This window comes from Aquimixticola soesokkakensis (genome assembly GCF_900172375.1).
In the GTDB taxonomy this organism is placed as follows: Bacteria; Pseudomonadota; Alphaproteobacteria; order Rhodobacterales; family Rhodobacteraceae; genus Aquimixticola; species Aquimixticola soesokkakensis.
Map to the genome: position 1 here is coordinate 1 of NZ_FWFS01000003.1, position 54,392 is coordinate 54,392.

The 54,392-nt window shown below is 62.1% G+C and carries 61 protein-coding genes and 1 tRNA gene; 34 read left to right on the forward strand and 28 right to left on the reverse strand.

Features of this window, described 5'->3' with window-relative positions:
- On the reverse strand, positions 1-246 hold a 246-nt coding region (locus AQS8620_RS04380), incomplete at its 3' end, for a transposase (protein ID WP_085835877.1).
- Between the two features lie 119 nt (positions 247-365).
- Positions 366-731 carry an ArsR/SmtB family transcription factor gene (locus AQS8620_RS04385; protein WP_085835650.1) on the reverse strand — a complete coding sequence of 122 codons (366 nt, stop codon included), beginning with the start codon at positions 729-731 and terminating at the stop codon, positions 366-368.
- A 112-nt stretch (positions 732-843) separates the two neighbouring features.
- Between AQS8620_RS04385 and arsB the strand changes: the two genes are divergently transcribed.
- From arsB to AQS8620_RS04415, 5 genes are all read left to right on the forward strand, one after another.
- Positions 844-1,884 (forward strand): ACR3 family arsenite efflux transporter, encoded by a 1,041-nt coding sequence (arsB, locus tag AQS8620_RS04390; RefSeq protein WP_085835651.1) that lies wholly within the window; start codon positions 844-846, stop codon positions 1,882-1,884.
- A 3-nt stretch (positions 1,885-1,887) separates the two neighbouring features.
- Positions 1,888-2,304: an arsenate reductase family protein gene (locus AQS8620_RS04395; protein WP_085835652.1), complete on the forward strand. Its 417-nt coding sequence runs from the start codon at positions 1,888-1,890 to the stop codon at positions 2,302-2,304.
- The gene (gene arsH / locus AQS8620_RS04400; protein ID WP_085835653.1) at positions 2,301-3,014 is read left to right on the forward strand and encodes an arsenical resistance protein ArsH; all 714 of its coding nucleotides are present in this window, start codon (positions 2,301-2,303) and stop codon (positions 3,012-3,014) included. Before AQS8620_RS04395 ends, arsH begins: the two co-directional genes overlap by 4 nt.
- Before the next feature lie 420 nt (positions 3,015-3,434).
- Positions 3,435-4,829, forward strand: coding sequence for an MATE family efflux transporter (locus AQS8620_RS04410; protein ID WP_085835655.1), 1,395 nt, complete (start codon positions 3,435-3,437; stop codon positions 4,827-4,829).
- Positions 4,826-5,257, forward strand: a complete 432-nt coding sequence (locus AQS8620_RS04415) for a glyoxalase superfamily protein (RefSeq protein WP_085835656.1) — start codon at positions 4,826-4,828, stop codon at positions 5,255-5,257. The genes AQS8620_RS04410 and AQS8620_RS04415 overlap by 4 nt, the downstream gene beginning before the upstream one ends.
- A gap of 123 nt (positions 5,258-5,380) precedes the next feature.
- On the opposite strand, the gene AQS8620_RS04420 is transcribed toward AQS8620_RS04415, so the two are convergent.
- From AQS8620_RS04420 to bglB, 4 genes are all read right to left on the reverse strand, one after another.
- The gene (locus AQS8620_RS04420) at positions 5,381-6,679 is read right to left on the reverse strand and encodes a TRAP transporter large permease (RefSeq protein WP_085835657.1); all 1,299 of its coding nucleotides are present in this window, start codon (positions 6,677-6,679) and stop codon (positions 5,381-5,383) included.
- Between the two features lie 13 nt (positions 6,680-6,692).
- Complete coding sequence (locus AQS8620_RS04425) at positions 6,693-7,205, reverse strand: TRAP transporter small permease (protein ID WP_085835658.1); 513 nt, start codon at positions 7,203-7,205, stop codon at positions 6,693-6,695.
- A 1-nt stretch (position 7,206) separates the two neighbouring features.
- Positions 7,207-8,181: a TRAP transporter substrate-binding protein gene (locus tag AQS8620_RS04430; RefSeq protein ID WP_085835659.1), complete on the reverse strand. Its 975-nt coding sequence runs from the start codon at positions 8,179-8,181 to the stop codon at positions 7,207-7,209.
- Between the two features lie 75 nt (positions 8,182-8,256).
- On the reverse strand, positions 8,257-9,378 hold the full coding sequence (gene bglB / locus AQS8620_RS04435; protein WP_085835660.1) for a beta-galactosidase BglB: 1,122 nt from the start codon (positions 9,376-9,378) through the stop codon (positions 8,257-8,259).
- 185 nt (positions 9,379-9,563) lie between these two features.
- Here bglB and AQS8620_RS04440 point away from each other — a divergent pair, with 185 nt between their 5' ends.
- A complete protein-coding gene (locus tag AQS8620_RS04440) occupies positions 9,564-10,442 on the forward strand; it encodes an IclR family transcriptional regulator domain-containing protein (RefSeq protein ID WP_234990369.1) in 879 nt (292 codons plus the stop codon).
- 135 nt (positions 10,443-10,577) lie between these two features.
- Here the strand turns inward: AQS8620_RS04440 and AQS8620_RS04445 are convergent.
- Positions 10,578-10,653: transfer RNA gene (locus AQS8620_RS04445), tRNA-Thr, on the reverse strand.
- 54 nt (positions 10,654-10,707) lie between these two features.
- Positions 10,708-12,282 (reverse strand): ABC transporter permease, encoded by a 1,575-nt coding sequence (locus AQS8620_RS04450; RefSeq protein ID WP_234990377.1) that lies wholly within the window; start codon positions 12,280-12,282, stop codon positions 10,708-10,710.
- A gap of 254 nt (positions 12,283-12,536) precedes the next feature.
- Here AQS8620_RS04450 and AQS8620_RS04455 point away from each other — a divergent pair, with 254 nt between their 5' ends.
- Complete coding sequence (locus AQS8620_RS04455; RefSeq protein ID WP_085835662.1) at positions 12,537-13,415, forward strand: hypothetical protein; 879 nt, start codon at positions 12,537-12,539, stop codon at positions 13,413-13,415.
- A 13-nt stretch (positions 13,416-13,428) separates the two neighbouring features.
- On the opposite strand, the gene AQS8620_RS04460 is transcribed toward AQS8620_RS04455, so the two are convergent.
- Complete coding sequence (locus tag AQS8620_RS04460) at positions 13,429-14,124, reverse strand: hypothetical protein (protein WP_085835663.1); 696 nt, start codon at positions 14,122-14,124, stop codon at positions 13,429-13,431.
- Positions 14,125-14,194: 70 nt separating this feature from the next.
- On the reverse strand, positions 14,195-14,446 hold the full coding sequence (locus AQS8620_RS04465; RefSeq protein WP_085835664.1) for a DUF2312 domain-containing protein: 252 nt from the start codon (positions 14,444-14,446) through the stop codon (positions 14,195-14,197).
- A 165-nt stretch (positions 14,447-14,611) separates the two neighbouring features.
- Between AQS8620_RS04465 and AQS8620_RS04470 the strand changes: the two genes are divergently transcribed.
- The 6 genes from AQS8620_RS04470 to AQS8620_RS04495 all read left to right on the forward strand — a co-directional run bounded on the left by AQS8620_RS04470 (position 14,612) and on the right by AQS8620_RS04495 (position 21,327).
- Positions 14,612-14,848 (forward strand): hypothetical protein, encoded by a 237-nt coding sequence (locus AQS8620_RS04470; RefSeq protein WP_085835665.1) that lies wholly within the window; start codon positions 14,612-14,614, stop codon positions 14,846-14,848.
- A gap of 214 nt (positions 14,849-15,062) precedes the next feature.
- The gene (locus AQS8620_RS04475; RefSeq protein ID WP_085835666.1) at positions 15,063-16,130 is read left to right on the forward strand and encodes a glycosyltransferase family 2 protein; all 1,068 of its coding nucleotides are present in this window, start codon (positions 15,063-15,065) and stop codon (positions 16,128-16,130) included.
- Positions 16,127-16,744 carry a hypothetical protein gene (locus AQS8620_RS04480; RefSeq protein ID WP_085835667.1) on the forward strand — a complete coding sequence of 206 codons (618 nt, stop codon included), beginning with the start codon at positions 16,127-16,129 and terminating at the stop codon, positions 16,742-16,744. The genes AQS8620_RS04475 and AQS8620_RS04480 overlap by 4 nt, the downstream gene beginning before the upstream one ends.
- A gap of 3 nt (positions 16,745-16,747) precedes the next feature.
- On the forward strand, positions 16,748-19,102 hold the full coding sequence (locus AQS8620_RS04485; protein WP_085835668.1) for a glycosyltransferase family 2 protein: 2,355 nt from the start codon (positions 16,748-16,750) through the stop codon (positions 19,100-19,102).
- A 28-nt stretch (positions 19,103-19,130) separates the two neighbouring features.
- A complete protein-coding gene (locus AQS8620_RS04490) occupies positions 19,131-20,189 on the forward strand; it encodes a glycosyltransferase family 2 protein (RefSeq protein WP_200809599.1) in 1,059 nt (352 codons plus the stop codon).
- Positions 20,190-20,304: 115 nt separating this feature from the next.
- Entirely contained in the window at positions 20,305-21,327 is a 1,023-nt protein-coding gene (locus AQS8620_RS04495) for a hypothetical protein (protein ID WP_085835670.1), read from the forward strand.
- A 25-nt stretch (positions 21,328-21,352) separates the two neighbouring features.
- On the opposite strand, the gene ureG is transcribed toward AQS8620_RS04495, so the two are convergent.
- Genes ureG through AQS8620_RS04510 form a run of 3 tightly spaced genes read right to left on the reverse strand, consistent with a single transcriptional unit; the run spans position 21,353 to position 23,152 of the window.
- On the reverse strand, positions 21,353-21,964 hold the full coding sequence (gene ureG / locus AQS8620_RS04500; RefSeq protein ID WP_085835671.1) for an urease accessory protein UreG: 612 nt from the start codon (positions 21,962-21,964) through the stop codon (positions 21,353-21,355).
- A 14-nt stretch (positions 21,965-21,978) separates the two neighbouring features.
- Positions 21,979-22,629: an urease accessory protein UreF gene (locus tag AQS8620_RS04505; protein ID WP_085835672.1), complete on the reverse strand. Its 651-nt coding sequence runs from the start codon at positions 22,627-22,629 to the stop codon at positions 21,979-21,981.
- Positions 22,622-23,152, reverse strand: a complete 531-nt coding sequence (locus AQS8620_RS04510) for an urease accessory protein UreE (protein ID WP_085835673.1) — start codon at positions 23,150-23,152, stop codon at positions 22,622-22,624. The genes AQS8620_RS04505 and AQS8620_RS04510 overlap by 8 nt, the downstream gene beginning before the upstream one ends.
- Positions 23,153-23,238: 86 nt before the next feature.
- Here AQS8620_RS04510 and AQS8620_RS04515 point away from each other — a divergent pair, with 86 nt between their 5' ends.
- Both AQS8620_RS04515 and AQS8620_RS04520 read left to right on the forward strand, forming a co-directional pair.
- Positions 23,239-23,553, forward strand: coding sequence for a hypothetical protein (locus AQS8620_RS04515; protein WP_085835674.1), 315 nt, complete (start codon positions 23,239-23,241; stop codon positions 23,551-23,553).
- Positions 23,554-23,598: 45 nt separating this feature from the next.
- Positions 23,599-23,922 (forward strand): hypothetical protein, encoded by a 324-nt coding sequence (locus AQS8620_RS04520; protein WP_085835675.1) that lies wholly within the window; start codon positions 23,599-23,601, stop codon positions 23,920-23,922.
- Between the two features lie 11 nt (positions 23,923-23,933).
- Here the strand turns inward: AQS8620_RS04520 and AQS8620_RS04525 are convergent, their stop codons facing one another.
- From AQS8620_RS04525 to AQS8620_RS04555, 7 genes are all read right to left on the reverse strand, one after another.
- Positions 23,934-24,338, reverse strand: coding sequence for a hypothetical protein (locus AQS8620_RS04525; RefSeq protein WP_085835676.1), 405 nt, complete (start codon positions 24,336-24,338; stop codon positions 23,934-23,936).
- Positions 24,338-26,047: an urease subunit alpha gene (gene ureC, locus AQS8620_RS04530; RefSeq protein ID WP_085835677.1), complete on the reverse strand. Its 1,710-nt coding sequence runs from the start codon at positions 26,045-26,047 to the stop codon at positions 24,338-24,340. Before ureC ends, AQS8620_RS04525 begins: the two co-directional genes overlap by 1 nt.
- Before the next feature lie 56 nt (positions 26,048-26,103).
- The gene (locus AQS8620_RS04535; RefSeq protein WP_085835678.1) at positions 26,104-26,502 is read right to left on the reverse strand and encodes a lysozyme inhibitor LprI family protein; all 399 of its coding nucleotides are present in this window, start codon (positions 26,500-26,502) and stop codon (positions 26,104-26,106) included.
- A gap of 3 nt (positions 26,503-26,505) precedes the next feature.
- Positions 26,506-26,835, reverse strand: a complete 330-nt coding sequence (locus AQS8620_RS04540) for a hypothetical protein (RefSeq protein ID WP_085835679.1) — start codon at positions 26,833-26,835, stop codon at positions 26,506-26,508.
- Positions 26,832-27,140 (reverse strand): urease subunit beta, encoded by a 309-nt coding sequence (locus tag AQS8620_RS04545; RefSeq protein WP_085835680.1) that lies wholly within the window; start codon positions 27,138-27,140, stop codon positions 26,832-26,834. Before AQS8620_RS04545 ends, AQS8620_RS04540 begins: the two co-directional genes overlap by 4 nt.
- Positions 27,141-27,164: 24 nt before the next feature.
- The gene (locus tag AQS8620_RS04550) at positions 27,165-27,467 is read right to left on the reverse strand and encodes an urease subunit gamma (protein WP_085835681.1); all 303 of its coding nucleotides are present in this window, start codon (positions 27,465-27,467) and stop codon (positions 27,165-27,167) included.
- A gap of 68 nt (positions 27,468-27,535) precedes the next feature.
- Positions 27,536-28,315 carry an urease accessory protein UreD gene (locus AQS8620_RS04555; RefSeq protein WP_085835879.1) on the reverse strand — a complete coding sequence of 260 codons (780 nt, stop codon included), beginning with the start codon at positions 28,313-28,315 and terminating at the stop codon, positions 27,536-27,538.
- Positions 28,316-28,599: 284 nt separating this feature from the next.
- On the opposite strand from AQS8620_RS04555, the gene pyrC reads away from it, so the two are divergent.
- The 17 genes from pyrC (at position 28,600) to AQS8620_RS04640 (ending at position 45,636) form a co-directional block, all read left to right on the forward strand.
- Complete coding sequence (gene pyrC / locus AQS8620_RS04560) at positions 28,600-29,643, forward strand: dihydroorotase (protein ID WP_085835682.1); 1,044 nt, start codon at positions 28,600-28,602, stop codon at positions 29,641-29,643.
- 112 nt (positions 29,644-29,755) lie between these two features.
- The gene (locus tag AQS8620_RS04565) at positions 29,756-30,445 is read left to right on the forward strand and encodes an orotate phosphoribosyltransferase (protein ID WP_085835683.1); all 690 of its coding nucleotides are present in this window, start codon (positions 29,756-29,758) and stop codon (positions 30,443-30,445) included.
- 355 nt (positions 30,446-30,800) lie between these two features.
- Positions 30,801-32,240 (forward strand): replicative DNA helicase, encoded by a 1,440-nt coding sequence (locus AQS8620_RS04570; RefSeq protein WP_085835880.1) that lies wholly within the window; start codon positions 30,801-30,803, stop codon positions 32,238-32,240.
- Between the two features lie 98 nt (positions 32,241-32,338).
- On the forward strand, positions 32,339-33,403 hold the full coding sequence (alr, locus tag AQS8620_RS04575; protein WP_085835684.1) for an alanine racemase: 1,065 nt from the start codon (positions 32,339-32,341) through the stop codon (positions 33,401-33,403).
- Between the two features lie 14 nt (positions 33,404-33,417).
- Positions 33,418-34,191, forward strand: coding sequence for an MlaE family ABC transporter permease (locus AQS8620_RS04580; RefSeq protein WP_085835685.1), 774 nt, complete (start codon positions 33,418-33,420; stop codon positions 34,189-34,191).
- Complete coding sequence (locus AQS8620_RS04585; RefSeq protein WP_085835686.1) at positions 34,188-34,937, forward strand: ABC transporter ATP-binding protein; 750 nt, start codon at positions 34,188-34,190, stop codon at positions 34,935-34,937. Before AQS8620_RS04580 ends, AQS8620_RS04585 begins: the two co-directional genes overlap by 4 nt.
- Positions 34,938-35,076: 139 nt before the next feature.
- On the forward strand, positions 35,077-35,976 hold the full coding sequence (locus tag AQS8620_RS04590; RefSeq protein ID WP_143267420.1) for a DNA repair protein: 900 nt from the start codon (positions 35,077-35,079) through the stop codon (positions 35,974-35,976).
- Positions 35,977-36,055: 79 nt separating this feature from the next.
- Positions 36,056-36,487, forward strand: coding sequence for a paraquat-inducible protein A (locus tag AQS8620_RS04595; protein ID WP_085835687.1), 432 nt, complete (start codon positions 36,056-36,058; stop codon positions 36,485-36,487).
- A gap of 60 nt (positions 36,488-36,547) precedes the next feature.
- Positions 36,548-37,915, forward strand: coding sequence for a DNA repair protein RadA (gene radA / locus AQS8620_RS04600; RefSeq protein ID WP_085835688.1), 1,368 nt, complete (start codon positions 36,548-36,550; stop codon positions 37,913-37,915).
- Positions 37,916-37,951: 36 nt separating this feature from the next.
- Positions 37,952-38,506, forward strand: a complete 555-nt coding sequence (locus AQS8620_RS04605; protein WP_085835689.1) for a CvpA family protein — start codon at positions 37,952-37,954, stop codon at positions 38,504-38,506.
- Positions 38,507-38,761: 255 nt separating this feature from the next.
- Complete coding sequence (purF, locus tag AQS8620_RS04610; protein WP_200809596.1) at positions 38,762-40,246, forward strand: amidophosphoribosyltransferase; 1,485 nt, start codon at positions 38,762-38,764, stop codon at positions 40,244-40,246.
- A 291-nt stretch (positions 40,247-40,537) separates the two neighbouring features.
- Entirely contained in the window at positions 40,538-41,125 is a 588-nt protein-coding gene (locus AQS8620_RS04615; protein WP_234990370.1) for a CHAP domain-containing protein, read from the forward strand.
- 176 nt (positions 41,126-41,301) lie between these two features.
- Positions 41,302-41,808, forward strand: a complete 507-nt coding sequence (locus tag AQS8620_RS04620) for a DUF2199 domain-containing protein (RefSeq protein ID WP_085835690.1) — start codon at positions 41,302-41,304, stop codon at positions 41,806-41,808.
- 77 nt (positions 41,809-41,885) lie between these two features.
- Complete coding sequence (locus AQS8620_RS04625) at positions 41,886-42,539, forward strand: SDR family NAD(P)-dependent oxidoreductase (protein WP_085835884.1); 654 nt, start codon at positions 41,886-41,888, stop codon at positions 42,537-42,539.
- Between the two features lie 190 nt (positions 42,540-42,729).
- Complete coding sequence (gene surE / locus AQS8620_RS04630) at positions 42,730-43,515, forward strand: 5'/3'-nucleotidase SurE (protein ID WP_085835691.1); 786 nt, start codon at positions 42,730-42,732, stop codon at positions 43,513-43,515.
- Positions 43,512-44,156 (forward strand): protein-L-isoaspartate(D-aspartate) O-methyltransferase, encoded by a 645-nt coding sequence (locus AQS8620_RS04635; protein ID WP_085835692.1) that lies wholly within the window; start codon positions 43,512-43,514, stop codon positions 44,154-44,156. The genes surE and AQS8620_RS04635 overlap by 4 nt, the downstream gene beginning before the upstream one ends.
- Before the next feature lie 187 nt (positions 44,157-44,343).
- On the forward strand, positions 44,344-45,636 hold the full coding sequence (locus AQS8620_RS04640; protein WP_085835693.1) for a LysM peptidoglycan-binding domain-containing M23 family metallopeptidase: 1,293 nt from the start codon (positions 44,344-44,346) through the stop codon (positions 45,634-45,636).
- Between the two features lie 61 nt (positions 45,637-45,697).
- On the opposite strand, the gene AQS8620_RS04645 is transcribed toward AQS8620_RS04640, so the two are convergent.
- The 5 genes from AQS8620_RS04645 to tatA form a co-directional block, all read right to left on the reverse strand.
- On the reverse strand, positions 45,698-46,525 hold the full coding sequence (locus AQS8620_RS04645; RefSeq protein WP_085835694.1) for a LysR family transcriptional regulator: 828 nt from the start codon (positions 46,523-46,525) through the stop codon (positions 45,698-45,700).
- Positions 46,526-46,796: 271 nt separating this feature from the next.
- Positions 46,797-47,645, reverse strand: a complete 849-nt coding sequence (locus AQS8620_RS04650) for an ATP-binding protein (protein ID WP_085835695.1) — start codon at positions 47,643-47,645, stop codon at positions 46,797-46,799.
- Entirely contained in the window at positions 47,642-48,526 is an 885-nt protein-coding gene (gene tatC, locus AQS8620_RS04655) for a twin-arginine translocase subunit TatC (protein WP_085835696.1), read from the reverse strand. The genes AQS8620_RS04650 and tatC overlap by 4 nt, the downstream gene beginning before the upstream one ends.
- On the reverse strand, positions 48,523-49,254 hold the full coding sequence (tatB, locus tag AQS8620_RS04660; protein WP_085835697.1) for a Sec-independent protein translocase protein TatB: 732 nt from the start codon (positions 49,252-49,254) through the stop codon (positions 48,523-48,525). Before tatB ends, tatC begins: the two co-directional genes overlap by 4 nt.
- Before the next feature lie 45 nt (positions 49,255-49,299).
- The gene (gene tatA, locus AQS8620_RS04665; protein WP_085835885.1) at positions 49,300-49,563 is read right to left on the reverse strand and encodes a twin-arginine translocase TatA/TatE family subunit; all 264 of its coding nucleotides are present in this window, start codon (positions 49,561-49,563) and stop codon (positions 49,300-49,302) included.
- A 198-nt stretch (positions 49,564-49,761) separates the two neighbouring features.
- Between tatA and AQS8620_RS04670 the strand changes: the two genes are divergently transcribed.
- Positions 49,762-50,472, forward strand: coding sequence for a helix-turn-helix transcriptional regulator (locus AQS8620_RS04670; protein WP_085835698.1), 711 nt, complete (start codon positions 49,762-49,764; stop codon positions 50,470-50,472).
- On the opposite strand, the gene AQS8620_RS04675 is transcribed toward AQS8620_RS04670, so the two are convergent.
- Positions 50,469-51,575, reverse strand: a complete 1,107-nt coding sequence (locus tag AQS8620_RS04675) for an ABC transporter ATP-binding protein (RefSeq protein WP_370737878.1) — start codon at positions 51,573-51,575, stop codon at positions 50,469-50,471. The two genes, AQS8620_RS04670 and AQS8620_RS04675, sit on opposite strands and share 4 nt — an antisense overlap.
- 96 nt (positions 51,576-51,671) lie before the next feature.
- Positions 51,672-52,451 carry an SDR family oxidoreductase gene (locus tag AQS8620_RS04680; RefSeq protein WP_085835699.1) on the reverse strand — a complete coding sequence of 260 codons (780 nt, stop codon included), beginning with the start codon at positions 52,449-52,451 and terminating at the stop codon, positions 51,672-51,674.
- A gap of 517 nt (positions 52,452-52,968) precedes the next feature.
- On the opposite strand from AQS8620_RS04680, the gene AQS8620_RS04685 reads away from it, so the two are divergent.
- On the forward strand, positions 52,969-53,988 hold the full coding sequence (locus AQS8620_RS04685) for a Hint domain-containing protein (protein WP_085835887.1): 1,020 nt from the start codon (positions 52,969-52,971) through the stop codon (positions 53,986-53,988).
- Positions 53,989-54,061: 73 nt separating this feature from the next.
- On the opposite strand, the gene AQS8620_RS17125 is transcribed toward AQS8620_RS04685, so the two are convergent.
- The gene (locus tag AQS8620_RS17125) at positions 54,062-54,370 is read right to left on the reverse strand and encodes a hypothetical protein (RefSeq protein ID WP_200809597.1); all 309 of its coding nucleotides are present in this window, start codon (positions 54,368-54,370) and stop codon (positions 54,062-54,064) included.
- Positions 54,371-54,392: the final 22 nt, after the last annotated feature.

A 54,392-nucleotide genomic window follows, 5' to 3' on the forward strand; every position in this document is an offset into this window, starting at 1 on the left:
CGCGGCCTTTTTTAACACCTCCCGCGCCTCCCGCAGAATACGGTTCTCTTTGCGCAAGCGCTCATTCTCGCGGCGCAACTCCGCGTCCTCAGCTGCTGTTGGATCTGTCGAGTACTCTCGCATCCACCTGCCCAAGGTCGAAAAACCAACCCCAAGGTCCGACGCAACCTGTCGCCGTGTCAGGCCGCTGTGCGTCGCGATCCGAACCGCCTCGCGCTTGAAGTCTTCATTATGTTTGGGTGCCATATCCGCTCTCCTTCATGGCGAGCATTGCTCGCAGAAAACCGGAACGGAAGTGATGCAAGTCCACCCCATGGACGAGCACCCCGAGGGCGCAGGTCCCCCGTTATCCGCGCTGCGACCATCTACTTGGCGTGGTCGCACGCTGTGCCCTCCCCCGCCATCCGCCCTTCGTTTGGCCGGCCAATGCCTGCGCAGGCGCTTTGATCGCCGCCGCAGCAATCCTGTAGCAGGAACTGCACCAGCCCGTTCACCGCATCGAACCGCGGCGCGTACTGGATTTCGCGGTGGTGGCGTTGCGTGGTGACCAACCCGGCGCGTTTCAGCGTGGACAGGTGCCCCGACAGGGTTGAGGGCTTGATGTCCAGCAGGCGTCCGACCTCCATCGCCGGTGTCCCCTTGGGCCCGCGCCGAACCAGCAGGCGGAATATCTCGAGCCGCGTCTCATGGGCAAGGGCGCTGAACGCGTCGATGGCGGAAGGTTGGTCCATATTTCGTGATTACGCGAAATGACGCGTATTGACAAGCCAGCCCGTACTGGCCTACCCAACACTCAATTCGCAAATATGCGAAATGACAATTTCATGACACCGGAGCCTCCCCATGTCCGACGATGCCGCCCCGATGGGCCGCTTTGAACGCCTTCTGACCCTTTGGGTCGCGCTCGCCATGGTGGCGGGTCTCGCCATCGGCACTGTGGCGCCGGGTCTCGTCAGTGCTATCGCCGCGGCCGAAGTGGCGTCGATCAACCTTGTCGTCGCCGTGCTGATCTGGGCGATGGTCTATCCGATGATGGTGAGCGTGGATTTGGGCGCTGTCGCAGGGGTGGCGCGCCAACCCAAGGGGTTGCTGGTCACGCTGGTGGTGAACTGGCTGATCAAGCCCTTTACGATGGCCTTTCTGGCCGTGCTCTTTTTTGACCACATCTTCGCGCCCTGGATCGCGCCCGAGGATGGCGCGCAATACATTGCCGGCCTGATCCTTCTGGGGGCCGCCCCCTGCACGGCAATGGTCTTCGTCTGGAGCCAGCTGATCCGCGGCGATGCCACCTATACGCTCGTGCAGGTGTCGGTGAACGACCTGATCATGGTGGTGGCCTTTGCGCCCATCGTTGCGCTGCTGCTTGGCGTGACCGAGATCGTCGTGCCCTGGAACACGCTGGTTCTGGCGACCGTGCTTTACGTGGTTCTGCCGCTTGTCGCAGGCCTCGCGACGCGTCGCGCCCTGAGATCGGACGCCGCCATCGCCGCTTTCACCGCGCGGATCAAGCCGCTGTCGATGATCGGGCTGGTCGCCACGGTCGCGATCCTGTTTGGCCTGCAGGGCGACGCCATCCTGTCGCGCCCCGGGATCATCGCGCTGATCGCCGTTCCGATCGTGATCCAGAGCTACGGGATCTTTGCGCTGGCCTATGGTGCGGCTTACCTGTTGAAGGTGCCCCACAGGATCGCCGCGCCCTGTGCCATGATCGGCACGTCGAACTTCTTTGAACTGGCGGTGGCCGTGGCAATATCCCTTTTCGGGCTGACCTCCGGCGCGGCACTGGCCACGGTGGTGGGGGTGCTGGTGGAGGTGCCCGTGATGCTGTCGCTGGTCGCCTTCGCCAACCGCACCCGCGCGCGATTTCCCCAAACCGGAGTCTGAGCCATGATCGTGATCCACCACAACCCCGCCTGCGGGACCTCGCGCAATGTGCTGGCCTTCATTCGCGCCGCCGGCGGGGAGCCGGTGGTGATCGACTACCTGTCCGAGGGCTGGACCCGCCCGCAGCTTCTGGCGCTGTTTGCCGCCGCCAATCTCACCCCGCGCGCGGCGTTGCGCGAAACGAAATCTCCGGCGCAGGAACTGGGGTTGCTGGCGGACGGCACCAGCGACGAGACGATCCTGAACGCGATGCTGGAGCATCCGGTCCTCGTGAACCGTCCCATCGTCTGCACCCCGAAGGGGGTGCGCCTGTGCCGACCGTCCGAGACCGTTTTTGACCTGCTCGATCACCTGCCCCCCGGGCCGCTTTGCAAGGAAGACGGCGAGATGGTGATCGACAAGACCGGAGCCCGCCCATGACCGACCCCCCCCAGATCACCCAAGCCGCCTTTGCCCCGATTGACCGGGAGGCGCTTTTTCCCGCCACGCGCAGCCCCCACGCGGCGCGCCTCCTGATCCTCTACGGCTCCCTGCGCGAGCGCAGTTTCTCGCGCTTTGCGGCAGAGGAAGCCGGACGCATTCTCACCCGCTACGGGGCCGAGGTGCGCATCTTTGATCCACGCGATCTGCCTGCCCCCGATAGCGCCCCTGCCGATCATCCCAAAGTGGCCGAGCTGCGCGATCTGGTCACCTGGTGCGAAGGCATGGTCTGGTCGTCGCCCGAACGGCATGGCGCCATGACCGGCATCATGAAAAGCCAGATCGACTGGATCCCGCTGTCGCTTGGCGGTGTGCGACCAACGCAGGGAAAGACGCTGGCGGTCATGCAAGTCTGTGGCGGCTCGCAGTCGTTCAACACGGTCAACCAGCTGCGCATCCTTGGGCGCTGGATGCGGCTCCTGACCATTCCAAACCAATCCTCTGTCGCCAAAGCCTGGGACGAATTCGACGACAACGGCCGCATGAAGCCCTCGCCCTATTACAACCGCATGGTCGATGTGATGGAGGAGCTGGTGAAATTCACCCTGCTGACCCGCGACATCCGCGACCATCTGGTGGACCGCTATTCCGAACGGGTCGAGGACCACGCAGCGCTCTCGGCGCGGGTCAATCAGGCCAAGGCCCTGTGATGACCGGAGGCGCGCCAGAACTCGATCGGGCTTTGGCATGATCGCAGATTTCTCGATGCTTTTTCTGAGCGCCCGCGCCCGCCGCCCCGAAAGCGGCAACAGGGCTGTGGCGCATTCGGGATCGTCTCTCAACGGGTGCTGCGACCGCGCGAACAGCATCGAACCCACACCAGCCGCGCAGGGCGACGCGCTGCTGGTGTGTGGCATTTCGCAAATAGGCGCAAACGTGACATCCCTGTCCCATATTGCCTTTCAGTCGGTTCGCTTGTAACAAAGCCACAAGGTGCCGGGCACCTGCCGCCTGCAGACGCAAGTCACGGTGAAGCCCGAAGCAAGACATCCCCTCACCCTCGAAGCATTTCGCAGGTGGGTAATGCAGGCTCCCTCCAGATCCGAAGTGCCTCTTAAGAGGAGTGAGCGATGTCTGTCGGACGCGCTACCAATACGATTGAAAACCCCTTTCTGACCTTGCCGGTCACACGATTGTTCCTGACCAACGCCCTTCCCATGGCCGTGGTCATGTCGACGAGCGGCCTGCTGAACGTGGTGGACGGGATCTTTGTGGGGCGGTTTATCGGGGCTCAGGCCCTTGCGGCGGTCAGTCTGGCCTTTCCGGTGGTCATGCTGTTGACGGCGCTGACCACCCTGACAGGCGGCGGCATGTCGAGCCTTCTGGCCCGGCACTTGGGCAAGGGGGCGCGGCGCGCGGCGGGGGCGGTTTTCGCGGGCGCCCATGGGCTGGCCCTGTTTGTGAGTGCGGGTTTAATCCTCGGCGCGCTGACACTGGGCCCGGGCATTGTTTCGTTTCTCGCCGCCGGAAATGAACCTGTCGCAGCACCCGCAAAAGCCTATCTGCTGATCCTGATCCTTGGGGCGCCTGTGCAGTTCGCTTTGGGGCTGCATGCCGATGCGCTGCGCAACGAAGGGCGATCCGGGCACATCGCGGTGTTGTCGGTGATCGTGAACCTGCTGAACGTCGCTGCAAACTATATCGCGATCGTGCTGCTCGATCTCGGCGTCGCGGGATCGGCGATCGGGACGGTGGCGGCGCAGGCACTTGGCCTGACACTGCTTTTGTGGCTGCGCAAACGCGATCCCGCTCTGTTGCCGCTTGCGGCACTTTGGCAGGCAAGCTGGCTGACAGGATGGCGGCAGATCCTGTCGCTGGGCCTGCCCCTCAGCCTGAGCTTCGTCGGAATGGCGCTCGTGGCCAGCACTGTGCTTCTGGCCATCGGCAATACCGCCGCGGATCATGGAACCTATGTCGCAGCGTATGGGATCGTGACGCGCATTCTCGGTCTGGCCTTCCTGCCGCAGATGGCCATCGCGCTGACCACCCAAAGCATCACCGGAAACAACGTCGGCGCAGGCCGAACGGACCGCGCGGGCGCAGGGCTGCGGCTTGCCATCGGCTGCGCGTTCCTCTGGTGCCTGTGCGTGGCACTGGCAGGCATGCTGGCGGGCGAAACGCTCGGTGCGCTGTTTAGCGAAAATCAGGCGGTGATCACGGCCGTTGGGGCGATCATGCGCCCCATGACAGCGCTCTATGGCGTCACCGGACCGATCCTTGTGGTTGCCCTGCATTTCCAGGCCATGGGGCATCCGCTGCGAACCGCGGTTCTGACCTTGATCAAGCCTTGGGTTCTGACGCCTGCGCTCGTTGCCCTGCTGAATGCGCATTTGGGCGTTCAAGGCCTTTGGCTTGCATTTCCTGTCGCTGATGCCGCTCTGTTTTGCGTGTCTGTGACAATGGTGTTTCGGGGCCGCATACGCGACGCACCCGCCGCGACATTGCGTCCCAAGGAGGGATCATGACACAGCCATCGCTCGATACGCTCAAGACGCAGGCAAAGGCTCTGCGGCTGGCACTGAAAGCCGGAGGCACTGTCGTCAGCCATGCGCAGGCCCTCGAACTGATCGCCCGGCAACACGGGGCACGAGACTGGAACACGCTGCATGCGCGGCTCACCCGTCACAATGCCCCAGCCGACCTTGCCCTCGGCGATCGGGTCGCCGGACTTTACCTCGGCCAGGCCTATACCGGCAAAATCACTGCCCTGTCGGGGCCTGTCGGGCATCGGCAGGTGGACATCAAGCTCGACCAGCCGGTTGACACCGTTCGCTTTGAGAGCTTTTCGAACTGGCGTTCCCGCATACGAGGAACCCTCGACATGGAAGGGCGCAGCCATCGCAGAACATCGGATGGCGCACCGCACCTGATCGTGGAGAAAATGCCATCCTGATGTCTGGCAGCGGTGCAAGCCCGCGAAGGACGGATTGCAGCTATGGCGTCGCGCGGCGCGCGTCGCGCGCGTCCCAACCATCGCGCGGGGCGCGCGTCACAAAAATCCCGCGCGGGGCGCGCGTCACATGCCAAATAGTTTGGGCAGCGTCATCGTGAGCGCGGGCACATAGGTGACGACCATCAGCAAGGCGATGAGCATCAGGTAGAAGGGCGCCAGCGCGCGGATGGCGCCTTCCACCTTCACCCCTGCCACCTGCGCGCCGACAAAAAGCCCCGTGCCCACAGGCGGGGTGATTGTCCCAATGGCGAGGTTGAACACCAGGATGACGCCGAATTGCACCGGATCGACGCCGATCTTGGTCGCGATCGGCAACAGGATCGGCGTGAAAATCAGGATCGCAGGGCCGATGTCCATAAAGCAGCCGACCACCAGAAGGATCACGTTGATCACCAGCAAGACGATGATCGGATTCTCGGAAATCCCGAGGATCAGCGCCGTGACTGCCGCCGGAATTCCGGTAAACGCCATGGCAAAACTGAGCGCGGCCGAGGCGGCCAGCAACAACATGATCGTCCCCGTGATCATCGCGGTTTCGATCAGGAATTTCGCCAGATCGCGCAGCGGCGTCGTGCGATGGATCACAAAAGCCAGCGCCAGCGTGTAAATCACCGCGATGCCCGAGGCTTCGACAGCCGTAAACACGCCCCCCAAAATCCCGCCAATCACGATGACGATCAAAAACAGCGAGGGGATCGCCTCGACCACGATGCGCAGCGCGGCTTTGAAGGGGACGCGCGGCGACAGGGGCCAGCCTCTGCGCCACGCGATGACGGAGGTGATGGACATCAGGCCGATGCCCCACAAAAGCCCCGCAATCGCGCCCGCCAGAAACAGCGCAGCAATCGAGGTGCCGTCAGAGACCAGTGAATAAATGATGAAAGCCGTGGTGGGCGGGATCAACATGCCCGTGGGGGCAGAGGCGATGTTCACGGCGGCGGCAAAGTTGCGATCATAGCCCTCGCGCGCCTGCATCGGCACCAAAACCCCGCCAATCGAGGTCGACGCGGCGATAGCAGATCCTGAAATCGCCCCAAACAGCATGTTCCCGGCGATATTGGTTTGCGACAGCGACCCCGGAATGCGCCCTGCCAGAAGCTTGGCCAGATTGACCAGCCGCACCGCGATGCCGCCCGAGTTCATGATCACCCCCGAAAGGATGAAAAACGGCACCGCAAGCAGCGAAAAACTGTCGAGGCTCGCCATCATTTTCTGCGCCGAGGTGAACAGCGCCATGTCAAGCGGCACGACCAGACTGACCGCCGCAAGGGCGGCGGCCACGATAGCGACCGCCAGCGGCAGGCCCAGAAAGGCCAGCACGCCAAAGACGGCCAGAAGAATGAGCGAGGCGGAAATGGCCATGGGAACTCCGGTGTCAGTCGCCTGCGCCAAGCGCGCGGGCAAGCTCGTCAGGCAGGCGGCGCGCGCCCAGTTTCAGGTCGACAATATTGAGCAGGCTGTAGAGCACGATCAGCACGCCGCTGGTCGGCAGGCTGGCATAGATCAGCCCCATGGGAACGCGCAAAACAGGGCTATGCTGGCCACTGGCGATGGTCACGCCGCGCAGGCCGCCAAGGATCAGGACGAAGACCGCAAAGACGATGAACGAGATCGGCACAAGGTAGTGCAGCATCCGGTTCACCCTGGGCGGGCTCATGTCGCGAAAGAAATCGACGGCCATATGGCTGCCCTGTCCGGTGGCATAGGCCGCGCCCAGCAGCGACATCCAGATCACCCCGAACCGCAGGGTCTCTTCGGACAGGGTGGAGGGTGCGCCAAGCAGATAGCGGCTGATCACCTGCCACGCGAGGATAAGGACCATTCCTCCCAGCAGCAGGGCCAGTACGCCCCCGAGAAGCGCATCCAGGACGCGGCGCACCCGTTTCATTTTACTGCTCCGCGTGGGCGCGGATCGCCTCGTAGGCGGCGTATTTTTCCGGCTCTGCTTTCAGCTTTTCATACATCGGGGCGACCGCTTCCTGGAATTGCGCCACGTCAGGATAGTTGAAGTTGACGCCGAACTCTTCTTGGGATTGTGCGCGGGCGGCATCGACGGACGCGCCCCAGACCGATTTGTGGAACTCGGTGGACTCTGCGGCAGCTTCCTGGATGGCGGTGCGCTGATCGTCGGTCAACTTGTCGAGCGTCGCGGTCGAGATCATCAGCACATCGGGAATGCGCGAATGCATGTCATAGGAATATTCCTTTGCCACTTCGCCGTGACGCGCGATCGTGATGGCGAACTCGTTGTTTTCCGCGCCATCCAGCACGCCCTGCTGGATCGAGGTATAGACTTCGGCCTGACTCATCGCGATGGGCGCACCGCCCAGAAGTTCAACCATTTCGATCAGCGTGGGCGATTGCAGCACGCGGATCTTGAGCCCCTTGAGGTCCTCGACCGACATGATCGGCTTGTCTTTGGTGTAGAAAGACCGCGCGCCGGAGTTGTAGTAGGTCAGCGCAACCATGCCCTGCTCCCGGGTCGAGCCATAGATCGGGTCGGTCACGTCGGCGCTGTCCATGGCGGCGTAGAAATGCTCTTCGCCGTCAAATAGATACGGCATCGCGAACACGCCGTAGACGGGCGAGAAGCTTTCCATCAGACCGCCGGACACTTTGGTGATGTCCAAAAGGCCGCCCTGCACCATTTCCAAAAGCTCGCGCTCGCCGCCAAGTTGGCTGTCGGGGAAATAGGTGACCGTCACCTCCCCATCGGTTTTTTCCGCCACCAACTCGCCGAATTTCTGCATCGCCTCTACCGTGGGCGTGGCGTTTTGCGCATAGGCAAAGCGCAACTCCAACGCTTGCGCGGCGCCCGTAAAGGCCAGCAGGCTGACGCTTGTCCAAAGAAGTGTCTTTTTCATCCGATTTTCCTCCCAAAAAATTTTAGATGTCAGGTGAGATGTCAGGGGCGCGCCCTGAACAGGTTGGCCTGCGCGTCAGATGTGACTGCGCAGGTATTCCGATAGCGCGAACATCGCCATGGCTTGCCCATAGGGCATCGAGGTCAATTTGATGTCGCGGTAATAGTCCAGATCGCTGCCCATCGCCGTGCCGAAGGACACGTTTTGCAACTCGCCTTCGGGGCTGATGTTGTCGATCACGCCCTGCAACGCGCGCTCGGCCACGGGGCCGAATTCGGGCCCGATGTAGCGCTTGCGCACCGCCTTGAGCAGGCCATAGGCGAAACCGGCGGTGGCCGAGGTTTCCAGATAGGAATGCGGATCGTCAAGCAGCGTGTGCCACAGACCCGTTTCGCGATCCTGACACTGGGCCAGCGCCTCTGCCTGACGGCCCAACAGCGCGACCAGATGGCGCCGCAGCGGGTCGGTTTCGGACAGGTCCAGCAGCTCGATGAACTCCGGGATCACAATGGTCACCCAGGAATTGCCGCGCGCCCAAAGCGCATCGGCAAAGTTGTGATTGCCCTCGAAGGTCCAGCCATGGAACCACAGGCCGGATTTGGTGTCGGCGAGATACTGCGCGTGGATCAAAAACTGGTATTTGGCTTCTTCGATATACTCGGGACGGTTCAAAACCAGCCCGATCTTGGCGAGCGGCACGACCGACATCATCAGCGTATCGTCCCACATCTGCTGGTGGTTCACCGAGTTGTACACAATGTGCTGTAGGCCGCCATCGCGGGTGCGCGGCATCTCGTGCATGATCCATTCGGCCCATGTTTCCAGATAGGGCACCCATTTGGGATCGCGGTCCATTTCATAGAGATGCGCAGCGGTCAAAAACGGCGAGACGGTGTTGATATTCTTGGTGGGCGTGCCTTCGGCAAGGCGTTCGCCAAACCAGTCCTCGATGATTTCCATCGCGCGGGGCGTGCCGGTGAGTTGCCAGTATTTCAGCAGCCCGTAAAGCCCGATCCCGTGGGTCCATTCCCAGCCCTTCCAGCCCTTGGTGTCGATCACCCGACCGTCTTCGAGGCGCAGCAGGAAATCACCTGTTTCATCGGTGATGGCCACAAGATTTTCACTAAGCAGATCGATCAGCGCGCAGGTTTCGCTGCGGCTCACGATATGCGTTTTCTGCGCAAGCAACGGATCCATTGTCTTCCCCCCAAAGTCATCCGGCCCTCCAGCCGGCGGCGCATTTTCGGAACGCCGTTTCGAAAACTAAAGAAACACATTTAGCTTTTAGCGGCAAGATATTTTGTAAAATAATATTTATGTTTTATTTCATTAGGTTAGAAAGAAAACGCATCCCGATTGACAAGGGCGTCAAAAAATACAGAATGGCTTTTCAAGTTTCACAAAACGGATCGCACCTGTTCTCGATGGCACAGCCCCCCCACTCCCCTGCCCCCCCCCCTACCCGCCAAACCAGTGCCCAAACGGGTGCCCCCAAGACCGAAAATGTCGCTGCGGTGCTGAAGGTTTTTGGCGTGCTCGAGGCGCTGTGCGAAGAGGGCGAAAGTTCGCTTGCACAGATCGCGCAAAAGGTGATGGCCTCGAAAAGCACGGCCCACCGCCTGCTGCAAACCATGGTCGATCTGGGCTACGTCGAACAGGACGGCGAAACCGAGCAATACCGCCTGACGCTCAAACTGTTTTCACAATCCGCCCGCGCACTGGAGGGCCAGAGCCAGATCCTGCGGATCGCGGATCGCGGCATGGGGGCGCTGTCGCGCGCGACCGGCGAGGCAATCAATCTGGGAATGCTCGACAAGGTCGATCAGCGCGTTCTCTACATCCACCAGAAAGAATCGGCCTATTCCCTGTCGATGCGCAGCGCCGTGGGCACCAGCAATCCGGTGCATAGCACGGCTTTGGGCAAGGCGCTGCTGGCGTGGCGCGAACCCCAAGAGATCGCAGAGCGCATCAGCCGCATCGACTTCACCCCCAAAGCGCCCCGCACCATTCTGGATGCAGACAGTTTTCGCACCGCTCTGGACGAGACCCGCGCACAGGGGTTTGCCGAGGAAATCGAAGAGGCCGAAGAAGGCGTGCGGTGTCTGGCTGTGCCCCTCCTCAACCACATCGGCACGCCCGTGGCCGCAATTTCCGTGTCTTTCCCGCTCTTTCGCTACGATGAAGCACGCCGCGCGGAGTATATCGACCTTTTGACCCGCGTCAGCCAAGAGGCCTCCCTTGCCCTTGGCTATCAAGGCTGAACTGCCCGCCCGGCGGCAGGGCCGGCGCGCTTGAAAAGCGGTGGCGCGAACGCACCCCGCCTGCGCGCCAGCGAAGTGCTGGAAACATGCGGCGCTAAAACCTGAGGCGCCCAAAACATGCGGTGATGGATGAAATGGTGCCCCCACACGGACTCGAACCGCGGACCTACTGATTACAAATCAGTTGCTCTACCAGCTGAGCTATAGGGGCACTGGGCGTCCGTTTACTTGCTCATCTCACGTCGTGCAAGATGGTTTTTGTCGCTCAGCTTTGTCTTGTGCCGTTTTCGGCGCGGGCCATCAATCCGACCGCCACCAGACCGACACAGATCACCAGAATCGCCGCAGGAGAGGCCTGCCCGAGGTGTTCGAGGGAGGCTTTTTCATGCACGCGGGTGGCCAGGGTGTTGTAATTGAAAGGGCGCAGCAACAGGGTCGCAGGCAGTTCCTTGACGCAGTCCACGAACACCAACAGCAGTGCCGTGCCCACCGAGCCACGGATCAGCGGCACATAAACGCGCCGCAATGTGCCCCCGGCCGATTGCCCCAAAGAGCGCGCTGCCATCGGCAGCGAGGGGGCAATGCGCCCCATGGCGGAATCGGCCGCGCCCTGGGCGATGGCGAAAAAGCGCACACCATAGGCGTAGATGATGGCAAAGGCCGATCCGGTCATCACAAGGCCCATGTCGTGGCCCGTCAGATGCTGCCAGAAATCCGCAATCGCATTGTCGGCGCGCGCCATGGGCAACAGCAATCCGATGCCCAGAACCGCGCCGGGTGCCGCATAGCCCAAGGTCGTGACGGGCAACAACAAGCGCGGCAAAGCCCGCCCCGTCAGGCGCACGCCGTAGACCATGAACAGCGCCGCGACAACGGTCAGCACGGCGGCAATGCCGCCCACCGTCAGGGTATTCACCAGCGCCGTGATCAGCGCCGGATCGCCCCATTGCTCGGCGTTTTTGAGCGCGTGATAGCCGATCACCGAAACCGGCAGCACAAAGCCCACCGCAAAGGGAATGACGCAGGCAACAAACGCGGCCCCTGCCCGCCACCCCGTCAGGTGGATCGGTGAAATGGGGCGTGAGTGGCGCACCGAGCGGTGGAACTTTGCCCGCCCGCGCGAGGCTTTTTCCAACCCCAGCAACAGAAAAACCAGCACCAGAACCACACCCGCGATCTGGGCCGCGCCGCCGGCGTTTCCCGTCTGCAACCAGACAGAAAAAATCCCCGTGGTCAGGGTCTGCACCGCGAAATAATCCACCGTTCCGAAATCGGCGACCGTTTCCATCATCACAATCGCCACGCCTGCGGCAATCGCCGGTCGGGCCATCGGCAGGCCAACACGCCAAAAGCGCGCAAAGGGCCCGGCGCCCAGCGCCCGCGCCACCTCATAGATCGACCCGCTTTGTTCGCGAAAGGCCGCACGCGCCATGAGGAAGACATAGGGGCTTAGGGCGGCGGTCAACACCACGATGGCCGAGCCGAGCGAACGGATCTGGGGAAACCAGTAGTCGCGCGCACTCGTCCAGCCGAAAATCTCGCGCAGGGCGGTTTGCACAGGCCCTGCGTATTCAAAGAAATCCACCAAAGCATAGGCCCCGACATAGGCAGGAATGGCGATGGGCAGCAGCAAAAGCCATTGCAATGTGCGCGCAAAGGGAAAGCGGTACATCGTCAGCAACCATGCCGCCCCCGTCCCGACGCAGGCCGAAAAGGTCGCGACAGAGACCGCCAGAATTGCCGTGGTGCGCAGGTAGCGCGGCAAGGTGGTCGACAGCAGATGCGGCCAGATATTGGTGTCGGGGTGAAAGGCGATCCAGACCACAGCCGCAAGAGGCATCAGCACCAGCAGGGCAATGATCACCGCCCCCAGAGACCACAGATCGACACCGCGCACCCGTTTGGCCCCGTGCCGGTGCAAACGGTTGGGGCTGCCTGTGGCGGCATTTGCTTGCGCATCGCCCGCCGGTGTCGCAAAACTATGGGAATTCTGAGCGCTCATTTCCGGTTCGTTTACCTCTAAGTGGTTTATCTGTCCAGAAATGCCCTTATATTGGCGCAAATTTGAACGATGGGGCGAATAGTTCACCAACCATGATCATTTCGGTCCATATCGGCGCGCATTTTACCAATGGCAGCCTGCTCATGCGCTCGCTGCAAAAGAACAAAGCTGTGCTTAAAGAGCAGGGCGTGATGGTGCCCTCGACCCTGCGCTATCGTGACCTGCTGCCCGCCGCGATGAAAGAGGCGAAATTCGTGCCCGCCCCGCGCGCCGCCCAAGACAGGCTGATCGACGCTATCACCGGTCCCGACCGCCCCGAGCGTCTGGTGCTGGGCTATGAGAACACGATCTGCATCCCCGATCTGATTTTCGAGCGCGACCGCTTTTATCGCCGCGTCGAGTTCAAATCGAAGTGGCTGCGCAACACGTTTGCCGACTACCCGATGGAATTCCACCTCTCGCTGCGCAACCCCGCCAGCTTCATCCCCGCAGCGGCCAATGCGCTCGCGCGGCGCACCCCCTATGAGGAGTTCGTCGGCAATACCGACCTGCGTTCGGTCTATTGGTCGGATGTGGTGGCAGATATCCGCACGTCATGCCCCGATGTGCCGCTGACCGTCTGGGCCTTCGAGGACACGCCGATGCTTTGGCCCGCGGCGATGCAGGCGGTCGCGGGGGTTTCTGCGGATCTGCGCATGGTGGGCGGTTTCGACATCCTCAGCCAGATCATGCGCAACGAAGGCATGATGCGGCTGCGCACCTATCTCAAGACCCATACCCCCGCGAATGAAACCCAGCGGCGCCGGATTCTGGCGGCGTTTCTGGATAAATATGCGCTGGAGGATGCGATGGAAGAGGAAATCGACCTGCCCGGCTGGACCGATGAACTCGTCGCCGAACTGACCACGAACTACGAGGAAGACCTCGAGGAAATCGAGGCGATGCCGGGCGTGCAGATGCTGCTGCCGTAAGCGCGCCTGCGTGCTAGGGTCGCCGGGGTTTTGACGGATACACCCCTGCCAAAATCTGCGCGATCACCAAGGGCCCGTTTTGGGCCACCAGATGGGCCAGCGCACAGCCCGCCGCGCCATAGGCCTGCGGCCCTTTGACAGGGCCAAGGCGGCGCAGCTCGGCTTTGCTTTCGACCAGATCCGCCGCCTCGAACCGGCAGGTCGCGGGATCAAGGTCAACGCGCGGATCAGCGCTGACATAGACCGCAAGCCCCTCGTCCACCCAAGCGGGAATGGAAAACGAACGGCGCAGCCCGACCTTTTGATGCAGCACCGCATGGACCAGCTCGTGGCGCATGATTTCGGGCCGGTATCCCTGCGGCGGCAGGTAGATCAACCGCGTGCCATAGGTCATGCCAATGGTGCTGGTCCCGCCCATCAACCCGTTGCAGCCTTCGGTGAAACACACAAGCACCCGCGCAGGCACATAGGCGGCGCCCACGACAGGCTCGATCGCGGCCACGGCGGCGCGCACATCGGCGCGCACCTGCGCGGGCGCAACGCCCGCATTCGGCTCGATAAAGATATTGTCGCCCGCTGGCACAAAGCCAAAACAGCGCGGGCACAGCCCTGCAAAAACCGGCGGAAAGCTGAGAAAAAACAGCGTCACGAAAAATGCAAAGGCCAGTGCAAGCGCCGATGTAACCGCGCGTCTGTAGCCCGCTGTCATCCCTGCATCCCTTCGCCTGTGCGGCTAACAAAGCGTCCCACAGCGCCCAAGCGGCCCTGCCAGAGGCGCGTCAGCTCATGCCGAGGGCTTCGAGATACATGTCGAGCACCGCCTCTTCTTCGGCGATATCGTCTTTGGAACGTTTGCGCATCGCGATGATCTTGCGCAGGATTTTGGTGTCGTAGCCACGACCTTTGGCCTCTGCCATCACTTCTTTCTGGCGATCGGCAACGTCTTTCTTTTCGATATCAAGGCTTTCAAACTGCTCGATAAACTGGCGCAATTCGTCGGCGGCAACGCCATAGCTGCGGGGGCTGTCCATGGTCTTGGGTCCTCAAGTGGGGCATTCTGTGGCGTTGATCTTTAAGGGCGCGCGCGCCGTGGCGCAAGCATCCCCCTGCCCTTGGCGCAATATGCGCGGCCGCGCGCGCTTGTTTCGCCGCCTTTGAGGCTTTATGCGGGGGAAAAACAGCTTTGCGAGGACCGCATGATCTATCTTATCTGGGCCGGTGCCCTTGTGGCCATGGCCGGCATCGTCGCGCTTGTTGCCAGTGGCATTCTGGCCGCCAAGGTCAAAGCCCGCGGCACCACCGCCCCCAGCACGCCCGACCAAGAGACCCAAAACCGCAAAGCACTGCAAAACCTGCTGATCCTCAATCTGGGCGGCCTGATGTTGGGGATTTTTGGCATCGGCATGCTTGCCATCGGCCTGATCCTGCGCTGATCTGCGACACATTCGGGCAACAGTGGCGGCGGGATTGATCGCGTTTCAAGAAACAATCCGCGCCGCGTTGACCTATCGTCCCCTTACTGGCACATAATTGCGTAACGTTTTTCGGCTATTGCTTGGGATCGACCCAAGGCAAAACGCCAGCACATCCCAAGGGATTGCCAAGACCCCCATGCCTTGGGGGTCGCGGCACAAGAGGACGCATTTTATGGCCCGCACCCCTAAATCCGGCGCCCAGCCAAAGCGCATCACTGCCGTCACCTGCGTGAAAAACGAAGGCCCGTTCCTGTTGGAATGGATTGCCTTTAACCGCGTGATCGGCGTTACGGATTTTCTTTTTTATTCAAATGATTGCACGGATGGCACCGATGAGATGCTGGACGCGCTTGCCGCGCAGGGCCTGCTGACCCACCTGCCCAACCCCGCCGAGGGGCGCAATTACCAGATGGAAGCGCTCAAAGCCGCGCAAAGCCATCCGCTGGTCAAATCCGCCGATTGGGTCTGGATCGCGGATGTTGACGAGTTTTTGAACATTCACGTCGGTGAGGGCACCATCCCCGAATTGATCACCGCCTGTGACACCCCCCACGCCATTTCGCTGACCTTCCAATTCATGGCCAATTGCGATGTCGAGGCCTTCGAAGACCGCCCAGTGATCGAGCAGTTCACGCGCGGGCACAATCCCGACATTTGGACCGACCAGCTTGCGATTGAGGTCAAGACCCTGATGCGCAACGATTTTCCGTTGCAATATTTCGGCGCGCACCGTCCGTTTTTTCGCCACAACAAACTCGCCGCCGACAAATGGCCAAGGTGGACCGACGGGTCGGGTCGGGCCGTGCCGCAAAAGTTTCTGATCGCCGCGAACAAACGCCGCATCCGCAAATTCCCCGCTCAGGGCGCGCGCAATTTCGCCACCCTCAACCACTACGCGCTGCGGTCGCTCGACAGCTATCTGGTGAAAAACGACCGTGGCGACGTGAACCGCGAAAACCGCCATTTCGACGACAGCTACTGGCGCGAGCGCAACGATGACGGGTTCAAAGACGACAGCATCCTGCGCTATCTGCCACGTCTGAAGGCGGAAATCGCGCGTCTCAAGGCGCTGGACGGCATTGGCGCGCTGCATGACAAATCCGTTGCCGCCCATCGCGCCACCCGCGACCGCCTGATGGCGGATGAGGACTACGCCGCCCTTGCCACCCGTTTGAAAACGCTGCCCAAAACCACCCCGCCCGAATTGGCGTTGATGGCGATTCTGGGGATCGACGCATGACGCTGTTCTTCAATCTTGGCCTGCCCAAATCCGGCACCACCACGCTTGCGACGGCCTGGAACGAGGCGGGGCGCAGGGTGGCCGACTGGCGTCTGCCCAAAGCGATGGACCCCGAGCGCCCCTTTATCGGCGGCCTGCTATACAAGGGCTATTACGACAGCGGCGACCCGTTGCAGCACCTGAGCGGTTTTGACGCTTTTGCCGAAGTGTCGGCCCTTGCCAAGACCGGCAATTTCTGGCCGCAGATGGATTGGGGGCTGATCGACGCGCTGCGCAAACATCACAGCGTCAAGTTCACCTTTACCCACCGCGATCCCGTCAAACATGCGGATTCGATGCTGCGCTGGAACAACCTTGGTTCCTCGCGCATCCCCCATTCCAACATTCCCGGCGCGCCCAAAGGCTTTGCCAAAGGCAGCGATGGTCTGGCGCGCTGGATCGAGGGCCATGCAACATTTGTGCGCCATGTCTTTGCGAATGATCCCGATTTTCTGGAAATCGACGTGGCCGAAGCCACCGCCAAAGAGCGGCTCGAGCAATTCAGCGGGATTGCCCTGCCCTGGTGGGGCACCGCCAATGCGAACACCAAAAATACTGTAGAGAGTGACGGATAACCCATGCGCATTTACCTTCACATCGGCATGGACACCTGCGGCGTGTCGCGGGTGCAAAAGTTTCTCGACGCCAAGCGCGACCAGCTTGCGGGCAAGGGCGTTCTCTATCCGATCAAACCGGGCCGCCAAAACCACACGCGCCTCTATATGGCCGTGTCGGACCCTGAAAACGTTGATGTTTTGCGCTGGAACCGTGGCTATGCGACAGCCGCCTTGCAGGCCAATCTGCGCATGGCGGTGATCAAGGAGCTGGCGGGCGAAGTGGCGAAATCCGCGCCCACGACGATGATCCTGTCGGCCAACCAGTTCGGCTCGGCGCTGCGCACCCCGTCCGAGCTTGGGCGTCTGCACGACATCCTGCGCCAGTTTTCCGACGATATCCGCATCGTCGCCCATGTGGAGGAACAGTCGCGCGTGCTGATGCGCCACTATTTCGAGCAGTTGCTCGCAGGGCGCACCGCCTCACTCAAGCTTGAGCTGGGGATCGCAGGCGCGGATCCGCAGGATTGGGCCGAGGAATGCATCGACATGATGCCCCGCCTCAACCCCTTGATGAACGAATTCGCCGAAGTGCAGGCCCCGGCCTTCTGGCTGGATTACGCGGGCCTGCAAAAGCGCTGGGAAGATGTGTTTGGCGCGGGGTGCTTTTCCTTTCGCAGCTACGACCCCGAAACATTTTACGGCGACGACAGCCTCGCGCAGGAAGTTTGCGCGGCCTTTGATCTGCCCAAGAATATCGGCAAGATCGACGCCGCCCGCGCGCCAACCCCCGCCCCCGCGCCATGGGCCACCCGCGCGCGCCAGATGAATCTGTTGTTTTCCAAAGCCTTGGCAAAGGAACGCCTGATCCCGCGTCAGCTGTGGCGCAAACTTCTGATCGAAGTGGGAATCGGCGGTGCGCCGCTGCAAGCCGGTGCCCTGTCCCCGATTTCCAACATTTTCAAAGCCTCGAACGCCGCTTTGGTCCAGGCCCACCCGGCGCTAAGCGCCAAGGCGATGACGCCCGATGCGCCGCTGGATGACTGGACAGAGGCCAACCCCGAACGCGGCTTTCGCGCCACGCAGTATATGTGCGTGTTCCTGCCGCGCATCGACGCGGCCACCATCGAGGAGCGCGAAAAGCGCGCCGCCGCCATCGAAGCGCTGGCCGCCCATGGCGCGGAGGGGCCCAAACTGTCGCCCGTGGCCGAAAAACTTCTGCCCCCCCTCGCCAAGGACAACTACCCCAAGCTGGCCGTGGGCCGCTTTGCCCCCCACAATAAACTCGGACATGTCGAGGAAGACACCGCCCAAAGCCCCTACCCCGCGATGACGCCCCACGAACTGCCCAAGGGCAAAACGGGCAATGTCATCGTGGGCTGCATGAAAAACGAAGGCCCCTATATTCTGGAATGGGTCGCCTATCACCGCGCCATCGGGGTCGATAATTTCCTGATCTATACCAATGATTGCTCCGACGGGACCGACGAGATCCTCGGGCGTCTGATGGAGCTGGGCGTGATCGAGCACCGCCTCAACAACGACTGGAAGGGCAATTCGCCCCAGCAATATGCGCTGAACCAGTCGCTCAAGGAACCGGTGATCATGAACGCCGACTGGATCGCCCATATCGATGTCGACGAATTCATGAACATCCGCACCGGCAATGGCACGCTGGACGATCTGTTTGCCGCCGCGCCCGACGCGACCGCCTGGGCCATGACGTGGCGGCTGTTTGGGCACAACGATGTGACGCAATTTGCCGATGATCTGGTGATCGGCCAGTTCGATCACTGCGCGCCCAAATACTGCCCCAAGCCCCACACGGTGTGGGGGTTCAAGACGATGTTTCGCAACGATGGCGCTTATGAAAAGTTTTCCTGTCACCGCCCCAACAAACTCGATCCCGCCCGCGCCGCCGACATCAAATGGGTCAACGGTTCGGGCAAGGACATGGGCGAGGAGGTCAAGGAAAACGGCTGGCGCTCGGGGCTTGGCACCATAGGCTACGACCTGATCCAGCTGAACCACTATGCGCTGCGCTCGGCGGAAAGCTATCTGATCAAACGCCAGCGCGGTCGCGCCCTGCATGTCGACCGCTCCATCGGCATCAACTACTGGGTGCGCATGGACTGGAACCAGCACAAGGATGTGTCGATCCAGCGCAATATCGAACGGACCCGCGTTGAGTTGGACAGGCTGCTGGCCGATGACGTGCTGCGCGACCATCACGCGCGCGCGGTCGACTGGCACCGCGCCAAAGCGGCAGAACTGCACCAGAACCCCGAATTCGAAACCCTCTACGAACAGGCGCTCGAAACCAAGCTCGACGATCTTGAACGGGTCGCTTTCGCCCTGGCGCTGGATCTGGAAAGCTGACGGCAGCAGGAAAGGCCGAGCCATGAGCATCCGCACGCTGGCCGTTTTGACGGTGCGCAACGAAGGGGCCTTTCTGCTGGACTGGCTTGCGCATCACCGCGCGGTCGGATTTACCGATTTTCTGGTCCTGTCGAATGATTGCGACGATGGCACCGATGCCCTGCTTGATCGCCTGCATGCGATGGGCGAGATCACCCATCTGCCCAACCCTGCGCCGCATTTGGGGGGCATCCAGTTTGCTGGGCTCAAGCGGGCCGACAAACATCCGCTGCTGCGCGAGGTGGACTGGATTCTGGCGCTGGATGTCGATGAATTCGTCAACATCCACACCGGCGACGGCACGCTGGGCGCGCTGCATGCCGCGCTGCCCGACGCGGATGCGATCACGCTGACCTGGCGCCTGTTTGGCAACGGCGGGGTCGCGCAATATCTCGACACCCCCGTGCCCGACCAGTTCCGCCGCGCAGCGCCCGTGGAAATGAACTGGCCGTGGCGCGCGTCGATGTTCAAAACCCTTTATCGCAACGACGGCCAGTATCGCAAACTGGGCGTCCACCGCCCCCGCGCCTTGCAAAAAGGGGCAGTGCCGCGCTGGGTTGACGGCTGCGGGCGCAGCCTGTCGGGGGATTTCCTGACAAAGCGCCTGTTTTCCCCCTTTGGCCGCGACAACTACCAGCTGGTCCAGCTCAATCACTATCCGCTGGGGGCGATGGCCAGCTATATCCTGAAATGCGACCGCGGACGGGCCGTGCATGACGCTGACCGCCTCGGGATGGATTACTGGGTCGAGCGCAACTGGTGCGTCGAGGAGGACAACAGCATTTCGCGCTACACCCCCGCGCGCGACGCGATCCGCACCGCCCTTGCAAGCGATCCCGTTCTGGCGGATTTGCACACCAAAGCCGTGGCCTGGCGGCACGCGCGCTTTGGCGAACTCATGGAATCCGAACCGCTGCGCGCGCTGTTCGGACGGCTGGTAATGACACCGCCCAGCCAGCCTGTCCCGCAACAGGTCGCACGCTACCTTTTCCGTTTTGCGCGCAATGGACGAGCCAAAGCGGCATCGTCAAACAAGGCGCAACAATAACGGGCTTTGCCTTATTTATTCCTTAAAGAGCCCCATTGAACGCCGCCATCGGTAAACAGTACATTAACCATTAACGCCCCATACCTTGGAACAGGCGTATGAATGGGAGAACCCGATGCCGGAACTGATGCCCGACCAAACGCATGCGCGGATGAGCGACGCAAAACAGGCCCTGACAGCCGACCCCTCCGAGATGACATTCGACGAGTGGCTGGCGGCTGTCGAGGAACTGGGCGAGGACCGTGGGTTCTTTGAACCGCTTGGCCCCGATCATTCTGCCGTGTTCACCGACGAGGGCGATTGCCTGCTTGTCACCTTTGAAAGCGTCGATGACATGATGGTGCGCTCGGAGGATGGCTTGCCGCTTGGCTTTGCCCTTGCCGATCCGCATGGCTGGTCTCAGCTGACGCTGTTTTCCCACGATCAGACCCAACGCCCCAGCTGGTTTCGCCACCGCGCGATCTACGGGTTTCTCGACCGGCTGACGGATGAGGATTTTTTTGATCGCTACCAAAAAGTCGTGTTCTACGGCTCGGGGGCTGCGGGCTACGCCGCGGCGGCCTATTCGGTAGCCGCCCCCGGGGCCACCGTTGTGGCCCTTGCTCCGCAAGCGACCCAAGCGGCCCTGCTTGCGTCCTGGGATCATCGCCACCCCAAAGCGCGCGCCATGGATTTCTCCTCGCGCTACGGTTTCGCCCCCGACATGGTCGAGGCGGCACAATCGGCCTTTGTGTTCTTCGACCCTTTGGTGGCCGAAGACGCAATGCACGCCGCCCTCTTTGCGCGCCCGCATGTGACGCTGAAACCCTGCCGCTTCTTTGGCGAGCGGCTGGAAGAAGCCTTTATCGACATGGATATTCTCGGTCCGCTGCTGAAAGCCGCAATGGATGACCGGCTGACCCTGCCGCTGATCAACAAGCTGTTGCGCCGGCGCAAGGGCCAGACGATCTACCACAACGAGATGCTCAAATCCCTGCGCCAAAGCGACCGCCCGGCGCTGGTCGCGCATCTTGCGCGCTTTGTTTTGACCCGGCGCAACGCCCCGCGCTATCGCCGCGCGTTGCAACAGGCCCGCACGGAGCTGTCGGCCAAAGGGTTCGAGCCGGACTGGCTGCTCGAAGATCCGACACGCGACTAGGCACCGCCAGGGCGCAGCGAGGGCGCTACAACCCGCCCTCAAGCCGCAGGAACGCCACCACATCGGCCACGCCGCGCCCCTCGCGGATCGACCCCATGACATAGGGCCGCGCGCCGCGCGCCGCCTTGGTGTCGGCCTCAAGCAGGGCCGCATCCACGCCGACATAAGGCGCAAGGTCGATCTTGTTCACCACCAGCAGGTCCGAGCGCGTCAGACCGGGACCTTTCTTGCGCGGGATGTCCTGCCCTGCGGCCGTATCGATCACATAGATGGTCAAATCGGCCAGTTCCGGTGAAAATGTCGCCGCCAGATTATCGCCGCCGCTTTCAATCAGGATCACATCCAGATCAGGAAAGGCCGCGCTGAGATCGGCCACGGCGGCCAGATTGATCGACGCATCTTCGCGGATTGCCGTATGAGGACAACCGCCGGTTTCGACACCGCGAATGCGCTCCATCGGCAGGATTTGCTGACGCATCAGCGCCTCTGCATCCTCGCGTGTATAAATGTCGTTGGTGATTACCGCGACAGAAAATTCCTGCGACAGCGCCTTGGCAAGCGCGCCGGTCAGGGTGGTTTTCCCCGCGCCCACCGGCCCGCCGATGCCCACGCGCAAAGGTCCGTTTTTCGAGGCCATAGTATTGAATTCCTTCAGGTTTTAAAAATCCGCACCGGCATTTCCTCATGGCGCGCGGCGGTCACATCCGCCGCCAGAGCCGCGCTGGTCAGCGTGTCGGCTGTCGCCCCAAGCGCCCCAGACGCCACCGCCCCGATCACATCGTGCAAGCCCGAGAGCACCCGCTGGCCCTCGGTTTGACCCAGGGGCACAAAGCGCACCGCCGCGCTCACAAGGTTCGCTGTAAAGCTGTGCAGATAGAGCGCCGCCACATCGCGCGTCTCCAGCGACAGGCGCCGTGCCGCCACGCCCACCGCCACCGGAAGCGCCATGGCGGGGATCGCTTCGCCCCCCATGCTGCTCACCGTGCGCGCAAATGCAGTGCCCTGCGCAAAGGTTTCTTCCCACCGTTCGCGCGTCGGGGCCAGCGCCCGGGCCAAATCCGCGATGTCATCGACCTTGGCGCCGCGCAACACCATGACCAAAAGCCCCGCGTCCATCCGCCCCGCGCCAAAGCGCAGCGTGTCCTCAAGCCAGCGGGCCAACTGGGCGCCATCTCCGACCGACCCGTCAGAAATCGCCAGTTCCAACGCATGGGAATAGGCAAAACTGCCCAAGGGAAACGCGGGCGAAAGCCACTGCGTGAGCGTCAGCAGGTCGCTGTTGAAGGGCGCGGCGTCAGTCATGGGAGTGGCTGTGGGGCGCGTGACTGTGGGAGGCGTGGCTGTGGGCCGCATGGCTGTGGGGGGCAGGCGCGTGATCATGCCCCATCGTGCGGCCATGACCATAGGCGCCGCCCTCGGGTTGAAAGGCCCGCAAATGCGCCGTGACCTGCGCACCAAGTCCTTCCAGCATCCCCTTGAGCACAGGGTCGTCTTTGATAAAAACCACCCCCTCGCCCATCTCGCAAGGCGTGTGGCGGTTGCCGATATGCCAGACATAGCGCAGCAAATCCGGCCCGCTGACGGCCAGCACCTGTTCTTGGGCCGCGCAGATCAAAATGCAGCGCCCGTCGTCCAATTCAAGCCCCGCACCATCGCTCAGCGAGGTGACCTGCGGCAAGTCCAGCAAGACCGCCTCCCCCCCGCGCAATCGCAGCCGTTTGCGCCGCACCAGCCGCGCCTCGTAATCCAGATCAAGGACGCCGGCCGCGCTGTCCTTATCCCAGTGACCGGCCTCCAGAACCTTCAGCCCCCGTGCATCGCTCATAGCGCCTCGCTTTGCAGAAATCCCTGCGCTTGTTTGGAAAAAATTAACCGGTTTGGCCGCAATCTAAGGGGGTCGAGGAGAATCCTATGCCACAAGATATGTCCATCCCGCCGCTCAGCCGTCTCAGCCCGTCCCAGGTGCCCGCTGCCGCTGATCTGCCGCGCCGCCTGAGCGAAATTCGCAACCGTTTGGTGGCCCTGAAGGCAGAAGAAGCCCGCCTTGCCCGACAGATTGCGGCCCAGCGCGCGGACCTCAGCGATGAGGGGCTGCGCGAATGGTCCGATCAGTCCCATGATCTTGAAAACAATTCGCCCGCCGCATGTCCGGTCACGCGCAGCCGCCCACAGGTGGCGCAAACCCTGCGCGTAACATCCGCTTTCCCTGCTCCCAAGCCGCGCTAATTGCGCACCGTCACCATCCCTTGCTGGATCATCTGGAGACATAAGATGTATATCAATCAAACGCTTGCGGATGAACTTGCCGCGATCCGCGCCCGTATCAGCGAATTGCGCGCCCGCGAGGCGGTGATCGAAGCCGACCTGCGCCGCGCCGGACCGGATGTCCGCTTGCGCGGCTTTTACCACGACGCGGTGATCGAGCGCACCGCCCATAGCGTTTTTGACATCAGCCGCCTGCCACTGGATATTCTGGACGATCCCGCCTTTCAGTCGACCCGCGTTGTCACGCAGGTGCGCATCGAGGCGCGCGATGCGACGCGCAAGCCCGCCGCCCTCGCAGTGGTGCCCCGCACCACGCTGGTCGCGTGTTAACCGGATCGCCGTCACGCCGTAAAACCACCGTCCAAAAGGGCCGCGCGCAAACTGCCTTGCACCGCTTCGCCCGCCTGCGGCGCGCCGCCGCGTGCCGCCATCGCGACAAAATCGGCAATCAGCGCCAAATCAACCTTGGCAAAGTCAATCTGCGTCCAGCCCTCCCCTGCGCTGGCATCGCACACCACGCAGCCCTCAGACAGCGACACAAGCAAGGCCTGCTGGGGCAGCGATAGGTTCAGGCGACCGCACGCGGGACTTTCAACCGTTGCAAAACATCGGCCCGCGCAGAAAAAGCGCTGCGTTCCTTGCGCAACGGCACCGCTTTGAGCAAGGGCCAGCGCCTGAAACACCACGGCGTCCAGTTTGGGGGCAGCCGCGGCGCGCGGCGCGGATTTCGAACGCGATTTTGCCATCAGAACATGAAGTAGCGCTGCGCCATCGGCAGCACCTCGGCCGGTTCGCAGGTCAGCAACTCGCCATCCGCGCGCACCTCATAGGTTTCGGGGTTCACCTCGATCTGTGGCCGGGCGTCGTTCATCACCATCGAGGATTTGCCAATATTGCGGGTGTTTTCCACCGCCAACGTCGATTTCGCGAGACCATAGGTCTTGGCGACCCCCTCGGCCTGCGCCGCCGCACTCACAAAAATCACCGCTGAACGTTCGACAGACCGCCCCATCGCCCCGAACATCGCGCGCGAATAGACGGGTTGCGGCGTCGGGATCGAGGCATTGGGATCGCCCATCTGCGCCATGGCAATCGTGCCACCGATCAGCACCATGTCCGGTTTCACCCCGAAAAACGCAGGCGTCCACATCACCAGATCGGCGCGTTTGCCCACCGAAACCGTGCCGATGTGACGGCTTATCCCATGGGCAATCGCCGGGTTGATCGTATATTTCGCGATGTAGCGTTTGACGCGGACGTTGTCGTTGTCGCCGGTTTCATCCGCAAGACGCCCGCGCTGTTTCTTCATCTTATCCGCGGTTTGCCAGGTACGGATCAGCACTTCGCCCACGCGTCCCATCGCCTGACTGTCCGAGGCAATGATCGAAAACGCGCCCATGTCGTGCAGGATATCCTCGGCGGCGATGGTTTCCTTGCGAATCCGGCTTTCGGCAAAGGCCACATCCTCGGGGATGGATTTGTCGAGGTGGTGACAGACCATCAACATGTCGAGGTGTTCTTCGAGCGTGTTGACCGTATAGGGGCGCGTCGGATTGGTGGAGGAGGGCAAGACATGTTCCTCGCCCACCACTTTGATGATGTCGGGGGCGTGGCCGCCGCCTGCGCCCTCGGTGTGGAACGCGTGGATGGTGCGCCCCTTCATCGCGCCGACGGTGTTTTCGACAAAACCGCTCTCGTTGAGCGTATCGGTGTGGATCATCACCTGCACGTCCATGTCATCGGCAACCGACAAACAGCAGTCGATCGCCGCCGGTGTCGTCCCCCAATCTTCATGCAATTTCAACGCACAAGCACCCGCTTTGACCATTTCGACCAAGGCCTGCGGCTGGCTGGCGTTGCCCTTGCCCGCCAGCCCGATGTTCATGGGCACCCCGTCAAGCCCCTGCATCATCCGCTCGATGTGCCACGGCCCCGGCGTACAGGTGGTCGCCAGCGTCCCATGGGCAGGCCCCGTGCCGCCGCCCAGCATCGTCGTGACCCCCGAATGCAGCGCATCCTCGATTTGTTGGGGACAGATAAAATGGATATGGCTGTCCATGCCGCCGGCGGTCAGGATGCGCCCCTCGCCCGCGATGGCCTCGGTGCCGGGACCGACGATGATATCGACATTGGGCTGGGTGTCAGGATTGCCCGCCTTGCCGATCCCTACAATCACACCGGCTTTCAGGCCGATATCGGCCTTGTAGATGCCCGTGGTATCAACGATCAGCGCGTTTGTGATCACAGTGTCGACGGCCCCCTGCGCGCGGCTCAGTTGGGATTGCCCCATCCCGTCGCGGATCACCTTGCCCCCGCCGAATTTGACCTCTTCGCCGTAGGTGGTCAGGTCACGCTCGACCTCGATGATCAGATCGGTATCGGCAAGGCGCAGCCGATCGCCCGTGGTCGGGCCGTACATATCGGCATAGGTCGCGCGGGAAATCTTGGCAGCCATTTTTAAAGTCCTCTCGTCTCACAGCTTGCGCCGCTTTGTCTTGAAATCTCGGAAGGTCAGTAGGTTTGGGTCAGCAGATGAAGGTCCTGGACCCGCTGCTCGGTCAGCCGCGCACGGCAGCCGTAAATCAGCATCGGTTCCATCGACCCGCCATGGGCGCGATAGCCTTCGGCGGCGCAGGCGTTGTCGCGAAACGTGATCCAGGCCCGCTGTGCGTCGCGCAGATAGGTCATCGCATAGGGCTGATCCGCGCCCTCGCTTTCATCAATCTGTGACAAGACCACCATGGCCCGTTTGTACATATCGTTCAAAGCGGCATCTGCGGCTTGCCAGTCCTGTTGGGCGCAAAACGTCAATTCCATCTGCGTGTCAGGATCGGAACAATCCACCTCTTGCGCCGCCGCGCCATCGGCAAGAAGGGTAAAAACCACGGCGAAAACACCCCTGTAGCGCATATCTTACCCTTTGCGTCCGCTGCGACCGGTCACATCGGGCCCGCGTTTGGCCAGACGTTTCTGGTTCGACGCGACGCGTTTTGTCACCGGCTTCAGGGCCGCAGACATCACGCCAGCGGGGCTTGCACCCGCCATCACGGCCGCCTGCGCCGCGATCAGGCCACGCCCGATATGTTCGGGCTTTTCCGCCACCATGCGGTCCATTTCCGAAGGGGCGACGGACCAGAACCCGCCCATGCCGAGCATCCGCATCCCGATCACCGACGACGATTGCACCGCAAGGGTGGTCAGTTGCAGTTGCAGTTTCCACAGCTCCGCGAAAGGCCCGATCATGTCAGTTTTCCATTCACCGCGCTATTGAACCCGTAGACCTCGCGCGCACCCGACAAGGGCACAAGGGACACCTCGCGCGTCTGGCCCGGCTCGAAGCGAACGGCCGTGCCTGCCGCAATATCAAGCCGCTGTCCACGCGCCGCGCCGCGATCGAAATCAAGCGCAGCATTGGTTTCCGCAAAATGATAATGGCTGCCGACCTGTACCGGACGATCGCCGGTATTGGAGACCACAAGCACCGTCACCGGCGCGCCTGCGTTCAATTCGATCTCGCCGCTTGCCGCAAAAATCTCTCCGGGAATCATGGTGTTACCTCGTGGATATGGGGGTTATCGAATTGGATGGTGGACCGTGACCAGCTTGGTGCCATCGGGAAAGGTCGCTTCGACCTGCACATCGTGGATCATTTCGGCGATGCCCGCCATGCATTGGTCTTTGGTAATAACATGTGCGCCCGCCTGCATCAGATCCGAAACCGTGCGCCCGTCGCGCGCGCCTTCAACGACGAAATCGGTGATCAGCGCGATGGCTTCGGGATGGTTCAACTTGACGCCGCGCGCCAGTCGCCCGCGTGCAACCATCGCCGCGAGCGAGATCAGCAATTTGTCCTTTTCCCTTGGTGTCAGGTTCATGACGCCTCCTAAAGTGCATTCTTGTCAATGGGTTATAACCACAACCCGATTTTTGGCCCCGCGCGCCGTCACTGCCAGACGCGGGGTAAATCCGTGCCACGCATCCGTTCAAGGATTCGGGCCACATAGCGGCGCAGCGGCCAGCCGTCGCTCGCCATCGCGCGCACGACCAGTTTGCCATCCCAGCCGGACACCCCTGCCGTCACGCCCTCCCGGCTTACGCTCCGCAGCCGCTCGACGCCATCTTCTGCGCCCCGTGCCAGTAAGACAACCGTCGAAAACGCGCGCTGCCCGGCCAGGGTCACCGCACTGGCGCGCGCATCCAGCACCTGCGGGGTGATCTGCACCGGTTCGATCCAGTCCAGGCGAGCGCCGCGTTTTACGACACGCCGGTCGGAAAAATGCACATTATTCAGGCGCTCGCCCATGGCAGCGCGCCCCAAAACCACCGTTTCGACGCAACAGAACTGCGCATCATCCGCCATCTCGCAGCGGGTTTCCCGCGCAAGAGACGCCCCCTCGAACAGGATGGTTTCCTGGGGCAACCAATCCAGAACACCGCCCGCGCCGACGCTTAAATCCACACAGACCTGCGCCGTGCCCGCGCTGGCCGCATAGGCCCGCTCGGCAGTTTGAGTGGTGCCAACGACGCGCGTTCCTGCCTGCGCCTCAAGCGAGAACCGCATGACATCTCCGCCCGTCAACCCACCGGAAGTATTCAGGAAAACGACTTCTGCTGCGGTATCATGCACGCGGGGCAACATCGCTTTGGCAGAGCCGCTCTGGTGCAGATCAATCACGCCGCGCGGTCCCATTACAACCGCTGCGCGCCCGTTTACACGCTGCATCCGCTGTCCGTCCCCAAGCCGCGCCGATGCGCTGGTGGGCTGATCTGGCGTGGGGGCGGGAGACAAAAGCATGGGCGCTGCGGCTTTCAAACGAGGGGCGAAGTCGCCCTAGGCTACCCCCGCGCGCAGGCAAGGTTCAATCGCCCGCGCAAACAAGGCGCGATTTTTGCCCTATTTTCCGCCACATCGCATAAAAACCAAGCATAGCCGCGTCTGCCAAAAACACGCCCTGGCGGGTGATCTGCGCTCTGGAAAGCCGCTGCGCGCAGGTGTAAACACAAGCCATGAGCAAAACGATCACCATCAGCCGACCCGATGACTGGCACCTTCATCTGCGCGATGGCGCGATGTTGGAAGCAGTCCTGCCCGAAACCATGCGCCACTTTGCCCGGGCGATCATCATGCCCAACCTTGTGCCCCCCGTGGTCACCGGCGCTCAAGCCGCCGCCTACCGCGAGCGCATTCTCGCCGCCGCCCCCGGACGGGGTCAGTTCGAACCGCTGATGACCCTCTACCTCACCGAGGACACCGACCCGGAAGACGTGGCGCTCGCCCATGCCTCCGGGCTGGTCAAAGCGGTCAAACTTTACCCCGCCGGCGCCACCACCAATTCCAACTCCGGCGTGCGTAACTTTGATAACGTGCGGGCCGTGTTGGAAAAAATGGCCGAAATCGGTCTGCCGCTGTGCCTGCACGGCGAAGTCACAACCGCGGATGTCGATATTTTCGACCGTGAAGCCGTCTTTATCGACACGGTGCTGGACCCGATCCGGCGCGCCACGCCCGGCTTGCGGGTCGTGATGGAACATATCACCACCAAAGACGGTGTGGACTATGCGCTGTCGGCGGAAACCGACCTTGGCGCGACGATCACCACGCACCACCTTGTGATCAACCGCAACCACATCCTCGTGGGCGGGATCAAACCGCACTACTACTGCCTTCCGGTTGCCAAGCGCGAGGAACACCGGCTTGCCCTGCGCAAAGCCGCCACCTCGGGGGACCGGCGCTTCTTTCTTGGCACCGACAGCGCCCCGCACCTCGATCCGGCCAAGGAAAATGCCTGCGGCTGCGCGGGGTGTTTCACAGCGACAAACACGATGTCGATTCTGGCCGAAGTCTTTGAACAGGACGGCGCGCTGGACAAACTGGAGGCTTTCACCTCGCAAAACGGTCCCGATTTCTACCGTCTGCCGCGCAACGAGCTGAGCCTGACACTCGAAAAGGGCGACCCTGTTCAGTATCCGGCCAAAATCGACACGCCCGAGGGGCCGCTGACGGTCTTTGACCCGATGATGCCGCTGCATTGGCGGGTTCTTGACGACTGATCTGCCTGTCGCGGACAAAAATACGCAGTTTCAAAGGGCGCGCCGATTGCCAAAGGCGCGCCCTTTTGCGTATTTGAACCGAGACTTTGTCCATCGCCTCAGGAGTGCCCCGATGATCCCCACCAGCTTTCCCGCCAAAGACGAAATCGCCCGCCTCTCTGCGCGCATGCTGCTGGAAATCGGCGCGGTCAACTTTCGCCCCGAAGAGCCGTTCACACTGGCCTCCGGCCTGCCCTCTCCGACCTATATCGACTGCCGCAAGCTGATTTCCTATCCGCGCATCCGCGCAACCCTGATGGATTTCATGTCCGTCACGGTGATGCGCGACGCGGGATTCGAGGCCTTTGACAATATCGCCGGCGGCGAAACCGCGGGCATCCCCTTTGCCGCTCTGGTGGCCGAACGCCTTGCCCTGCCCATGACCTATGTGCGCAAGAAACCCAAAGGCTACGGGCGCAACGCGCGCATCGAGGGCCAGATGTCCGAAGGCGAGCGCGTGCTGCTGGTCGAGGATATGACCACCGATGGCGGCTCGAAACTGTCTTTCGTGGACGCGATCCGCGACACCGGCGCGACCTGCGGCCATACGGCGGTGATTTTCTACTACGACATCTTCCCCGAGACCGAGAAAACCCTGGGCGATCACGGCGTGAAATTGCACTACCTGTGCACCTGGTGGGACGTTCTGGGCGAGGCCCGTGACCAGGGCTATTTCACCGGTGCGACGCTGGATGCGGTCGAGGTGTTCCTCAAGGATCCGCGCAAATGGCAGGCCGATTGGCAAGCGGCCCACCCCGCCTGACCCTGCCGCCTGTTTGGCGGGCATGTCTGCGTTGCCGGCACCTGATTTGGGCAAGAACCAGCGCACCGCAGACAGGCAGCCTCAACATCTTAGGGATAGTTTGGCGCTCTATACCAGATGATGTAGACTGAAGCTTATCCACAGGTTTATACAATTTGCGCCAGTGCCGCCGCTTTGGGTAAGACCCCCGCACGCGATCGGCGCGGCGACGACAGGCAAGAGTGAGAGCAAGACGATGGACATGACCGGCACAGCATCGGCGGGTGGCACAGCATCTGCCCCCAATTCACCAAGTGCCCCCCAAGGCGCAAACGGCGGTGAAGGTGCCAAGATCATCGGCTTTGGCGGCTCCGCGATGCCTCACAATATCGAGGCAGAACAACAGCTTCTGGGCGCGCTCTTGACCAATAACGAGGTCTACGACCGCGTCGCCTCCATCATCAACTCGGGCCATTTCTTTGATCCGGTGCACCGCGATATTTTCGAGGCCGCGCATTCGCGCATCGCCAAGAACCTGCTCGCCTCGCCCGTCACCCTCAAGGCCTTCTTGCACGATCACGCTGGCCTGAACGAACTGGGGGGCGCGGCCTATCTGGCGAAACTGGCGGGGGCGGCAATTTCGACCTACGCCGTGCGCGATTATGCGCAGCTGATTTACGATCTGGCGATCCGGCGCGAACTCATCGCCGTGGGCCATGAAATCGTTGGAAACGCCACCAAAGGCGGCATGGAAAGCGATCCGGGCGAGCAAATCGTCGCCGCCGAACAGCGCCTCTATACGCTGTCGGAACAGGGAAAATCCGAAACGGGTTTCAAATCCTTCCTCTCGGCGGTGACGGAGGCGGTGCAATCGGCCAACGCGGCCTATCAACGCGACGGCGGCCTGGCCGGCATCTCGACCGGCCTCATCGATCTGGACAAGAAGATCGGCGGCTTGCACCCTTCCGACCTGTTGATCCTTGCGGGACGCCCCTCGATGGGCAAAACCTCGCTCGCGACCAATATCGCCTATAACATCGCGAAAACCTTTAAAAAGGGTATCAAACCCGATGGCACCGAAGGGGCAATCGAGGGCGGCGTTGTGGGGTTCTATTCGCTGGAGATGTCGGCCGAACAGCTTGCCGCGCGGATTTTGTCGGAAGCCGCCGAAGTCCCCTCCGAGCAGATCCGCAAAGGCGACATGACGGAGGAAGAATTCCGCCGCTTTATCGAAGCCGCCAAATCGCTGGAATCCTGCCCGCTCTACATCGACGACACGCCCGCCCTGCCGATTTCCCAGCTTGCCGCGCGCGCGCGCCGTCTCAAACGCTCGGTCGGTTTGGACGTGCTGATCATCGACTACCTCCAGCTGGTGCGCCCCGCCTCTGCCAAAGACAGCCGCGTGAACGAGGTGTCGGAAATCACCCAAGGCATGAAAGCCATCGCCAAGGAACTGAACATCCCCGTCATCGCCCTCTCGCAGTTGTCGCGTCAGGTGGAAAACCGCGAAGACAAACGCCCCCAGCTCTCGGACCTGCGTGAATCCGGCTCGATCGAGCAGGATGCCGACGTCGTGATGTTTGTGTTTCGCGAAGAATATTACAAGGAACGCGAAAAACCGGGCGATCACGAGATCGACAAAATGGCCGTCTGGCAGGAAGAAATGGAACGGCTGCACGCCAAGGCCGAAGTCATTCTGGGCAAGCAGCGCCACGGTCCCATCGGCACGGTCGAACTGTCCTTTGAGGGGCGCTTTACCCGCTTTGGCAACCTCGTCAAACCCTGGCAAAGCGACAGCCGCCCCGAAGAATATTGATCCTATGCGCGTGGCGCCCCCGCGCCGCGCGGCGACCTTGGCTTTTTTCGGATAAAATACTCCTTGCGCGCCCGTCGCGGCAGCGCCAAAAGACGCTTATGGCTACTTCGACCCTTCACATCGACCTCGACGCGCTTGCGGCCAATTGGCAGGCACTGGACGCGAAATCTTCTGCTGCGGTTGAAACGGCTGCGGTCGTCAAAGCCAATGGCTACGGTTTGGGCGCGGCCCAAGTCGCCAAACGGCTGCTGCATGCAGGGGTGAAAACCTTTTTCGTGGCCGCCGCCGAGGAAGGCATTGCCGTGCGCGACGCGGTCGGGCCGGTGCCTGTGATCGGCGTGTTCGGGGGCCACATGAAGGGTGACACGGATATCATCCGCACCCATCGCCTCACGCCGATGCTCAATTCCATCGACCAGATCACCCGCCATTTCGAACGGCTTGAAGGCCATCCTTTCGGCATCCAGCTTGATAGCGGCATGAACCGGCTGGGGCTGGAAGCGCCCGAATGGAATGCGGTGCGCGCCAAGGTTCTGGCGCGCGGTCCGTGGTTGGTGATGAGCCACCTCGCCTGCGCCGATGCCCCCAACCACCCGATGAACGCGCGCCAGCTTGCCAATTTTTGCACCATGACCGACGGGATTGCAGTGCGCCGCGCCCTGTCGGCAACGGGGGGCATTCTGCTTGGCCCCGACTATCATTTCGACCTCGTGCGCCCGGGCATCGGCCTGTATGGCGGTTTGCCCTATGAGGACGCGCGCCCCGTCGTGCGCCTCAGCTGCCCCGTCATCCAGACCCGTGAAGTCGAACAGGGCGAAACCGTTGGCTATTCAAACACCTGGACGGCCGAAAGCCCCGCATGGATTGCGACCGTTTCGGCCGGTTACGCTGACGGCATCACCCGCGCGATTTCCAATTCGGCAGTCCTGTTTGCCGGTGATGTTCCCTGCCCGCTTGTGGGCCGTGTGTCGATGGATCTGATCACGGTGGATATTTCGCATCTGCGCGAGGCCCCTGAGCAGCTTGACCTGCTCTGCGCGCATCAAACCGTTGATGACATTGCAGAAATCGGCGCAACCATCGGGTATGAGATCCTGACCTCGCTGGGGCAGCGTTTCAAGCGGGTCTATAAACACACCATCGACGGCGGCGCGGCAAAGTGAGCCGGCGTCTGGCCATGCGCGCGCTTGCCCGCCTTGGCCGCGCCACAGGTCGTGCCGTTGCGGCCTTGGGACGGGTCACGCTGTTTTCGGCGCGCGCGCTGTCGCATATTGTCCGCCCGCCGTTCTACCCGCGCGAAATCGCCAGCGCCCTGCTCAATATCGGCTACCTCAGCCTGCCGGTGGTCGGACTGACGGCCTTTTTCACCGGCGCCGCCCTCGCGTTGCAGATCTACGCCGGTGGGGCCCGCTTTTCCGCCCAGGCCGTGGTGCCACAGATTGTCGCCATCGGCATGGTGCGTGAACTTGGCCCCGTCCTGGTGGGCCTGATGGTTGCCGCACGCGTCACCGCGTCCCTTGCCGCTGAAATCGCGACGATGAAAGTCACCGAGCAGATCGACGCGCTGGTCACGCTATCGACCCATCCGATGAAATACCTCAGCGCGCCGCGCGTTCTTGCAGGGCTGCTGACGGTACCTGTGCTGGTGGCCGTGGGCGATATCATCGGCATTTTCGGCGGATGGCTGGTTGCAACGCGCGCCCTGGGCTTCAATCCGGCAACCTATCTGGCCAATACGATCGCCTTTCTCCAAACCGCAGACATCGTGTCGAGCCTCGTCAAAGGCGCGGCCTTCGGGCTGATTGCGACAGTGATGGGCTGCTATTTCGGGATGCATTCGGGGCGCGGCGCACAGGGCGTGGGCGCGGCGACCAAAGGCTCGGTTGTGGCGGCGGCGGTCCTGATTCTCGCTGCAAATTTCCTTCTGACACAGGCGTTTTTTGCGGCATGATTACGCTTGAGGCTGTGCATAAATCCTTTGACGGCAAAGCGATCCTGCGCGGCCTGACCCTTCAGGCGGCGCGCGGTGAAAGCCTTGTGATCATCGGGGGGTCGGGCACGGGAAAATCCGTCACCCTCAAATGTATCCTCGGGCTGATTGCGCCGGATGCGGGCCGCATTCTTGTGGACGGGCAAGACGTGCGCTCGGCCCGCGACCGCGACGCCTTTCTGGCGCGCTTTGGCATGTTGTTTCAGGGCGCTGCGCTGTTTGACAGCCTTCCTGTATGGCAAAATGTCGCCTTTCGCCTGCTGCGCGGCACGTTGAAGCGGCCCAAGGAGGAGGCCCGCGAAATCGCGCTGCGCAAATTGCGCCGCGTGGGGCTATCGGCGGATATCGCCGAGCTTTTTCCGTCGCAATTGTCGGGAGGGATGCAAAAACGTGTCGGGCTTGCGCGCGCGATTGCCGCCGATCCCGAGATCATCTTTTTCGACGAACCCACCACGGGGCTGGACCCGATCATGGCCGGGGTGATCAACGACCTGATCCGCGAAATCGTGCGTGAAATGGGCGCGACAGCCGTGACCATCACCCATGACATGAGCTCGGTGCGCGCCATCGCCGACCGCGTGGCAATGCTGCACGACGGTCAGATTCGCTGGTGCGGCCCCGTCAGCGAGATCGACAGCGCGGCGGATCCCTATCTGCGCCAGTTTGTCAGTGGCTCTGCGACAGGGCCTATCGAAACCCTGCGTTAGGCGGGTGATTGTTTCCAGTATCGATACGATTCCCCCTTGGCTGGGGCACTGTCCTTTGCAAAACGCGAATAGCGCGATGAATCCTTGATTTATTTGCCAAACATCCCATCGTTAACCGAGATTTTTCAGGGATTTAATGATGGCGCCTGCGGACCAAGTAGATCACCCCCCCCTTGCAACCGCGCGCGCCCCTGCGCACCCCGCCGATCCGCGCCTCTTGCCCGTCACGCAGTTGCCCCAAAGCCTGCCCCAATCCCTGCAACGCCTGCACCACGGGTTTCAAACCGCCACGATGGCTGCTTTGGTCATTCTGACGGCGCTGGCCACAACCTTTACGCTGCTTGCAGCCTTTGGTCTTGCGCCCTGGCTGTCGATTTCGGCCGGCTGGGGGACGGCCACGCCCAGCGAGGTCGGGCTTTGGTTGCAAATCGGTGGCACGATGCTGTTGCTGGGCCTGTGTTTTTACATGCCTGCGGCCTGGCGCGTGCTGAAGCTGGAACACTCCCACCGCCGCTTTGCCCTGTCGCTTGAGGATATCACCCGGGCCTATCACGCGGCCCATGCAGCGGATCGTGCGGGGGCATTCGCCCTGTCTGGGGAATTCGAAGACATGCGCACCCGGCTCGCCCATCTGCGCGCCCACCCCGATCTGGCCCATCTTGAGCCGGAAATTCTGGAAGCGGCCGCGCAAATGAGTCACGTCAGTCGCGATCTTGCGGTGGTCTATAACCACGACAAAGTCGCGCGCGCCAAGGCCTTTCTGGCCCATCGCCAGCACGAAGCCGACCGCTATCTCGAAAACCTCGACATGGCGCTGAAAACCACCGGAGAAATGAAGCGCTGGATGGGCGATATCGAGCACAATGAACGCGAGGCCGAACGCCAGCTCTTGCAGCTTGAGGCCGATTTGCGCGCGATCCTGCCCAACCTTGGCTATGATTTCGAGGATGACGATGCGCCCGCGCAGCCTCAGGAGGCGCGCGACACGAATGTCGTGAAAATGGCCGGAAAACCCGCCCTGAACGATCGCCCCCTCTGATCGCCCCCCCGATCAGACCGTGGCAAGGCTGCATCGACGCCCCCTTGTATCGGGCCGCAACTGCGCTCAAATTCCCCCGATGAGCGCGCTCCGAATTGCCAACCTCTCCCTGCTGATCCTCTACCCGATTGCCTGGGCGGCCCCCTTGCTGAAGGCAGGGCTGTTGCCGCTGTTCAAACTGTCGCAAATCTCTGTTTTGTCGGGGCTGTCTGCCCTGTGGCACACCGATCTCTTTTTGTTCGGTGTGGTTCTGGTCTTTGCGGTGATCGCGCCCGTCGCAAAAATTGTCGCGCTCGACGGGGCGTTGCGGCGCAACCGCCACCCCCTTCGCAGCGTCACTGCGCTGGGGCGGCTGGCGATGGCGGATATTTTCCTGATGGCCATTTATGTCACCGTGATCAAAGGCATCGGGATCGGGCGGGTCGAGGTGGGCTGGGGCCTGTATCTGTTTACAGCCTGCGTTGTGATGTCGCTGTGGATTTCGGCCTGTGCCAAACGGCGCGCCCCTTGAGGAACGTAAAGAGAACGTGCTAAGAGCGGGCAACCCCGCGCGCCAACCCTTGGAGACCCGATGGCCAAGCCCCTAACCTTTACCTGCACCGCTTGCGGCGTGGGCGCATCGAAATGGTCGGGGCGCTGCGATGCCTGCGGCGAGTGGAATTCGATCATCGAGGAAAAGCCCCTCTCGGCCTCTGGCCCCGCGTCCAAATCCTTGGGGGCATTGCGCGGCAAACCTGTCCCGCTTTCGGACCTTGCGACCCGCGAAGCCCCCCCGCCGCGCACCCTGTCGGGGATGGATGAACTGGACCGCGTTCTGGGCGGCGGATTGGTGCCCGCCTCGGCCACGCTGGTTGGGGGCGATCCGGGCATCGGGAAATCGACGCTCTTGCTGCAGGCGGCGGCGAAATTCGCACTGGCAGGTCTGAAAACAATCTACGTCTCGGGCGAGGAGGCCTCGGCGCAGGTGCGGATGCGCGCGCAACGTCTGGGCTTGGAAAAAGCGCCCGTCAAACTGGCGACCGAAACCAATCTGCGCGACATTCTGACGACGCTTGAGGCGGAAAAACCCGATCTGGCGATCATCGATTCGATTCAAACCATGTGGGCGGACAATGTCGAAAGCGCGCCCGGATCGGTCGCGCAGGTGCGTGCGGCCGCCCATGAGTTGACCACTTTCGCCAAACGCACGGGCGTGTCGGTGATTTTGGTGGGCCATGTCACCAAAGAGGGCCAGATCGCGGGGCCGCGCGTGGTGGAACATATGGTCGACACGGTCATTTATTTCGAAGGCGAGCGCGGCCACCAGTTTCGAATCCTGCGGGCGGTGAAAAACCGTTTTGGCCCTGCGCAGGAGATCGGCGTGTTTGAAATGACGGGCGACGGGCTTGCGGAGGTGGTGAACCCCTCGGCGCTTTTCCTGTCGAGCCGCGACAAACCCGCGCCCGGATCGGTCGTTTTCGCCGGAATAGAGGGCACGCGCCCCGTTCTGGTCGAATTCCAGGCGCTTGTCTCGCCCTCGCCCCATTCCCAACCGCGCCGCACGGTGGTGGGCTGGGACGGCTCGCGGCTGGCGATGATTTTGGCGGTCCTTGAGGCGCGCTGCGGCATTCCCTTCACCGGTCTTGATGTCTACCTCAATGTCGCTGGCGGGATGAAGGTCTCCGAACCTGCTGCGGACCTTGCGGTGGCTGCTGCCCTGTTGTCGGCGCGTGAAGATGTGGCAATTCCGCCAGATACCGTTGTTTTTGGCGAGATTTCCCTGTCAGGCGCGCTGCGCCCCGTGGGTCAGACGGAAAACAGGTTGAAAGAAAGCTCGAAACTTGGTTTTACAGGCGCGATTGCACCCGCAGGCACCAAAGCTGCGGCCATGGCAGGCATGAGCCTGCGCGAGGTCTCTGATTTGGTCACCTTTGTGGGCGAAACTTTCGGCGCCGGTTGACGCCGGTTCTGGCCCCAAGGGGTCGAAAGGGGCGCCATGGACGGCTTTACAATTATCGACGGCATCGTCGCATTGATCATCATTATTTCCGCGATCCTTGCCTATTCGCGCGGGGTGGTGCGCGAATTGATGGCGATTGCAGGCTGGGTGGCTGCGGCTGTTCTGGGGTATATTTTCGCGCCCCAAGCCGTGCCTTTGGTCAAGGAAATTCCCTACATCGGCAACATTTTCGCCGATAGCTGCGAGCTTGCCACCATCGCCGGGTTCGGTGTGGTTGCGGCCATCGCGCTGGTGATTGTGTCGGTCTTTACGCCGCTTTTTGCCTCTGCCGTTCAACGCTCGGCACTTGGCGGACTCGATCAGGGGCTGGGGTTTGTGTTTGGCGTGCTGCGCGGAATCATTCTGGTCGCCGTGGCGATGGTGGTTTACGACCGTGTTGTTCTCTCCGACAGCATCCCCGTGGTGGATAATTCGCGCACTGCCAAAGTCTTTGCCCGCTCCTCGCTCGCGCTCGACGAGCAAATGCCCGAGGATGCGCCCGGTTGGATCGTGGCCCGCTACGAAAGCCTCGTGTCCACCTGCACCCAATAATTCCTCGCGCGTCGCATCCCTTGCGGCGCGTTTTTATTATGCGGCGCGTTTTTATTATGCGGCGCGTTTTTATTCCCCCTGCGCGTGCCTTGCGCGGGGGAGCGTTGTTTTTCTAGGTTCTTTCGTTGCTTTCTCCTCGTTGCTCTCCTTGTTTTGATGGCACGCCCTTTGGAAACTTTGTGATAGTTCCGTGACACTGGGCCGTTAACAGACTAAAGGATGGGCGTCTTTCCTCCCCCGGATTCGGAGCTGCCCATGATCCGTGATGACCTGCGCGACATGCCCCCTGCGACCCCTTTCGACGATGATAAACTCAAAGAAGAATGCGGCGTTTTTGGCGTGATCGGCGTCACCGATGCGGCCAACTTTGTCGCCCTTGGCATGCACGCCTTGCAACACCGTGGCCAAGAAGCAGGCGGCATCGTCGCCTATGACCCCGACACGGGGTTCAACTCGGCGCGCCACTTTGGCTATGTGCGCGACAATTTTACCTCGCAACGCGTGATGGAAACCCTGCCCGGCGCGCTCGGCATCGGCCATGTGCGCTATTCGACGGCGGGCTCCAAAGGCCACACCGCGATCCGCGATGTCCAGCCCTTCTTTGGCGAATTTGCCATGGGGGGCGCGGCGATCGCGCATAACGGCAACATCACCAATGCCAACGCCCTGCGCCGCGAACTCATTGAACGCGGCTCTATTTTTCAGTCGTCCTCGGATTCCGAATGCATCATCCACCTGATGGCGCGCTCGCTTCAACGCAATATTCCCGAACGCATGAAAGACGCGCTGCGCCGTGTCGAAGGCGCGTTTTCCGTGGTCGCCATGACGCGCACCAAACTGATCGGTGTGCGCGATGCGCGCGGCGTGCGTCCGCTGGTGCTTGGTAAAATCGGCGATCAGGGCTATGCGTTGTCGTCGGAAACCTGTGCGCTCGACATCATCGGTGCGGAATTCGTGCGCGAAATCGAGCCGGGTGAAATGGTGGTGATTTCTGCGGGCAAGGTCGAAAGCTTCAAACCCTTCGACCCCAAGCCCTCGCGGTTCTGCATTTTCGAACAGGTCTATTTCTCGCGCCCCGACAGTATCCTTGGCGGGCGCTCGGTCTATGAAACCCGCCGTCAGATCGGTGTGGAACTGGCGCGCGAAGCGCCGGTCGAGGCCGATCTGGTTTGCCCCGTGCCGGATTCCGGCACCCCCGCAGCCATCGGTTTCAGCCACGAGTCGGGCATTCCCTATGGCATGGGGATCATCCGCAACCAGTATATGGGCCGGACCTTCATCGAACCCTCCGAGCAGATCCGCAACATGGGGGTGCGCCTCAAGCTCAATGTGAACCGCGCGCTCATCCGCGACAAACGCATCATTCTGGTCGATGACTCGGTTGTGCGGGGCACCACTTCGCGCAAGATCAAGGATATGCTGCTGGATGCAGGCGCGGCCGAGGTCCATTTTCGCATCGCCTCGCCGCCCACGATGTGGCCCTGTTTTTACGGGGTCGATACACCGGATCGTGACAAGCTGCTTGCCGCGCAGATGACGGTCGACGAAATGCGCGACCATCTGGGGGTCGATAGTTTGAAATTTATCTCCCTTGACGGGCTGTATCGCGCCGCCGGGGTCGCCGAAGGGCGCGATGCGGCCGCACCTGCGTTTTGCGATGCCTGTTTCTCCGGCGAATATCCGGTGGTCCCCTCGGATATGATCGAAAAGGGCTTCGAGATGAAAACCGCCGCTGAATAGGCACGGATTTCAACCTGACTTCAAAGACTTACGTCAAACAAACACACGCCGCGCAGCTCCCTGCGCGGCGTTTTTCTTAACGCGCGACCGGCAATAAAGTTCCCATGAAATTTCGCCATTGGCGAGATTTCGCCACCTTGGGAAACAATGCGTTGATCCCAAGGGGGATCTGGTCAAAAAAACACAGGCTCACGGGATGATGAGCAATTGTTATAAAAACCAGATTTTCGCGTGGGACGGGACATATGCCCGCGCAACCGACTGATAAACGGGACACGGGGACAGTTTACATTGACAGCCAAGACCAACAACCCAATCACATTGGGCCGCTACATTTTGCTTGCCGGCCTCCTGCTGACCGCCGCTTGTTCGAACACTGCTGATGTCACCCGTTTCGCCGGCATGGACCTGCGCGCAGGGCTTGCCACCAAAGAACCCACCCTCGACGAAAACCGCGTGGCCTTTGCCATTGCCGAAGCCGCCAAGCTGCGCGCGCGCGGCCAGCGCGTCTGGTGCGTGCCCTTCGCCCGCAATGCCTCGGGCATCCAACTGCGCGGCAATGCGCATCTGTGGTGGAATGCCGCTGTCGGCAAATACGCCCGTGGCAACGAGCCCCAAGTTGGAGCTGTGATGGTGTTTTCTGCCTCGCGCTCGATGAAAATCGGCCATGTCGCTGTCGTGTCCAAGGTCGTGTCCGATCGCGAAATCCTGATCGATCATGCCAACTGGAAACGCAATCAGGTCACCCGTGGCCAGCGCGTTGTCGATGTGTCCAAGAACGGCGACTGGTCGGCGGTAAAGGTTGAAAGCGCGCCAGGATCGCTTGGCCGCACGAACCCCGTTTCGGGCTTTGTCTATTCCAAAGCGCTTAGCCTCTAAGGCTCCAAAGCCCGCCCATCCCGCGCGGTTTCATCCCAAGACGTCCAGCCCCCGCCCCTGTTTATCGGTGCGGGGGTTTTCTTTTGCCCAAGCACTGCGACGGGCTTCGGGTGGAACTTGCCAAAATCCGGTGCGGCTTTTAGGTCTGGGGCAGGAATGTGAACTGGAGTCGCCCCATGCCCTCGATCCTCGACCTCGATCCGCGTTGGCGCAAATTGCAAGAGGCAGGCGGCGTGATCGACGTCGGCTTTGACCACCCCACCGACTGGCCCTATGGCGCGCGCGGCGATGCGCCTTTCGTCAAGGAGGGCGACGACCAGCTGGCGGCCGATCTGGCACGCTTTGGCGATGCGCGCTATCTGCGCGCCATTGTGTCCCTGCCCATCCGCGGCTCGGACGATCACGTCAATATCGCGCTTTGGGCCGAGGTGGCGGGGCCGGTGTTCTACACCTATCTCGAGATGCTCGATGGCAAAGAGGCCCCCGATCCCACCCCCGCCCGCCTTGCCTCCGATCTGTCGGTTCTGGGGACCGGCACGGATTTGATGCTGGATTTTGGCGATGGCTCTGCACGCCCGCTGGCCGAGCCCCAGGACGGTGCCCTTGCCGGTCTCGCGCGCGACGGGATTTCGCTTGATCAGCTGATGGCGCTTTACGACGCGGTCGGGGTCGAGCTGCCCTAGCCCCGCACGCCCCCCTCTTGACCCTCTGGCCCAAACCCGCCAAAGACAGCCGCATGACCCAGAACACAAGCGATAAAATGACCAAAGTTGCCCTCATCACCGGCGCCTCGCGCGGCCTCGGCGCAGCCCTTGCAGAAGCGCTGTGCGAGACCCACCACATCGTTGCTGTCGCGCGCACCACCGGCGCGCTTGAGGAACTGGATGACCGCATTCAGGCGCGCGGCGGTCAAGCCACGCTGGCCCCGATGGACATCACCAACCCCGATGCCATGGCCCATCTGTGCCGTGGCATTTATGATCGCTGGGGGGCGGTCGATCTTTGGGCACATACGGCCATTTTCGGTCAGATGCTGTCGCCCGCCGATCACATCGACGCCAAGGACTGGGCCAAATCCGTCGCCGTCAACGTGGCGGCCACCGGCCAGTTGATCCCGATGGTCGCGCCCCTGCTGAGCATGGGCGATACGATGGGCACGGCGCTGTTTTTCGACGACAAGGCCGCAACGGGCAAATTCCACGCCGCCTATGCCGCCAGCAAAGCCGCGCAGATCGAACTGGCCAAAGCCTGGGCGCTGGAAGCCAACCCGATCGCCAAAGCCCCGATGGTGCATGTGCTGACCCCTGCCGCGATGCCCACGGCGCTGCGCGCCCGCCACCACCCCGGCGAAGATCGCAGCGCCCTTGCCAGTTGCGCCACCGAGGCCAGGCGCCTGCTTGCGCAACTCGTCTAGAGCCACAGGCCACGCCAGATCCGCGCATAAATTGCGCGCGCCCCATTTGCCGCCCCAAAGTTTGGCCCCAAAGTCTGGCCCAAAAGTTTACTGCGCCGACGACCCCTCTGCCTTGCGCGCCGCCCTCACCGCTTGTGAGTGCGCGCCACCTGCTTTAAGCAGGAAAACAAGAGCGTAAAAAGGGGCGGACATGCGGATTCTCATCACCAATGACGACGGAATCAACGCCCCGGGACTTGCGGTTTTACATGCCATTGCCAAGGATCTGGCCGGTCCCGCGGGCGAGGTCTGGACCGTCGCACCCGCCTTCGAGCAATCCGGCGTCGGCCACTGCATTTCCTATGCCCATCCGACCTTGATTTCCGAAATGGCACCGCGCCGCTGGGCCGCCGAAGGATCGCCCGCCGATTGCGTCCTTGCAGGGCTTTACGACATCCTGCCCGACAAGCCCGATCTGGTGCTCTCGGGCGTGAACGCGGGCAATAATGCGGGCGAAAACGTCATGTATTCGGGCACCATCGGCGGCGCAATGGAAGCGGCCTTGCAAGGGGTGCCCGCCATTGCCCTGTCGCAATTTCTGGGCCCCGAAACCAAAGATCTTGCCAATCCGTTTGAAAGCGCCGCAGCGCATGGCGCGGCGACTGTCCGCGCGCTACTCGACACCGCCGTTTGGGACAAAGACCACGATTACCGGTTATTTTACAACGTAAATTTCCCCCCCACCACTGCCGCCAACACCAAGGCGCCCCGCATTGCCTCCCAGGGGCGGCGCGGCAAAACCGCTTTCGGGATCGAGGCGCAGCTGTCGCCCTCGGGACGGCGGTTTTTGTGGGTCACGGGGCACCCGCAACAGGTGGACACGGGCGCGGGCACGGATGTGGGGGAAAATATGCGCGGCCATATCTCGATCACGCCCATGCGTGCCGATCTGACCGCCTATGACGCCCTCGATGATCTGAAAGCGCGCTTTTCATGAGCGGATATGACGCTGAAACCAAAATGGCCTATCTCTATGCCCTGCGCTCGAAGGGCGTGACGGATTCACGCACGCTGACGGCCATGGAACGGGTGGACCGCGGCCTCTTCGTGCGCGGCCTCTTCGCAGAGCGCGCCTATGAGGACATGCCGCTGCCGATTTCCTGCGGCCAGACGATTTCCCAACCCTCCGTCGTCGGGCTGATGACCCAAGCCCTGGATGTGCAGCCCCGCGACAAGGTGCTCGAGGTCGGCACGGGCTCTGGCTATCAGGCGGCGGTGCTCGCGCAGCTTGCGCGCCGCGTCTACACGGTTGACCGCTACAAGCGCCTGGTGCGCGAGGCGCAGGCGGTATTCGATCAGCTCGACCTCGGCAATATCACCGCTTTTGCCGCCGATGGCAGCTTTGGCTTGCCCGATCAGGCTCCGTTTGATCGCATTCTCGTGACCGCCGCTGCCGAAGACCCCCCCGGCCCCCTCTTGGCGCAACTGCGCGTCGGGGGTATCATGGTCGTGCCCGTCGGTCAGTCCGATGCGGTGCAAAGCCTGATCAAGGTCACCCGACTGGAGTCAGGTTTCGATTACCACGAACTGCGCCCTGTGCGGTTTGTCCCCCTGCTCGAGGGTCTCGGACAGGAATAGGATATCCGCAAAAAGGCATACGACCCCCACAGGGAGCCCGTTCACAACAGGCCCCGTTACCAGTATAAAATGTCACCCCAAGCTTCGGAGCACACGAAGCACATCGAACATAGCCCCGTGCAGACTGGCCAGTCAGACCCCACCAGTTGCGCATTTTGGCAGAGCACTTTGGCAGAGGACCCGAGCAATGACAGTGATCCCCGCTTTTCTCGCGATTGACGCAAACGCCCCGCGTTTGTCCCCCCCGACGCGCCACGCACGCGCGCTGCGGCTCACAGCGGCTTGCGGCGCGCTGGTGCTGCTTTCGGCCTGCGGCGGCAAACCGCTGGATTTCGACCTGCGCGGGCTGACGGACGGGTTTTCAACCGCCGATGCCGCGATCGCCGCGACAGAAGCCCGCCCCGATCCCGACAGCCGCGGCGTGATTTCCTACCCGACCTATCAGGTGGCCGTCGCCCAACGCGGTGACACCATCGACACGGTCGCCAACCGCATTGGCATGAACGCCTCGGAACTGGCCGCCTACAACGGCATTCCGATGGGCACGGGCCTGCGCGCGGGCGAAGTCATCGCCCTGCCCCGCACCGCCGCCAACACCCAGGTCGCCGCAGGTACCATTGCCTCGGGCGCAATCACCAGCGGTCCGATCGACGTGGTCACCCTGGCCAACGAAGGCATCAGCGCCTCCGAAACCGGCGCAAGCGCGCAACCCACCGTCACGCCCGCACCGACCCCGTCCGCCAGCGCGGGACAGGCCGAACCGATCCGCCACCAGGTCCAGCGCGGCGAAACCGCCTATTCCATCGCGCGGCTCTACGATGTCTCCGTGCGCGCGCTGGCCGATTGGAACGGCCTTGGTTCGGACCTTGCGGTGACCGAAGGGCGCTACCTCCTGATCCCCGTCAAGCAAGGTTCGGTCGCCACACCGGCCCCCGCGAATGCAGGGGCCATGGCCGCTTCCGCCCCTGCCCCGGCGCCGACGGCACCCGCTGCGACCACGGCGCCCGGCGCGGGCACGCCGACACCGACGCCGCCCTCGGCAGCCGCCCCCCTGCCCAGCACCACCCCCGCACCGGCCAGCACGCAGACCGCAACCGCCACGCCGGATCTGGGGGCAACCCGCTCGACCAGCGCGGAAATGGCCGCCCCCGTTCCCGGCGCGATCATCCGCGATTACGACGCGTCCAGTTCCAGCTTTATCCTCTTTTCCGCCCCTGCGGGCACCACGGTGAAAGCGGCCAAAGACGGCACGGTCAAACTGATCTCCAAAAACGCCGATGGCGTACAGATCATGGTTGTCGATCACGGCGGCGGCCTGCAAACGGCCTATAGTTTCATCGACGGGATCACGGTTGCCAAAGGCGCATCGGTGAAACGGGGCCAGAGCATCGCGAAGGTAACAGCCAATGAATTCAATGCCTTGCAATTCATGGTTTTCAAAGGCACCTCAACGGTAGATCCGACGCCCTATTTGCAGTGACCCCTCGGATACCACGCAGTTCCAATCAAAGGCCGCACCGCAAGCTGTGGCCTTTGTCGTTTTACGCCCCGTAGCCTGCGCCCAAAAGCGCGCCGATCCGGTCAATCGTGCGCCGGACCTGCGGCAGATGACGATCGTCGTCATGGGTGACCAGCCACTGATCGTGACTGAGCTCCGCAATGACGGGGCTTTGGCGGATCAACGCAGGGTGCCGCTCGCCGATAAAGGTTGGCAGCACGGCGATCCCCTTGCCCGCCAGCGCGAGGTCCAGACAGTTGCGTGGCGCGGTCACTTCGCACAGGGTTTGCGCCGCCGCATGCTGCGCGACCCAGCGCGCGGACGGCGTCGCGGCCTGCAACTTGATCCATAAATCCGGCGCTTGAGCTGTGCCATACAGCGCGAAATCAACCCGCGCGAGCGCACGCCCCGCAAGGCCCGAACCCGTGGGCCGTTGATTGCGAAACCCGATCGCAACATCGCGGTGCGCGATATCAAGCACGGCTTCGGAACTGACAAAGCGCAATTGGACATCGGCAGGCGTCCCCTGCAAGGCGTCAAGATTGTCCAGCAAAAACAAAGTCGTCCAAGTCCCCGCCGACAGTTTGACCCGTGGAATGCGCCCCGCTTCCTCCCGCGCGCCCAGACGCAGCAGGCGGGCCTCTATCGGGCCAAGGTCCGCCAGCAGCGCGTGCCCCTGCGCCGTCAGCGCATAGCCGCGATCCTGACGGATGAACAAATCCTGCCCGAGCCTGCGCTCAAGCTGGTGCATCCGGCGTCCAAGGGTCGCAGCGCTGCGCCCCGTGTCGCGCACGGCGCCCGACAGGCCCCCCGCCCGCGCCACCGCAAGGAACAGCGCAAAGTCGTCCCAGTTCGAACTCTTTTCATCCATGAAATGCAGACTTCAATCCGTTTCATTCCGTCAACCCTACCCAACGCCTAAGCTGGGGACAGGTCAAGAGACGGATGCGCCTCACACGCGCGGAAAGGACTGCAGATGGACCCTTGCCAGCACCACAGACAAGCCGACGCGCAGCAGGTTTTCTACACCACCCACGCCTGTCGCGGCTGTCGTTGGCTTTACGCCATAACCACGATGGATCTGGGCGCCCCGTTTCGCGCGTTGTTTCGCGCCCCGTTTCGCGCTCTGGGGCGCCTCGCGTTTAACGCAGGGCCACGCCCTTGCGCCCTGCCAGATCGACAAAGAACTGCCAGGCAACCCGACCGGAACGCGCGCCCCGCGTTGCCTGCCATTCGATGGCCTGCGCGCGCAGGTCGTCGTCACTGATTTCGACGCCATAGGCATCGCAATAGCCGCGGATCATTGCGAGATACTCGTCCTGCGTGCAGGGGTGAAAGCCCAACCACAGGCCGAAACGATCCGACAGAGACACTTTTTCCTCGACCGCCTCGCCGGGCGAAATGGCGGTCGAGCGCTCGTTTTCGATCATATCACGCGGCATCAAATGGCGGCGGTTCGACGTGGCATAGAGCAACACGTTGTCAGGGCGTCCCTCGATCCCCCCGTCCAGAACCGCCTTGAGCGACTTGTAGTGCTGATCGTCATGGCTGAAGGACAGATCGTCGCAAAACAGCAGAAACTGCGACTTCGAGGCCCGCAAAAGCCGCATCAAACGGGTCACGGAAGGCAGGTCATCGCGCTGCATTTCAACGATTTTCAAGTCCAGCCCCTGCGCGCGCACGGCAGCGTGAACCGATTTCACCAGCGATGATTTCCCCATACCACGCGCGCCCCAAAGCAGTGCGTTGTTGGCCGGAAGTCCGCGCGCGAATTGCAGCGTATTTTCCAGCAGGGTTTCGCGCGCGCGCCCGACCCCGACCAGCAGGGACAGGTCCACGCGGCTGACCTTGGCGACAGGCACCAGCCGGTCCGGGGCCGTGTGCCAGACAAAAGCCTCGGCCGCGCTGAAATCAGGGGCGGGTTCGGGAGCAGGCGCGAGACGCTCCAGCGCCTGCGCGATGCGCGCCAATGCGACGGTGTCAGAGGTCATAGCTCTTCGTCCTCGTCCAGAATTCCGTCCTCACGCAGCTGTTTGAGACGCTTTTTCTCAACGTAGCGCACCAGCAGGATCGAGATTTCATACAGCCCGTACACCACGCTAAAGAGGATCAGTTGCGTCGTGACCTCCGGCGGGGTCAGCAAGGCTGCAAGCAGCAAAATTGCCACCACGGCATATTTGCGCGTCCCTGCAAGCCCGCGTGACGTGACCAGCCCCGCCTTGCCCATCAGCGTCAGCAAAACCGGCAATTGAAAACACAGACCAAAAGCGACGATCAGCTTGAGCGTAACATCCAGAGTTTCGTTCACCTTGCCCTGAAAAACGATATCGACGCCGGTGCTTGCGGGCGGGGTTGCGCCGGTTGCGCCGCCCAGACTGTCAACGGCGTTGCCCAGAACCGCCGTTACAATCGAGGAGGCATCCGCAAAGCCAAGAAAGAACGACATGGCCAGCGGCGTTACGACGAAATGCGCAAAACAGGCCCCAAGGATAAACAGCACCGGCGAGGCAATGAGAAACGGCAAAAACGCATTCTTTTCCGTCCGATACAGACCCGGCGCGATGAAGCGCCACATCTGGTAGGCAATCACCGGAAAGGACAGGCCAAGGCCAAAAACCATCGAAATACGGATGAGGGTAAAGAAATATTCCTGCGGGGCGGTATATTGCATCACCGGATTGGGATTCCCCAGCGCGCGCATCGAGTTTTCGATTGGAATCAAAAGGATATCCAAGAGAGGCCGCGCCACCGTAAAGGCCACAACCATGCCCACCAAAAAGGCCACGACAGACCAAATGATCCGCGTGCGCAATTCGGCCAAATGTTCAATCAGCGGGGCGGTGCTGTCTTCTAGATCGTCAATCTGGCTCATTGCGAGGGGTCATCCACGGGTTTTGGGGCGGGCGTCTGGGACGCGGCCGCGGCGGGTTTCGCCTTTGTTTTGCGCACGGGCTTGGTGGGGGTTTTGCCCGTCACTTTCTCCATCGCCTGCGCCATCTCGGCCGCATCTTTGACCTTGGGCGTTTTCTTGGTCGCGCGTTTTGCCGCTGATTTCTTTGGCGATTTGGCGGGTCCCTTCGCGGCGGTCCTCTTCGCTGCGGGGGGCTTGGTCGCGGGATCTGCCGGCGCAGCTGCGCCGGGGTCCGCCACAAGCGCAGGTTCATCCGCCAAGGGGTCTGCGTCCAGATCCATGCGGTCGGCTTCGATTTCCGAGGCGACGCGCGCGGCCTCCAGATCCGGGGAGGCCACATCCTTGGGCGCTGTGCCGTCGCTTTTGGCGACCGATGCGCCGATGGTTTGCCCGCCGATGGAATTGCCGCCAACCGGATCCCATTTCTCGAATTTCGAGGCGGCCTTGTTGAGCGCATCCAACCCCATGGCTTTCGGATTTGACACGGATTTCAACGTGTTCGCCGCATCTTTTACGCCGGTTTCATCAGCGGCAGCTTCCATCGCGCGCGAAAACTCACGCGCCATATTTTTGGCGCGGGCCGTAAACCGTCCCAAGGTGCGAAACATCATCGGCAGGTCTTTGGGACCCACCACGATGAGCGCCACAACGCCGATCACGAGTAATTCGGACATGCCGATATCGAACATGCCTGCCGCCTTTCCTTAGGTCTGCTGGTCGCCCGTTCGGGGGACTCAGACCTCTTTTTTCTCTTCGGAGGCAGCCGGGGTCACCAGAGGTGCCGTTTCGGTGCCATGGACGATTTTGGTGTCTGCTGCCGCTTGGGCGGCCTGTTTTTCAGCTTCGATTTCGCTGTCACCGTCATTCACGCCTTTTTTGAAGGCGGTGATGCCTTTGCCGACCTCACCCATCAGCGACGACACTTTGCCGCGACCGAAAAGGACCAGAACGACCACGGCGATCAAAAGCAGGCCGGGGATGCCGATATTGTTGAGCATGTAGATTTCCTCGAAATGGCGCAAAGAGCGCGAAATGCTGTGGGCTTTGATCTAAACGACCTCTCTGCCCTTTGAAAAGCCACAAAACAGTGCGCAGCGGTGCTTGCATAACATTGGCGCGACAGCGTAGCCTCGGGCAAGACAACTGACAGGTTTGTGTCAGTAAATACAAAGCCGGTTTCTGCCCCTGCGAGGACCATGCCCGCCCCCACGCCTCCCACATCCGCGCCCCGCGCGCGCGCGGCCAAATCCGCAAGCCCCGCCCGCGCCGAGCGCCTGTCGCGTCTGGTGAAAGCCCTGCAGGACGGCGCGGTTCATAGTGCCAGCGATCTGGCGCGCGCGCTTGGCGTGAGCGCGCGCACCATCTGGCGTGACATGGACGTGCTGCGCGCCGCCGGTTTCAGCCTCAGCGGCACGCGCGGCGCGGGCTATCGCCTGACCCCCACGATCCAGTTGCCAGCGCTGCATGTGACATTGGCCGAACTTGAGGCGCTGCATCTGGCGCTGGCGATCCTGTCGGAGGCGGCAGATGCCGATCTGGCTCAGGCCGCCGCAGGACTGGCCAGCAAGATCGACGATGGGCTGCCGGAACAGGCGGCGATGAGCGCCCCGCACCCGCGCGGCTTTTCCCTTCATCCTTTCGCCAGCCCCAGCGCGGCGGCGCGTCACATCCCGCTGCTGCGCGCCGCCATTCGCGAACGCCGTGTGTTGCGGGCGCGCTTAAAACAGGCGGACGGCACGCGTGTGACACGGCTCATCCACCCGCAATCAATTGAATATATGGGGAAACTTTGGCGTGTGATCTTTTGGTCGGTCGAAGATACAACCCCGATGTCCCTGCGCGTGGACCAGATCGACAGCCTCATCGACACGGGCGCCGCCTTTGGCGCCCCCCCGCAGGACGGCTAAAGCGGCTCGCTGGCAAAGACAAAACACCGCTCGCGGCGCAGCATCAGCCAGAGCGGCGTGCCGACCTTGGGCAAAAACACACTTGGCACCGTCGCGGTCAGGATCGAGCCATCGTAATCCATGCGAAACTCCACAAGGCTTTCGCGCCCCATGAACCGCGCGCGCTCGACGATGCCGCGGGCAGGCACCCCGTCTTGCGCCGTCGGATTCGGCCCGCGTCCCGCGCGATCAAAGTCGATGCGCAGATGCTGGGGGCGCACAACGATATCCACCGGCGTGCCGTCGCCATACCCCGGCGCAAGGAATTCGCCAAAGGGCGTGCTGACCAAAGCCCCCTGCACCGTTCCCTTGATCACATTGATATCGCTAAAAAACATCGCGGCGCGCTTGTCGACGGGCGCGTTGTAAATATTGTAGGGCGCGCCCTGTTGCACGATCCGGCCATCCCGCATGAGGGCGATTTCATCGGCCATGCGCATCGCCTCGTCGGGCTCATGCGTGACCAAAAGCACCGCCGTGCCTTCGGCCTTCAACACATCCAAGGTCGTGTCGCGAATTTCGTCCTTGAGCCGTTCGTCGAGGCCTGAAAACGGCTCGTCCATCAGCATGATCGACGGTTTAGGCGCAAGCGCGCGCGCAAGCGCCACCCGTTGCTGCTCGCCGCCCGAAAGTTCGTGAGGAAAGGAATCGATGGCCCGCGCCAGATCCACTTTCTTTAACAGTTCCAGAACCTTACCACGCTTTTCGCCTTTGCGCCCCGTCAACCCGAAGGCAACGTTTTGCAGCACCGAAAGATGGGGGAACAGCGCGAAATCCTGAAACATCAACCCGATGGAGCGCCCTTCGGGCGGCACACGGTGGATCGTGTCGCAGACCAGCTGGCCATCGACGTAAATCTCGCCCGCGTCCTGCATATCCACGCCGGCAATGATGCGCAGCGTGGTGGATTTACCGCAGCCGGACGGTCCCAAAAGGCAGGTCACCTGGCCCGGCATCACCCGCAAGGACACGCCGTCCACCACATCCCGCCCGCCAAAGCTGCGACGGATATCGCGGATTTCCAGACGCGGTTGCGGCGCGCTCACTTGGTCGGGCTGAGGCAAGGCAAGAAGTTCCTGAGCAAAGTCATCGGCTTTTTCCACTACCAGCGCGGCCGTGCAAGCGCAACTCCCGCCCCGCCGCCAGCGCCGCGCAGGCCCTTAGAAAGTTGCGTTGATCGCGCCGCCGTCGAGCAGGATATTCTGCCCCACCATGAAGCCTGCATGTTGCGAGCACAGATAGGCACAGGTCGCGCCGAATTCCTGTGGGGTGCCGTAGCGCCCTGCCGGAATATCTTTGCACTGCGCGGCCTTAGCCTGTTCGCGGGTGATGCCTTGTCGCTCGGCGGTGCCGGTGTCGCGGGCCAGCGTGCGGTTGGTATCATGGCTCCCGGGCAGCAGGTTGTTGATCGTCACGCCCTTGGGCGCAACCTGGCGCGCTGTGCCGGCCACAAAGCCCGTAAGCCCCGTGCGCGCGGAATTCGACAGGCCCAGCGCCGCGATCGGCGCCTTGACCGACTGGCTGGTGATATTGACCACGCGGCCCCAGCCCTGCGCCATCATCCCCGGCAAGAACGCCTGCATCAGCGCGATGGGGGCCAGCATATTGGCATCAAGGGCGCGGATGAAATCGTCGCGGTCCCAGTCGTTCCACAGCCCCGGAGGCGGGCCGCCCGCATTTGTGACAAGAATGTCGAGCGTCCCGCAGGCGGCGATCACCCGCTCCTGCCCCTTCGGGTTTGAAATATCGGCGGCCACAGCCGTGACCTCAACGCCATACGCGGCGCGAATCCGCTCGGCGCTGGCCTCAAGCGCCTCCGTCCCGCGCGCGTTCATCACCAGATTCACCCCCGCCGCGGCCAGTGCTTCGGCACAGCCAAGGCCCAAGCCCTTGGAGGATGCGCAGACCAATGCGCGCTTGTTGGCAATTCCCAGATCCATGATCCGACCCCTTTTTTAACAAACAGCCTGTGGTCCTATGGCTACCCGTGCCGGCGCGGCGCGTCCAGAGGGGGGCACAGGTGCCGATGACGCGCGGCATCAAACAGGGCGCGCGACACAGAGCTGATTCGCGTTCAGAGGCGAATCGGGCGACGCCTGAGGGGGCAAAGCGGCGCAGATTGACCGGAACCAGCGGGGATACGGGCGGATCTGTCGCACAAAACCGCGCTGTTTCTGGTCCGTTTCTGCGCCGCGGATCCGGCGCGCGGGTCCCATTGTGCCCGCAAAGCCCCTAAATCCTGCCATATTCGAGCCATTGTCACCCGTTATTCCTCAATCTCAGGACGAGGAAAGTTCTGTGTAAGAGTAAAGAGGGCGTTCATTGCAAGACCTTAGCCATTTCCTTAACATGAACCTTACCGTGGCGGTGGGGTGCGACGGGCAGACTCGGCGTGCAACGGATGTTGCGCCCGACGAGACCGAGCAGCCGCTAACCTGCCAAGGGGAGCTGCCTGATATGAGTTTGGACATTACAAAAAACCATCTGCCGACCCAGAGCCTGCCCGTGTATCGCGCGGGCGCCTTTCGGGTGACCAATGGCGTGAACCTGGGCGATCCGATTTCGGATGCCTCGGAACTGTCGCTGGATGATGTGTACGGCATGGCAACGGATGCGCTTGCATTGCCGTTGACGGTCAACCTGTCCGATGTCGACAATGGTCTCACGATTGCCCCGAGCAGCGAAGTCGGCACGCCGGGTGCGCAGATCCATCTCGACTGCTGTCTCACCCTGATGACCCCTGACGGTGCGACCGTCGAGGCGCTCGTTGTGGTCGAAACCAAAGGCGGGATGATCGAAGAGGTCTATCTTTTGCCCTTCGCCGCGCTCCATCCCCTTACGGATTACGCCCTTGTGCGCATCGACACCGAAGATGCGCGGCGCAAGCTGGCCGAAGTCGCCTGTGTCAGCTTCACGCGTGGCACGTTGATCACCCTGGCCAACGGTTTGCAAAAGCGCATCGAAGAACTTGCGATCGGGGATCGTGTGCTGACCCGCAATTCCGGCCCCCAAGAGGTGCGCTGGATCGGCCATCAAACCGTGCGTGCCAGCGGGGCCTTTGCCCCGATCATCATCCGCAAGGGCGCGCTCAACAACGCCAACGACCTGACCGTCAGCCCCAACCACCGGCTGTTCGTCTACCAGCGGCGCGACCAGACCGGCACGGGCAAGACCGAACTTCTGATCAAGGCCCGCTTGCTGGTGAACGGCACCTCCGTGGTGCAATCGGACGGCGGCTTTGTCGATTATTTCCAGTTGATGTTCGACAATCACGAAATCATCTACGCCGAAGGCATCGCCGCCGAGAGCCTGTTTGTGGACACGCGCGTCACACCGTTTTTGCCCGCGGACATCCGCGATCAGGTCGAGCTGCCCTTGCAGGGAATGCGCGAGGGGGCGGGGGCTTTCGAATTGCGCGACGGGTTGATCGACGCATTTGTTGCCGCCGACCTGCTGCGCGCGTCCTCGGCCTGCTGAAGGCAGATCCCCATCCAGGAAAACGGGGCGCTCGCAAGAGGCGCCCCGTTTTTATGTCCTCACGTTTGACGCGTTAGAACCGCGGGCAATAGGCCGTGCCATCCGCGCGCTTGGGGGCTTCCATCAACGCGCCGTCCGCGCCTGTGCACACGGCCGTGCCAGCGGGAAAACTTTGTGCTTCGGTTTGGCCAAGCGGCGTCTGGTTCACGGCAGCCTTGCCGCCTTTGACCGCCAGCTTGCCCGCCCCGACCGCACCTTTCGCCGCCAGTTTTCCGGTACCAACGACACCGTCGACCATCAACTCGCCTGCTTGTTGACGCGAGCAGGCGGTGAGCCCCAGCATCGAGAGGCCAAGTGCTGCACATAGGATCATTCGGGTCATCATATCAATCGTCCTTCCAAAC

Excerpts from the sequence above, each read along its gene's own strand:
- AQS8620_RS04385 (WP_085835650.1), bottom strand. The coding sequence starts at position 731 with ATGGACCAACCTTCCGCCATCGACGCGTTCAGCGCCCTTGCCCATGAG.
- arsB (WP_085835651.1), top strand. The coding sequence starts at position 844 with ATGTCCGACGATGCCGCCCCGATGGGCCGCTTTGAACGCCTTCTGACC.
- AQS8620_RS04395 (WP_085835652.1), top strand. The coding sequence starts at position 1,888 with ATGATCGTGATCCACCACAACCCCGCCTGCGGGACCTCGCGCAATGTG.
- arsH (WP_085835653.1), top strand. The coding sequence starts at position 2,301 with ATGACCGACCCCCCCCAGATCACCCAAGCCGCCTTTGCCCCGATTGAC.
- AQS8620_RS04410 (WP_085835655.1), top strand. The coding sequence starts at position 3,435 with ATGTCTGTCGGACGCGCTACCAATACGATTGAAAACCCCTTTCTGACC.
- AQS8620_RS04415 (WP_085835656.1), top strand. The coding sequence starts at position 4,826 with ATGACACAGCCATCGCTCGATACGCTCAAGACGCAGGCAAAGGCTCTG.
- AQS8620_RS04420 (WP_085835657.1), bottom strand. The coding sequence starts at position 6,679 with ATGGCCATTTCCGCCTCGCTCATTCTTCTGGCCGTCTTTGGCGTGCTG.
- AQS8620_RS04425 (WP_085835658.1), bottom strand. The coding sequence starts at position 7,205 with ATGAAACGGGTGCGCCGCGTCCTGGATGCGCTTCTCGGGGGCGTACTG.
- AQS8620_RS04430 (WP_085835659.1), bottom strand. The coding sequence starts at position 8,181 with ATGAAAAAGACACTTCTTTGGACAAGCGTCAGCCTGCTGGCCTTTACG.
- bglB (WP_085835660.1), bottom strand. The coding sequence starts at position 9,378 with ATGGATCCGTTGCTTGCGCAGAAAACGCATATCGTGAGCCGCAGCGAA.
- AQS8620_RS04440 (WP_234990369.1), top strand. The coding sequence starts at position 9,564 with ATGGCTTTTCAAGTTTCACAAAACGGATCGCACCTGTTCTCGATGGCA.
- AQS8620_RS04450 (WP_234990377.1), bottom strand. The coding sequence starts at position 12,282 with ATGCCTCTTGCGGCTGTGGTCTGGATCGCCTTTCACCCCGACACCAAT.
- AQS8620_RS04455 (WP_085835662.1), top strand. The coding sequence starts at position 12,537 with ATGATCATTTCGGTCCATATCGGCGCGCATTTTACCAATGGCAGCCTG.
- AQS8620_RS04460 (WP_085835663.1), bottom strand. The coding sequence starts at position 14,124 with ATGACAGCGGGCTACAGACGCGCGGTTACATCGGCGCTTGCACTGGCC.
- AQS8620_RS04465 (WP_085835664.1), bottom strand. The coding sequence starts at position 14,446 with ATGGACAGCCCCCGCAGCTATGGCGTTGCCGCCGACGAATTGCGCCAG.
- AQS8620_RS04470 (WP_085835665.1), top strand. The coding sequence starts at position 14,612 with ATGATCTATCTTATCTGGGCCGGTGCCCTTGTGGCCATGGCCGGCATC.
- AQS8620_RS04475 (WP_085835666.1), top strand. The coding sequence starts at position 15,063 with ATGGCCCGCACCCCTAAATCCGGCGCCCAGCCAAAGCGCATCACTGCC.
- AQS8620_RS04480 (WP_085835667.1), top strand. The coding sequence starts at position 16,127 with ATGACGCTGTTCTTCAATCTTGGCCTGCCCAAATCCGGCACCACCACG.
- AQS8620_RS04485 (WP_085835668.1), top strand. The coding sequence starts at position 16,748 with ATGCGCATTTACCTTCACATCGGCATGGACACCTGCGGCGTGTCGCGG.
- AQS8620_RS04495 (WP_085835670.1), top strand. The coding sequence starts at position 20,305 with ATGCCGGAACTGATGCCCGACCAAACGCATGCGCGGATGAGCGACGCA.
- ureG (WP_085835671.1), bottom strand. The coding sequence starts at position 21,964 with ATGGCCTCGAAAAACGGACCTTTGCGCGTGGGCATCGGCGGGCCGGTG.
- AQS8620_RS04505 (WP_085835672.1), bottom strand. The coding sequence starts at position 22,629 with ATGACTGACGCCGCGCCCTTCAACAGCGACCTGCTGACGCTCACGCAG.
- AQS8620_RS04510 (WP_085835673.1), bottom strand. The coding sequence starts at position 23,152 with ATGAGCGATGCACGGGGGCTGAAGGTTCTGGAGGCCGGTCACTGGGAT.
- AQS8620_RS04515 (WP_085835674.1), top strand. The coding sequence starts at position 23,239 with ATGCCACAAGATATGTCCATCCCGCCGCTCAGCCGTCTCAGCCCGTCC.
- AQS8620_RS04520 (WP_085835675.1), top strand. The coding sequence starts at position 23,599 with ATGTATATCAATCAAACGCTTGCGGATGAACTTGCCGCGATCCGCGCC.
- AQS8620_RS04525 (WP_085835676.1), bottom strand. The coding sequence starts at position 24,338 with ATGGCAAAATCGCGTTCGAAATCCGCGCCGCGCGCCGCGGCTGCCCCC.
- ureC (WP_085835677.1), bottom strand. The coding sequence starts at position 26,047 with ATGGCTGCCAAGATTTCCCGCGCGACCTATGCCGATATGTACGGCCCG.
- AQS8620_RS04535 (WP_085835678.1), bottom strand. The coding sequence starts at position 26,502 with ATGCGCTACAGGGGTGTTTTCGCCGTGGTTTTTACCCTTCTTGCCGAT.
- AQS8620_RS04540 (WP_085835679.1), bottom strand. The coding sequence starts at position 26,835 with ATGATCGGGCCTTTCGCGGAGCTGTGGAAACTGCAACTGCAACTGACC.
- AQS8620_RS04545 (WP_085835680.1), bottom strand. The coding sequence starts at position 27,140 with ATGATTCCCGGAGAGATTTTTGCGGCAAGCGGCGAGATCGAATTGAAC.
- AQS8620_RS04550 (WP_085835681.1), bottom strand. The coding sequence starts at position 27,467 with ATGAACCTGACACCAAGGGAAAAGGACAAATTGCTGATCTCGCTCGCG.
- AQS8620_RS04555 (WP_085835879.1), bottom strand. The coding sequence starts at position 28,315 with ATGCAGCGTGTAAACGGGCGCGCAGCGGTTGTAATGGGACCGCGCGGC.
- pyrC (WP_085835682.1), top strand. The coding sequence starts at position 28,600 with ATGAGCAAAACGATCACCATCAGCCGACCCGATGACTGGCACCTTCAT.
- AQS8620_RS04565 (WP_085835683.1), top strand. The coding sequence starts at position 29,756 with ATGATCCCCACCAGCTTTCCCGCCAAAGACGAAATCGCCCGCCTCTCT.
- AQS8620_RS04570 (WP_085835880.1), top strand. The coding sequence starts at position 30,801 with ATGCCTCACAATATCGAGGCAGAACAACAGCTTCTGGGCGCGCTCTTG.
- alr (WP_085835684.1), top strand. The coding sequence starts at position 32,339 with ATGGCTACTTCGACCCTTCACATCGACCTCGACGCGCTTGCGGCCAAT.
- AQS8620_RS04580 (WP_085835685.1), top strand. The coding sequence starts at position 33,418 with ATGCGCGCGCTTGCCCGCCTTGGCCGCGCCACAGGTCGTGCCGTTGCG.
- AQS8620_RS04585 (WP_085835686.1), top strand. The coding sequence starts at position 34,188 with ATGATTACGCTTGAGGCTGTGCATAAATCCTTTGACGGCAAAGCGATC.
- AQS8620_RS04590 (WP_143267420.1), top strand. The coding sequence starts at position 35,077 with ATGGCGCCTGCGGACCAAGTAGATCACCCCCCCCTTGCAACCGCGCGC.
- AQS8620_RS04595 (WP_085835687.1), top strand. The coding sequence starts at position 36,056 with ATGAGCGCGCTCCGAATTGCCAACCTCTCCCTGCTGATCCTCTACCCG.
- radA (WP_085835688.1), top strand. The coding sequence starts at position 36,548 with ATGGCCAAGCCCCTAACCTTTACCTGCACCGCTTGCGGCGTGGGCGCA.
- AQS8620_RS04605 (WP_085835689.1), top strand. The coding sequence starts at position 37,952 with ATGGACGGCTTTACAATTATCGACGGCATCGTCGCATTGATCATCATT.
- purF (WP_200809596.1), top strand. The coding sequence starts at position 38,762 with ATGATCCGTGATGACCTGCGCGACATGCCCCCTGCGACCCCTTTCGAC.
- AQS8620_RS04620 (WP_085835690.1), top strand. The coding sequence starts at position 41,302 with ATGCCCTCGATCCTCGACCTCGATCCGCGTTGGCGCAAATTGCAAGAG.
- AQS8620_RS04625 (WP_085835884.1), top strand. The coding sequence starts at position 41,886 with ATGACCAAAGTTGCCCTCATCACCGGCGCCTCGCGCGGCCTCGGCGCA.
- surE (WP_085835691.1), top strand. The coding sequence starts at position 42,730 with ATGCGGATTCTCATCACCAATGACGACGGAATCAACGCCCCGGGACTT.
- AQS8620_RS04635 (WP_085835692.1), top strand. The coding sequence starts at position 43,512 with ATGAGCGGATATGACGCTGAAACCAAAATGGCCTATCTCTATGCCCTG.
- AQS8620_RS04640 (WP_085835693.1), top strand. The coding sequence starts at position 44,344 with ATGACAGTGATCCCCGCTTTTCTCGCGATTGACGCAAACGCCCCGCGT.
- AQS8620_RS04645 (WP_085835694.1), bottom strand. The coding sequence starts at position 46,525 with ATGGATGAAAAGAGTTCGAACTGGGACGACTTTGCGCTGTTCCTTGCG.
- AQS8620_RS04650 (WP_085835695.1), bottom strand. The coding sequence starts at position 47,645 with ATGACCTCTGACACCGTCGCATTGGCGCGCATCGCGCAGGCGCTGGAG.
- tatC (WP_085835696.1), bottom strand. The coding sequence starts at position 48,526 with ATGAGCCAGATTGACGATCTAGAAGACAGCACCGCCCCGCTGATTGAA.
- tatB (WP_085835697.1), bottom strand. The coding sequence starts at position 49,254 with ATGTTCGATATCGGCATGTCCGAATTACTCGTGATCGGCGTTGTGGCG.
- tatA (WP_085835885.1), bottom strand. The coding sequence starts at position 49,563 with ATGCTCAACAATATCGGCATCCCCGGCCTGCTTTTGATCGCCGTGGTC.
- AQS8620_RS04670 (WP_085835698.1), top strand. The coding sequence starts at position 49,762 with ATGCCCGCCCCCACGCCTCCCACATCCGCGCCCCGCGCGCGCGCGGCC.
- AQS8620_RS04680 (WP_085835699.1), bottom strand. The coding sequence starts at position 52,451 with ATGGATCTGGGAATTGCCAACAAGCGCGCATTGGTCTGCGCATCCTCC.
- AQS8620_RS04685 (WP_085835887.1), top strand. The coding sequence starts at position 52,969 with ATGAGTTTGGACATTACAAAAAACCATCTGCCGACCCAGAGCCTGCCC.
- AQS8620_RS17125 (WP_200809597.1), bottom strand. The coding sequence starts at position 54,370 with ATGACCCGAATGATCCTATGTGCAGCACTTGGCCTCTCGATGCTGGGG.